The 54,524-nt window shown below is 69.8% G+C and carries 58 protein-coding genes and 3 tRNA genes (1 of these 61 running past the window's edge); 41 read left to right on the forward strand and 20 right to left on the reverse strand.

What is annotated here, in order from left to right:
- A partial coding sequence (locus tag VNJ48_RS04635; protein WP_325600189.1) for an ATP-binding cassette domain-containing protein occupies window positions 1–129 on the reverse strand: 129 nt, incomplete at its 3' end.
- Between the two features lie 132 nt (window positions 130–261).
- Window positions 262–1,572, reverse strand: a complete 1,311-nt coding sequence (locus VNJ48_RS04640; RefSeq protein ID WP_325599586.1) for a DUF4832 domain-containing protein — start codon at window positions 1,570–1,572, stop codon at window positions 262–264.
- A 169-nt stretch (window positions 1,573–1,741) separates the two neighbouring features.
- Here VNJ48_RS04640 and efeO point away from each other — a divergent pair, with 169 nt between their 5' ends.
- The 6 genes from efeO (at window position 1,742) to serA (ending at window position 8,778) form a co-directional block, all read left to right on the forward strand.
- Window positions 1,742–2,965: an iron uptake system protein EfeO gene (gene efeO, locus VNJ48_RS04645; protein ID WP_325599588.1), complete on the forward strand. Its 1,224-nt coding sequence runs from the start codon at window positions 1,742–1,744 to the stop codon at window positions 2,963–2,965.
- 3 nt (window positions 2,966–2,968) lie between these two features.
- Entirely contained in the window at window positions 2,969–4,192 is a 1,224-nt protein-coding gene (gene efeB, locus VNJ48_RS04650; RefSeq protein WP_325599590.1) for an iron uptake transporter deferrochelatase/peroxidase subunit, read from the forward strand.
- Window positions 4,193–4,210: 18 nt separating this feature from the next.
- Window positions 4,211–5,686: a purine-cytosine permease family protein gene (locus VNJ48_RS04655; protein WP_325599592.1), complete on the forward strand. Its 1,476-nt coding sequence runs from the start codon at window positions 4,211–4,213 to the stop codon at window positions 5,684–5,686.
- Between the two features lie 25 nt (window positions 5,687–5,711).
- Entirely contained in the window at window positions 5,712–6,365 is a 654-nt protein-coding gene (locus VNJ48_RS04660) for an SDR family oxidoreductase (RefSeq protein WP_325599594.1), read from the forward strand.
- A gap of 48 nt (window positions 6,366–6,413) precedes the next feature.
- Window positions 6,414–7,118, forward strand: a complete 705-nt coding sequence (locus tag VNJ48_RS04665) for a DsbA family oxidoreductase (RefSeq protein ID WP_325599596.1) — start codon at window positions 6,414–6,416, stop codon at window positions 7,116–7,118.
- Window positions 7,119–7,191: 73 nt separating this feature from the next.
- A complete protein-coding gene (gene serA / locus VNJ48_RS04670) occupies window positions 7,192–8,778 on the forward strand; it encodes a phosphoglycerate dehydrogenase (protein ID WP_325599598.1) in 1,587 nt (528 codons plus the stop codon).
- 27 nt (window positions 8,779–8,805) lie between these two features.
- Here serA and VNJ48_RS04675 read toward each other — a convergent pair whose 3' ends face one another.
- Window positions 8,806–10,260 carry a PLP-dependent aminotransferase family protein gene (locus VNJ48_RS04675; RefSeq protein WP_325599600.1) on the reverse strand — a complete coding sequence of 485 codons (1,455 nt, stop codon included), beginning with the start codon at window positions 10,258–10,260 and terminating at the stop codon, window positions 8,806–8,808.
- Between the two features lie 61 nt (window positions 10,261–10,321).
- On the opposite strand from VNJ48_RS04675, the gene VNJ48_RS04680 reads away from it, so the two are divergent.
- A complete protein-coding gene (locus tag VNJ48_RS04680; RefSeq protein WP_325599602.1) occupies window positions 10,322–11,023 on the forward strand; it encodes a hypothetical protein in 702 nt (233 codons plus the stop codon).
- Here the strand turns inward: VNJ48_RS04680 and VNJ48_RS04685 are convergent.
- Entirely contained in the window at window positions 10,977–11,543 is a 567-nt protein-coding gene (locus tag VNJ48_RS04685) for an O-methyltransferase (protein ID WP_325599604.1), read from the reverse strand. The genes VNJ48_RS04680 and VNJ48_RS04685 overlap by 47 nt on opposite strands.
- A gap of 401 nt (window positions 11,544–11,944) precedes the next feature.
- On the opposite strand from VNJ48_RS04685, the gene VNJ48_RS04690 reads away from it, so the two are divergent.
- The 5 genes from VNJ48_RS04690 to cimA all read left to right on the forward strand — a co-directional run bounded on the left by VNJ48_RS04690 (window position 11,945) and on the right by cimA (window position 17,743).
- Complete coding sequence (locus VNJ48_RS04690) at window positions 11,945–12,094, forward strand: hypothetical protein (protein WP_325599606.1); 150 nt, start codon at window positions 11,945–11,947, stop codon at window positions 12,092–12,094.
- A gap of 10 nt (window positions 12,095–12,104) precedes the next feature.
- Window positions 12,105–13,184, forward strand: coding sequence for a 3-isopropylmalate dehydrogenase (locus VNJ48_RS04695; RefSeq protein WP_325599608.1), 1,080 nt, complete (start codon window positions 12,105–12,107; stop codon window positions 13,182–13,184).
- A gap of 9 nt (window positions 13,185–13,193) precedes the next feature.
- Window positions 13,194–14,276 (forward strand): branched-chain amino acid aminotransferase, encoded by a 1,083-nt coding sequence (locus tag VNJ48_RS04700; protein ID WP_325599610.1) that lies wholly within the window; start codon window positions 13,194–13,196, stop codon window positions 14,274–14,276.
- Window positions 14,277–14,311: 35 nt separating this feature from the next.
- Entirely contained in the window at window positions 14,312–15,925 is a 1,614-nt protein-coding gene (locus VNJ48_RS04705; protein WP_325599612.1) for a serine/threonine-protein kinase, read from the forward strand.
- Between the two features lie 204 nt (window positions 15,926–16,129).
- Complete coding sequence (gene cimA, locus VNJ48_RS04710) at window positions 16,130–17,743, forward strand: citramalate synthase (protein ID WP_325599614.1); 1,614 nt, start codon at window positions 16,130–16,132, stop codon at window positions 17,741–17,743.
- Window positions 17,744–17,756: 13 nt separating this feature from the next.
- On the opposite strand, the gene VNJ48_RS04715 is transcribed toward cimA, so the two are convergent.
- Window positions 17,757–18,347, reverse strand: a complete 591-nt coding sequence (locus VNJ48_RS04715; protein WP_325599616.1) for a helix-turn-helix domain-containing protein — start codon at window positions 18,345–18,347, stop codon at window positions 17,757–17,759.
- Between the two features lie 70 nt (window positions 18,348–18,417).
- Here VNJ48_RS04715 and VNJ48_RS04720 point away from each other — a divergent pair, with 70 nt between their 5' ends.
- A complete protein-coding gene (locus VNJ48_RS04720) occupies window positions 18,418–18,975 on the forward strand; it encodes an NAD(P)H-dependent oxidoreductase (RefSeq protein ID WP_325599618.1) in 558 nt (185 codons plus the stop codon).
- Here VNJ48_RS04720 and bioD read toward each other — a convergent pair.
- The 4 genes from bioD to bioB are packed head-to-tail and all read right to left on the reverse strand — an operon-like array spanning window position 18,948 to window position 23,107.
- A complete protein-coding gene (gene bioD / locus VNJ48_RS04725; RefSeq protein ID WP_325599620.1) occupies window positions 18,948–19,631 on the reverse strand; it encodes a dethiobiotin synthase in 684 nt (227 codons plus the stop codon). The genes VNJ48_RS04720 and bioD overlap by 28 nt on opposite strands.
- Complete coding sequence (locus VNJ48_RS04730; protein ID WP_325599622.1) at window positions 19,628–20,758, reverse strand: 8-amino-7-oxononanoate synthase; 1,131 nt, start codon at window positions 20,756–20,758, stop codon at window positions 19,628–19,630. Before VNJ48_RS04730 ends, bioD begins: the two co-directional genes overlap by 4 nt.
- Window positions 20,758–22,029 carry an adenosylmethionine--8-amino-7-oxononanoate transaminase gene (locus VNJ48_RS04735; protein ID WP_325599624.1) on the reverse strand — a complete coding sequence of 424 codons (1,272 nt, stop codon included), beginning with the start codon at window positions 22,027–22,029 and terminating at the stop codon, window positions 20,758–20,760. Before VNJ48_RS04735 ends, VNJ48_RS04730 begins: the two co-directional genes overlap by 1 nt.
- Before the next feature lie 4 nt (window positions 22,030–22,033).
- The gene (bioB, locus tag VNJ48_RS04740; RefSeq protein ID WP_325599625.1) at window positions 22,034–23,107 is read right to left on the reverse strand and encodes a biotin synthase BioB; all 1,074 of its coding nucleotides are present in this window, start codon (window positions 23,105–23,107) and stop codon (window positions 22,034–22,036) included.
- A 100-nt stretch (window positions 23,108–23,207) separates the two neighbouring features.
- Here bioB and VNJ48_RS04745 point away from each other — a divergent pair, with 100 nt between their 5' ends.
- The gene (locus VNJ48_RS04745) at window positions 23,208–23,780 is read left to right on the forward strand and encodes a TetR/AcrR family transcriptional regulator C-terminal domain-containing protein (protein WP_325599627.1); all 573 of its coding nucleotides are present in this window, start codon (window positions 23,208–23,210) and stop codon (window positions 23,778–23,780) included.
- On the opposite strand, the gene VNJ48_RS04750 is transcribed toward VNJ48_RS04745, so the two are convergent.
- Window positions 23,764–24,384, reverse strand: coding sequence for a pentapeptide repeat-containing protein (locus VNJ48_RS04750; RefSeq protein WP_325599629.1), 621 nt, complete (start codon window positions 24,382–24,384; stop codon window positions 23,764–23,766). The two genes, VNJ48_RS04745 and VNJ48_RS04750, sit on opposite strands and share 17 nt — an antisense overlap.
- Window positions 24,385–24,436: 52 nt before the next feature.
- Between VNJ48_RS04750 and VNJ48_RS04755 the strand changes: the two genes are divergently transcribed.
- On the forward strand, window positions 24,437–25,078 hold the full coding sequence (locus VNJ48_RS04755) for a sulfotransferase family 2 domain-containing protein (protein WP_325599631.1): 642 nt from the start codon (window positions 24,437–24,439) through the stop codon (window positions 25,076–25,078).
- On the opposite strand, the gene VNJ48_RS04760 is transcribed toward VNJ48_RS04755, so the two are convergent.
- Window positions 25,066–25,926, reverse strand: a complete 861-nt coding sequence (locus VNJ48_RS04760) for a 3-methyladenine DNA glycosylase (protein ID WP_325599633.1) — start codon at window positions 25,924–25,926, stop codon at window positions 25,066–25,068. The genes VNJ48_RS04755 and VNJ48_RS04760 overlap by 13 nt on opposite strands.
- 26 nt (window positions 25,927–25,952) lie before the next feature.
- Between VNJ48_RS04760 and VNJ48_RS04765 the strand changes: the two genes are divergently transcribed.
- From VNJ48_RS04765 to VNJ48_RS04775, 3 genes are all read left to right on the forward strand, one after another.
- Complete coding sequence (locus tag VNJ48_RS04765; protein WP_325599634.1) at window positions 25,953–26,759, forward strand: nucleotidyltransferase domain-containing protein; 807 nt, start codon at window positions 25,953–25,955, stop codon at window positions 26,757–26,759.
- A gap of 58 nt (window positions 26,760–26,817) precedes the next feature.
- Entirely contained in the window at window positions 26,818–27,321 is a 504-nt protein-coding gene (locus VNJ48_RS04770) for a GNAT family N-acetyltransferase (RefSeq protein WP_325599636.1), read from the forward strand.
- Between the two features lie 463 nt (window positions 27,322–27,784).
- Window positions 27,785–28,813 (forward strand): HNH endonuclease, encoded by a 1,029-nt coding sequence (locus VNJ48_RS04775; protein ID WP_325599638.1) that lies wholly within the window; start codon window positions 27,785–27,787, stop codon window positions 28,811–28,813.
- Between the two features lie 30 nt (window positions 28,814–28,843).
- Here VNJ48_RS04775 and VNJ48_RS04780 read toward each other — a convergent pair.
- Window positions 28,844–28,919, reverse strand: a tRNA-Gly gene (locus VNJ48_RS04780).
- Window positions 28,920–29,067: 148 nt separating this feature from the next.
- On the opposite strand from VNJ48_RS04780, the gene VNJ48_RS04785 reads away from it, so the two are divergent.
- Entirely contained in the window at window positions 29,068–30,423 is a 1,356-nt protein-coding gene (locus tag VNJ48_RS04785) for a hypothetical protein (protein WP_325599640.1), read from the forward strand.
- 21 nt (window positions 30,424–30,444) lie between these two features.
- Here the strand turns inward: VNJ48_RS04785 and VNJ48_RS04790 are convergent, their stop codons facing one another.
- The gene (locus tag VNJ48_RS04790) at window positions 30,445–30,834 is read right to left on the reverse strand and encodes a hypothetical protein (RefSeq protein ID WP_325599641.1); all 390 of its coding nucleotides are present in this window, start codon (window positions 30,832–30,834) and stop codon (window positions 30,445–30,447) included.
- Between the two features lie 85 nt (window positions 30,835–30,919).
- Here VNJ48_RS04790 and VNJ48_RS04795 point away from each other — a divergent pair, with 85 nt between their 5' ends.
- From VNJ48_RS04795 to VNJ48_RS04825, 7 genes are all read left to right on the forward strand, one after another.
- Window positions 30,920–31,729 (forward strand): fumarylacetoacetate hydrolase family protein, encoded by an 810-nt coding sequence (locus VNJ48_RS04795; RefSeq protein ID WP_325599643.1) that lies wholly within the window; start codon window positions 30,920–30,922, stop codon window positions 31,727–31,729.
- Between the two features lie 35 nt (window positions 31,730–31,764).
- A complete protein-coding gene (gltX, locus tag VNJ48_RS04800) occupies window positions 31,765–33,192 on the forward strand; it encodes a glutamate--tRNA ligase (RefSeq protein ID WP_325600191.1) in 1,428 nt (475 codons plus the stop codon).
- Between the two features lie 5 nt (window positions 33,193–33,197).
- On the forward strand, window positions 33,198–34,139 hold the full coding sequence (locus tag VNJ48_RS04805; RefSeq protein ID WP_325599645.1) for a CPBP family intramembrane glutamic endopeptidase: 942 nt from the start codon (window positions 33,198–33,200) through the stop codon (window positions 34,137–34,139).
- A 52-nt stretch (window positions 34,140–34,191) separates the two neighbouring features.
- Window positions 34,192–34,263, forward strand: a tRNA-Gln gene (locus VNJ48_RS04810).
- Between the two features lie 78 nt (window positions 34,264–34,341).
- Window positions 34,342–34,414: transfer RNA gene (locus VNJ48_RS04815), tRNA-Glu, on the forward strand.
- Window positions 34,415–34,526: 112 nt separating this feature from the next.
- The gene (locus VNJ48_RS04820; protein ID WP_325599647.1) at window positions 34,527–36,014 is read left to right on the forward strand and encodes an AlkA N-terminal domain-containing protein; all 1,488 of its coding nucleotides are present in this window, start codon (window positions 34,527–34,529) and stop codon (window positions 36,012–36,014) included.
- Window position 36,015: 1 nt separating this feature from the next.
- Entirely contained in the window at window positions 36,016–36,498 is a 483-nt protein-coding gene (locus VNJ48_RS04825) for a methylated-DNA--[protein]-cysteine S-methyltransferase (protein ID WP_325599649.1), read from the forward strand.
- A gap of 9 nt (window positions 36,499–36,507) precedes the next feature.
- Here the strand turns inward: VNJ48_RS04825 and VNJ48_RS04830 are convergent, their stop codons facing one another.
- From VNJ48_RS04830 to VNJ48_RS04840, 3 genes are all read right to left on the reverse strand, one after another.
- Window positions 36,508–36,918 carry a hypothetical protein gene (locus tag VNJ48_RS04830; RefSeq protein WP_325599651.1) on the reverse strand — a complete coding sequence of 137 codons (411 nt, stop codon included), beginning with the start codon at window positions 36,916–36,918 and terminating at the stop codon, window positions 36,508–36,510.
- A gap of 68 nt (window positions 36,919–36,986) precedes the next feature.
- Window positions 36,987–37,181 carry a hypothetical protein gene (locus tag VNJ48_RS04835; RefSeq protein WP_325599652.1) on the reverse strand — a complete coding sequence of 65 codons (195 nt, stop codon included), beginning with the start codon at window positions 37,179–37,181 and terminating at the stop codon, window positions 36,987–36,989.
- Window positions 37,182–37,243: 62 nt separating this feature from the next.
- Entirely contained in the window at window positions 37,244–37,966 is a 723-nt protein-coding gene (locus tag VNJ48_RS04840) for an IclR family transcriptional regulator (protein ID WP_297738325.1), read from the reverse strand.
- Between the two features lie 115 nt (window positions 37,967–38,081).
- Between VNJ48_RS04840 and leuC the strand changes: the two genes are divergently transcribed.
- The 3 genes from leuC to VNJ48_RS04855 all read left to right on the forward strand — a co-directional run bounded on the left by leuC (window position 38,082) and on the right by VNJ48_RS04855 (window position 40,886).
- Window positions 38,082–39,494 (forward strand): 3-isopropylmalate dehydratase large subunit, encoded by a 1,413-nt coding sequence (gene leuC, locus VNJ48_RS04845; protein ID WP_325599656.1) that lies wholly within the window; start codon window positions 38,082–38,084, stop codon window positions 39,492–39,494.
- Window positions 39,495–39,497: 3 nt separating this feature from the next.
- A complete protein-coding gene (leuD, locus tag VNJ48_RS04850; RefSeq protein WP_325599658.1) occupies window positions 39,498–40,103 on the forward strand; it encodes a 3-isopropylmalate dehydratase small subunit in 606 nt (201 codons plus the stop codon).
- A 144-nt stretch (window positions 40,104–40,247) separates the two neighbouring features.
- The gene (locus tag VNJ48_RS04855; RefSeq protein WP_325599660.1) at window positions 40,248–40,886 is read left to right on the forward strand and encodes an HU family DNA-binding protein; all 639 of its coding nucleotides are present in this window, start codon (window positions 40,248–40,250) and stop codon (window positions 40,884–40,886) included.
- A 48-nt stretch (window positions 40,887–40,934) separates the two neighbouring features.
- Here VNJ48_RS04855 and cofC read toward each other — a convergent pair whose 3' ends face one another.
- Window positions 40,935–41,570, reverse strand: coding sequence for a 2-phospho-L-lactate guanylyltransferase (gene cofC / locus VNJ48_RS04860; protein WP_325599662.1), 636 nt, complete (start codon window positions 41,568–41,570; stop codon window positions 40,935–40,937).
- A gap of 61 nt (window positions 41,571–41,631) precedes the next feature.
- Here cofC and VNJ48_RS04865 point away from each other — a divergent pair, with 61 nt between their 5' ends.
- Window positions 41,632–42,390, forward strand: a complete 759-nt coding sequence (locus tag VNJ48_RS04865; protein ID WP_325599664.1) for a lysophospholipid acyltransferase family protein — start codon at window positions 41,632–41,634, stop codon at window positions 42,388–42,390.
- Window positions 42,387–43,388 (forward strand): NAD(P)H-dependent glycerol-3-phosphate dehydrogenase, encoded by a 1,002-nt coding sequence (locus VNJ48_RS04870; protein WP_325599666.1) that lies wholly within the window; start codon window positions 42,387–42,389, stop codon window positions 43,386–43,388. The genes VNJ48_RS04865 and VNJ48_RS04870 overlap by 4 nt, the downstream gene beginning before the upstream one ends.
- 122 nt (window positions 43,389–43,510) lie before the next feature.
- Here VNJ48_RS04870 and VNJ48_RS04875 read toward each other — a convergent pair whose 3' ends face one another.
- The gene (locus VNJ48_RS04875) at window positions 43,511–44,584 is read right to left on the reverse strand and encodes a trans-sulfuration enzyme family protein (protein WP_325599668.1); all 1,074 of its coding nucleotides are present in this window, start codon (window positions 44,582–44,584) and stop codon (window positions 43,511–43,513) included.
- Window positions 44,585–44,616: 32 nt separating this feature from the next.
- Here VNJ48_RS04875 and VNJ48_RS04880 point away from each other — a divergent pair, with 32 nt between their 5' ends.
- Window positions 44,617–45,732: a D-alanine--D-alanine ligase family protein gene (locus tag VNJ48_RS04880; protein WP_325599670.1), complete on the forward strand. Its 1,116-nt coding sequence runs from the start codon at window positions 44,617–44,619 to the stop codon at window positions 45,730–45,732.
- A gap of 94 nt (window positions 45,733–45,826) precedes the next feature.
- Here the strand turns inward: VNJ48_RS04880 and VNJ48_RS04885 are convergent, their stop codons facing one another.
- A complete protein-coding gene (locus VNJ48_RS04885) occupies window positions 45,827–46,273 on the reverse strand; it encodes a DUF3515 domain-containing protein (RefSeq protein ID WP_325599672.1) in 447 nt (148 codons plus the stop codon).
- A 20-nt stretch (window positions 46,274–46,293) separates the two neighbouring features.
- Window positions 46,294–46,530, reverse strand: a complete 237-nt coding sequence (locus VNJ48_RS04890; RefSeq protein WP_325599674.1) for an Lrp/AsnC ligand binding domain-containing protein — start codon at window positions 46,528–46,530, stop codon at window positions 46,294–46,296.
- A 135-nt stretch (window positions 46,531–46,665) separates the two neighbouring features.
- On the opposite strand from VNJ48_RS04890, the gene VNJ48_RS04895 reads away from it, so the two are divergent.
- From VNJ48_RS04895 to rnc, 9 genes are all read left to right on the forward strand, one after another.
- Window positions 46,666–47,616, forward strand: coding sequence for a thiamine-phosphate kinase (locus VNJ48_RS04895; RefSeq protein ID WP_325599676.1), 951 nt, complete (start codon window positions 46,666–46,668; stop codon window positions 47,614–47,616).
- A gap of 126 nt (window positions 47,617–47,742) precedes the next feature.
- Complete coding sequence (gene rpmB, locus VNJ48_RS04900; protein ID WP_325599678.1) at window positions 47,743–47,928, forward strand: 50S ribosomal protein L28; 186 nt, start codon at window positions 47,743–47,745, stop codon at window positions 47,926–47,928.
- 117 nt (window positions 47,929–48,045) lie between these two features.
- The gene (locus tag VNJ48_RS04905; protein WP_325599680.1) at window positions 48,046–49,701 is read left to right on the forward strand and encodes a DAK2 domain-containing protein; all 1,656 of its coding nucleotides are present in this window, start codon (window positions 48,046–48,048) and stop codon (window positions 49,699–49,701) included.
- Window positions 49,702–51,906, forward strand: a complete 2,205-nt coding sequence (locus VNJ48_RS04910) for an ATP-dependent DNA helicase RecG (protein ID WP_325599682.1) — start codon at window positions 49,702–49,704, stop codon at window positions 51,904–51,906.
- The gene (gene rsmD, locus VNJ48_RS04915; protein WP_325599684.1) at window positions 51,903–52,478 is read left to right on the forward strand and encodes a 16S rRNA (guanine(966)-N(2))-methyltransferase RsmD; all 576 of its coding nucleotides are present in this window, start codon (window positions 51,903–51,905) and stop codon (window positions 52,476–52,478) included. Before VNJ48_RS04910 ends, rsmD begins: the two co-directional genes overlap by 4 nt.
- A 4-nt stretch (window positions 52,479–52,482) precedes the next feature.
- On the forward strand, window positions 52,483–52,986 hold the full coding sequence (coaD, locus tag VNJ48_RS04920; protein WP_414689910.1) for a pantetheine-phosphate adenylyltransferase: 504 nt from the start codon (window positions 52,483–52,485) through the stop codon (window positions 52,984–52,986).
- Between the two features lie 113 nt (window positions 52,987–53,099).
- Window positions 53,100–53,678, forward strand: a complete 579-nt coding sequence (locus tag VNJ48_RS04925; protein WP_325599686.1) for a YceD family protein — start codon at window positions 53,100–53,102, stop codon at window positions 53,676–53,678.
- A gap of 46 nt (window positions 53,679–53,724) precedes the next feature.
- On the forward strand, window positions 53,725–53,910 hold the full coding sequence (gene rpmF / locus VNJ48_RS04930; protein ID WP_297736672.1) for a 50S ribosomal protein L32: 186 nt from the start codon (window positions 53,725–53,727) through the stop codon (window positions 53,908–53,910).
- Between the two features lie 19 nt (window positions 53,911–53,929).
- A protein-coding gene (gene rnc / locus VNJ48_RS04935) for a ribonuclease III (protein ID WP_325600195.1) crosses the window boundary here: on the forward strand, window positions 53,930–54,524 show its 5' portion. The gene runs 113 nt beyond the window's last position; 595 of the gene's 708 nt are visible here — the first part of the coding sequence; the start codon lies at window positions 53,930–53,932; its stop codon lies off the right edge, out of view.

Consider the following 54,524-nt stretch of genomic DNA (forward strand, 5'->3'; position numbering starts at 1 on the left):
GGTGGTGGATTTTCCGGCGCCGTTGGGGCCGAGGAAGCCGGTGACGCGACCGGGCTGGGCGGTGAAGGAGACGTTGTCGACGGCGGTGAAGCCGGCGTACCTCCGGGTCAGTGACTCAACAGTGATCATGGGGTCAACCCTGGCGATGCGCGACGATCAGCACATCAGGACAGGACCCCGGCCGTGCCCTCATCCGACCCCAGCCCAACCCTGAGCCCCACCGGCCGGACCCTGAGGGGTGGCATCGGTTCGAGAGCGCGCTCAGTCGACCGTGACCCTGCCCAAGACGTAGCCGTCACCCGTCCGCGACGCGAGCGCCAACGACATCGGCGCCAGGTAGCCGTCGGTCGAGGGCACGCTCAGGACCAGCGTGTAGCGCCCCGCCCTGAGCGCCGGGACGGTGACCCTCCCCGGGTGCGTGCGGGTGCCGGGCAGGACCCTGCGCAGGTCCACCGGCAACCGGGCATGGCCAGCGAGCGAGCCGTCTCGCCTGCGGAACTCGAGGCGCACCTGCCACGCGTCGTACGTCGGGGCAGAACCCAGGTTCTTCCAGACCGAGCGGACCTTGACGGTGCTCCGGGACTGCAGCGCGCGGGGCAGGGTGAGGCTGCGCAGCGCGTAGCGGTACCCGCTGTGCTTGACCGCGTCACGCCATCCCGCTGCCTCTCGGGGCGTCATGTCGGCGTATGCGACGTCGAGGTTGCCGCTGGAGATCTGCGACACGTGGAACTGCCGGACCTGCTGGGCGCCCAGGCTCGGGCTCGTCGTGCCGGTGCCGCACCACTCGCTGACGACCGGCGCCCGCTTCCACACCTGCTGGAGCAACGTGCTCGACGGGATCAGCGAGAACATGTCGCGCTCGCCGAGGCAGTCGGTGCGCAGACCGATGCGGTCGCTCAGGTCGAGTGCCGTATCCACGAACGTCGGGTCCATTGCATTCACCACGACGTGCTTCGTGCCGAACGCCTGCAGCACAGCAGCGATGACGCGACGGCTGCTGGCCCTGGTGATGGCGGCCCCGTCGCCGTTGGTGTGGCCCTCGCCCCAGCTGCCGTAGCCGCCGACGTCGACCCAACCCAGTCGGGGGTCGTCGCCGTAGCGGGCACCGAGGTCCGCCATCAGCTGTTCCCACCCGGCCAGGAACGCCTCGCTGTTCCAGTCCGGGATGTCGGTGCCGGGCTGAAGTGGGACGAACGGCGGAGTGACGGCCGGGAAGTCGTCGCGGTGGTGCATCCAGCAGCCGGGGCAGTACGCCATGACACGGAAGCCGAACCTGCCCCCACGCGCCTCGGCTGCGGCGAGGCCGGCATCGAACCAGGAGAAGTCGTAGGCGCCGTCGCTGGGCTGGATGCGACCCCAGTAGACCTGGTCGCGGTAGTAGACGTCAGGCGTGGCCCACCCGTCGGGGCCCTCGGCACCCAGCCAGGCGTAGAGACCTCGGAACGAGTTCGGGAGGTCGGGTGCCGACCACGGCAACGGCTTCGGTGTGAACGTCCTGTCGTCGCCGGCGGTTGCGGTCCCCGGAAGTGCCAGCACCGCGAGCAGCAGCGAGGCCAGGGTCAGGATGCGCATGCATGCACGCACGGGCGCGCGGGGGGCTGGTCGAGGCACGTGGGGACCTGTCACCGATTCGGCGTTGGGATTCCTGACGCTACGTCCGTCGCGGCCCTGAAGGAGGCAGTTCGCGAAAGTCAAGACCTAGTAGGTAAGGCTAACCTAACTCAATGCTAGGTTCGTCCACGTGCTCATCACCCATCGCCGTACGCCGCCCTCGCACCACCTCGCGCCCGCACCGCTCACCCGGACGATCCTGCTGCCCGTCGCGTTGACGACCGCCCTGCTGCTCTCCGGCTGCGCCCAGGACTCGGACCGTGATCCCACCTCGCACGACGCAGCCAGCCCGACCGCCATCGCGGTGGAGTCCTCTGAGGAGGCCTGCCGGCTGTCGGCGGCCGAGGCACGGGCCGGCACGCTCACGTTCAGCGTCGAGAACACCGGGGCCGACGTGACCGAGTTCTATCTCTTGGCCCCGGACGGCCTGCGCGTCGTCGGCGAGGTCGAGAACATCGGACCGGGCCTGACCCGGGACCTGACCGTGGTGGTCCCGGAGGGCGACTACGTCACGGCCTGCAAGCCCGGCATGGCCGGTGAAGGCATCCGCGCCGACTTCACCGCGACCAGGTCGAGCGAGGACGTCACGGTCACTGCCGGCGATGCCCGGCTGGTCGACCAGGCGCTGGTCAACTACGCGGCCTACGTCGAGGACCAGACCGATCAGCTCGTGGCCCGGACGAGGGAGTTCGTCGACCTCTACCGGTCCGGTGACGACGACGCGGCCCGCGCGCTCTACCCCGTGGCCCGCACGCACTGGGAGCGGATCGAGACCGTGGCCGAGTCGTTCGGCGACCTCGACCCGAAGATCGACGCCCGTGAGGCGGACCTCGCGCAGGGCGAGAAGTGGACTGGCTGGCACCTGATCGAGAAGGACCTCTGGCCCCAGCGCGCCGAGGACTACACCCCGCTCACTGCCCGCGAGCGCGGCACCTACGCCCGTGACCTCATGGCCAACACCGAGGAGCTCGCCACCCGCGTCCCCGGTCTCACCTACACCGTCGACCAGATCGCCAACGGCTCACGCGGCCTCCTCGACGAGGTCGCCACCGGCAAGGTCACCGGCGAGGAGGAGTACTGGTCGCGGACCGACCTCTACGACTTCCAGGCCAACGTCGACGGCGCACGCGTTGCGTTCGAGGGGGTGCAGCCGATCGTGGAGCAGCACGACCCGGAGCTCGCCGAGCAGATCGCGACCCGTTTCGAGGAGCTGCAGGTCCTGCTGGACGACACGCGTCAGGGTGACGGATTCGTGTCGTACGACGATTTGTCCGCAACCGAGGTCAAGCGCCTCTCCGACGCGGTCAACGCCTTGAGCGAGCCGCTCTCCAGGCTCGCGACGGCGGTGGTCTGAGGCGTGTCGGGACTCTCTCGTCGCGGCCTGCTCGGCAGCCTCGGTGCCGCGGGGGCAGGCGCGGCCGCCATCGGCTTCGGCACCGGGCGGGCGGTCCAGGACGGCGATCCCGCCTCCGCAGGACCGCCGCCGACCTTCGACCTGTACGGCGAACACCAGACCGGCATCGTCACGCCGGTGCAGGACCGGTTGCACCTGGCGAGCTTCGACGTCCTCACCGACGACCGAGAGGCCCTGGTCGGCCTGCTCCGGGCGTGGACTGCGGCGGCTGCGGAGATGATGGCCGGTCGACCTGCGGGGCCAGACACGTCGACGTACGACCGGCCACCCGACGACACGGGCGAGGCCGTCGGTCTGCCATCAAGCCGGCTCACCATCACGTTCGGCTTCGGTCGTTCGCTCTTCGACGACCGCTTCGGTCTTGCTGGCCGGCTCCCAGCAGGGCTCGTGGACCTGCCGCACTTCCCCGGCGACAACCTCGACCCGGCGCGCTCCGGCGGCGACCTCTGCGTGCAGGCGTGTGCCGACGACCCGCAGGTGGCAGTGCACGCCGTCCGCAATCTCGTCCGGATCGGCTTCGGCACGGTCGCCGTGCGGTGGTCGCAGCTCGGCTTCGGCAAGACCTCCAGCACGACGCGCGACGAGCAGACCCCCCGCAACCTGTTCGGCTTCAAGGACGGCACGATGAACCTCAAGGCTGACGAGCAGCCCGACCTCGACGAGCACGTGTGGGTCGACGACGGCTCGTGGCTGGCAGGCGGGTCCTACCTCGTCGCACGCCGCATCAACATGACCGTCGAGACCTGGGACCGGCAGACGCTCCAGGAGCAGGAGCACGTCATCGGTCGCACGAAGACCACCGGCGCTCCGCTGTCCGGTGGCAGGGAGCACGACGACCCGGACTTCGTGCTCGAGGGGAGTGACGGGCCGCTCGTCCATCCTGACTCGCACGTCGCGCTGGCCCATCCGAGCGCAAACGCCGGGGTGCGGTTGCTGCGGCGCGGCTACAACTTCGTCGACGGCTCCAACGCGCTCGGTCGCCTCGACGCCGGCCTGTTCTTCCTGGCCTACGTCACCGACCCTCGCAGTCACTACATCCCCATACAGACCTCGATCTCCGGCAACGACCTGATGCAGGAATACGTCCAGCACACCGGGTCCGCGCTCTTCGCGGTGCCCGGCGGCATCGCGCGTGGGGAGTATGTCGGTCAGCGGCTCTTCGCCTGAGCGGTGCATCATGGGTCCATGAGCAACGCAACGGCCCCGGGCTCCGGCCTGGACACGACCCGGCGACTCGGTGTCGAGCAGACCGGCATCGAGATCATCGACGAGCACGACCGGACGGCGCGCCCGCGCGACCTCTTCTGGCCGTGGTTCGCGGCCAACGTGAGCGTCTTCGGGCTCAGCTATGCCGCGTTCATCCTCTACTTCGGGATCTCCTTCTGGCAGGGCGTGCTCGTGACGGTGCTGGGCGTGGTGATCTCGTTCGCCCTGTGCGGCGTGGTTGCGATCGCCGGCAAGCGTGGCTCGGCACCGACGATGATCCTCAGTCGGGCCGCCTTCGGCGTACGCGGCCAGAGGGTGCCCGGCGTGATCTCCTGGCTGGTCTCGATCGGTTGGGAGACCTTCCTGGCCATCCTGGCCGTGCTGGCCACCGCGACGATCTTCACCAGGCTGGGATGGGGCGGTGGCACCGGCACCAAGGTCGTGGCCGCTGTCGTGGTGGCTGCGCTCATCGTCGCCGCCAGCGTCGCTGGCTACCACGTCATCATGAAGATGCAGTCCGTGCTGACCTGGGTCACCGGGATCGTCACCGTGCTCTACATGGCGCTCACCGTCGACGACATCAACTGGGCGGCCGTCCAGGACATCCCGGCCGGCTCCACGCAGGCCGTGATCGGCGCGTTCGTGATGGTGATGACCGGCTTCGGCATCGGCTGGATCAACATCGCGGCCGACTGGTCGCGCTACCAGAAGCGGACCGCGTCCGGCTCCTCGATCGTCGCCTGGAACACGTTCGGCGGGGCCGTGGCCCCCGTCATCCTGGTGGTCTTCGGCCTTGCGTTGGCCGGCTCGTCGCCCGAGCTGCTCGCCGGTGTCGAGCTCGACCCGATCGGCACGCTCGCCACGTTGTTGCCCACCTGGGCGCTCGTGCCGTTCCTGCTCGCGGCCATCCTGTCGCTCGTCAGCGGCGCCGTGCTCGGCATCTACTCCTCGGGACTGACGTTGCTCTCGCTCGGTGTGAAGCTGAAGCGCCCCCAGGCCGCGGGCGTCGACGGCGTGCTGCTGACTCTCGGCACGATCTACGTCGTGTTCTTCGCCGAGAGCTTCATCGCCCCGTTCCAGAGCTTCCTGATCACCTTGGGCGTCCCGCTGGCCGCGTGGGCCGGGATCGTGATCGCCGATCTGGTGCTGCGCAAGCGTGACTACGACGACGAGGCGCTCTTCGATGCGAATGGTCGGTACGGCGCCTTCGACTGGATCGCCCTGGGCACCTTCGTCGGCGCCTCGGCCGTCGGCTGGGGACTCGTCATCAACTTCTTTTCCGACGACGCGTCGTGGAACAACTGGCAGGGCTACCTCCTCGGGCCGCTCGGCCTCGGCGGCAAGGAGGGAGCGTGGGCGTTCGCCAACCTCGGCGTTCTCGCCGCGCTCGTGCTCGGGTTCGTCGTCACCGTGATCGCTCGCCGCTCCACGGTGGCTCGACAGGAAGTGGCCTGATCTTCGGCGTGGCAAGGTGGCGTGCATGAGCACCCTTGCCATCGTCGGAGGAAACGGCCAGATCGCCCGCCTGCTGCACCCCCTGCTGGTGGCGCGCGGACACACCCCGGTGGCGCTCGTGCGGTCGGAGTCCTACCGCAACCGGCTCGAGGCGACGGGGGCCGCCGTCCGGCTCCTCGACATCGAGCACAGCACGGCCGGCGACTTCGCGGGCGTCTTCGAGGACACAGACACGGTGATATTCCTGGCCGGCGGCGGCCCGGACGGTGACATCGAGCGCAAGCGCACCGTCGACCTGGAGGGCTCGCTGAAGTCGATCGAGGCGGCCCGTGAGACAGGCATCCGTCGCTTCGTCCAGGTCTCGGCCATCAACGTCGACGAGCCGGTCCCCGACTCCGCCAGCCCGGTCTGGCGGGCGTACGTCGAGGCGAAGCGCGACGCCGACGCGGCCCTGCGCGACAGTGGGCTCGACTGGACGATCATCCGACCCGGACTGCTGACCGACGACCCGGGCACCGGACTGGTGGAGCTGGGCCAGGACGTCTCCCGGGCCGAGGTGCCGCGGGCTGACGTTGCTGCTGTCATCGCAGAGGTCGTCGATTCGGGCGCCGGGATCGGGGCGCAGTGGGACCTCGTCTCCGGCGACACCTCCGTCGCCGACGCTGTCGCGGGCAGCTGAGCCCGGGGGAGCGGGAACAACCTCTCGGCGGTCGCCGTTGCGGCCTACATGCGCATCGACATCTGGTCCGACGTGGTCTGTCCCTGGTGCTACATCGGCAAGCGCCGCCTCGAGGCGGCGCTCGGCACCTTCGAGCACGCTGACGACGTCGAGGTCGTCTGGCACTCCTTCCAGCTCGACCCGGGAGCCCCGACCCAGCCAACCGAGTCCACCAGCGTGATGCTGGCGCGGAAGTACGGCCGGAGCGCGGAAGGCGCGAGGGAGATGCAGGACCAGGTGACTTCAGTGGCGGCTGACGACGGGTTGGCGTTCCGGCTCTCCGAGACCCTCCACGTCAACACCCTCGACGCCCACCGGTTGATCCACCTCGCGCTCCACCGGGGCGGTCGGGAGCTGCAGGGCGCGGTGAAGGAGGCGCTGCTGTCGGCATACTTCCTCGAAGCCCGCAACGTCGCCGACCACGACGTGCTCCGTGAGGTGGCGACCTCCGCCGGCCTCGACGGTGCCGAGGTCGACCGGGTGCTGGCGAGCGACGAGCACGCCGACGACGTGGTGGCCGACATCGAGCGGGCTCGTTCCCTCGGTGCCAACGGCGTGCCGTTCTTCGTGATCGACAACGCGTTCGGCGTCTCGGGTGCCCAGCCGGCCGACGTGTTCAGCCAAGTCCTGAAGCAGGCCTGGCAGCAGTCGCACCCGGCGCTGCAGCTGGTCGGCGACGGCGATGCCTGCGGACCGGACGGGTGCCCCGTCTGAGCCAGCACCTTGTACGCTGGGCCGAGCACAGCGTCGTGCAGACCTCGATCACCCGACATCGAAGGAACCCGCTGTGAGCAAGCCTGTCGTCCTCATCGCCGAAGAGCTGAGCCCCGCCACCGTCGAGGCCCTCGGCCCCGACTTCGAGATCCGCACCTGCGACGGTGCCGACCGTGCCGAGCTGCTGTCGGCCATCACCGACGTCGATGCCATCCTCGTGCGCTCGGCCACCAAGGTCGACGCCGAGGCACTCGCTGCCGCCAAGAGGCTCAAGGTCGTGGCCCGCGCGGGTGTCGGTCTCGACAACGTCGACGTCAAGGCAGCCACCCAGGCCGGGGTCATGGTCGTCAACGCCCCGACGTCCAACATCGTCTCCGCTGCCGAGCTGGCCGTCGCACTGATGCTCGCTGCCGCGCGACACGTCAGCCCCGCTCACGCCGCGCTCAAGGGCGGGGAGTGGAAGCGCTCGAAGTACACCGGCATCGAGCTCTACGAGAAGACCGTCGGCATCGTCGGTCTGGGCCGCATCGGCGTGCTCGTGGCGCAGCGGTTGAGCGCCTTCGGGATGAAGGTCATCGCCTACGACCCCTACGTGCAGGCCGGCCGCGCCGCCCAGATGGGCGTGCGCCTGGTCGACCTCGACACCTTGCTCGCCGAGGCCGACTTCATGAGCGTGCACCTGCCCAAGACCCCCGAGACCGTGGGGCTGATCGGCGCCGAGCAGCTCACCAAGGCCAAGAACTCCCTCGTGCTCGTCAACGCCGCCCGCGGCGGCATCGTCGACGAGGCAGCGCTCTACGACGCACTCAAGACCGGCCAGATCGCGGCCGCCGGGATCGACGTCTTCGCCAAGGAGCCGTGCACCGACAGCCCGCTCTTCGAGCTCGAGAACGTCGTCGCCACGCCGCACCTCGGGGCCTCCACCGACGAGGCCCAGGAGAAGGCCGGCATCGCAGTTGCGAAGTCGGTGCGCCTCGCACTCGACGGTGAGCTCGTCCCGGACGCGGTCAACGTCCAGGGCGGCGTCATCGCCGAGGACGTCCGTCCCGGCATCCCGCTCACCGAGAAGCTCGGTCGCGTCTTCACCGCCCTCGCCGGCGAGGTCGCCCAGCAGCTCGACGTCGAGGTCCGCGGTGAGATCACCGAGTTCGACGTCAAGGTGCTCGAGCTGGCGGCGCTCAAGGGCGTCTTCTCCGACGTCGTCGAGGACCAGGTCTCCTACGTCAACGCGCCTCTCCTCGCGGCCGAGCGCGGCACCGCGGTGCGCCTGGTGACCGACTCGGAGAGCCCCGACCACCGCAACCTGATCACCATCCGCGGCACCTTGGCGGACGGCTCGCAGGTCTCGGTCAGCGGCACGCTCGTGGGCATCGGCCAGAAGGAGCGGCTGGTCGAGGTCAACGGCTTCGAGATCGACATCGAGCCCACCGACCACCTGGCGTTCTTCACCTACGCGGACCGACCCGGCATGGTCGGCACCGTCGGAAACATCCTCGGCGACGCCGGCGTCAACATCGCCGGCATGCAGGTCTCGCGTCAGGACAAGGGCGGCGAGGCCCTCGTGGCGCTCTCGGTCGACTCCGCCATCCCGGGCGAGACGCTGGCCGAGATCGAGGCGGCCATCGACGCCGTCTCGGTGCGGGCCGCCGACCTCGTCTGAGGCCGGTGGGCGCTGGCCGGCGCTCGCTCAGGCAACGGTGAGGCGGTCGGGGAGCTCCCCGACCGCCGCACCCGACCTCGACGACTGGGCCGCCACCTGTGCCCACGCCTGGGCGAGTCGGCTGACAGCCTGCTCGAGCTCGTCGACCGGTCGTGTCCACGGCAGCCGGACGAACTGCTCGAGGCCGCCTTCGACGGCGAACACGCGTCCGGCCGCGACCACGACGCCGAGCCGCTGCGCCTCGACCACCAACGCGCTGGCGCGGGGGGCGGGGAGCTGGCACCACACCGCCAACCCACCCGTGGGCCGATGGAACGTCCAGTCGGGCAGCTGGGTGTCCAGGGCGTCGAGCAGCACGTCGCGCTGTCGACGCAGGCGCTCCCGGTTGGCTGCCCACACCGCGTGCCGGTCCTCGATCAGGTGCACCAGGGCGAGCTGCTCGAGCAGCGGCGCACCGAGGTCCAGGCTCATCCTCGCCTGGAGCAGCGCCGGCATCATCGGCTCCGGCACCCGGAGCCAGCCGAGGCGCAGTCCGCCCCAGAACTGCTTGCTGGCACTCCCGATGGTGATCGCGGCGGGGGAGTGGGCTGCGAACGGCGCCGGCATGTCCTGCCCGTCGAGGGCCAGGGCCGCGTGGGCCTCGTCCACCACCGGCGTCACCCGGGCGGCTCTCAGGGCGGCCGCGTATTCGGCGCGCTGCTCATCACCCATCACCAGCCCGGTGGGGTTCTGGAAGTCCGGGATCAGGTAGGCGAGCCGGGGCGCCGCCTGGCGCACGATGGCAGCCGTGGCGGCCAGGTCCCAGCCGTCGGGGTCCACCGGCGCCGGGACCAACCGGGCGCTGCGGTGCCCCAGGGCCTGGGTGGCGTTGGGATAGACCGGGTCCTCGACGACCACGCGGTCGCCCGGTGCGGTCAGGGCCTGGGCCAGCACGGCCGCACCCGCCAGGGCGCCGCTGGTCACCATGATCTGCTCAGGGGTCGTCGGGAGACCTCGTTCGGCATAGGTCTCGGCCAGGACCTCCCGCAGCCGGGTCAGCCCGGCGGGGTAGTAGCCATGACTGGAGAGGTACGGCGGCAGGTCGGCCAGGGCCGCGAGGTAGGCCGCCGACACGCCGGCGGGCGCGCTCGGCGCCGCGCAGTTGAGGTCGATGACGTCCGGGTCCTGCGACCACGGGGCGAAGATGCGATCCGTGACGGACTGTGCGCGCAGCGGCAGCCGGGTCACGGTGCCGGAGCCGCGGCGCGACTCGGCGTACTCCCCATCACGCAGCTCGGCGTAGGCGCGGGTGACCGTCGTGCGACTGACGCCGAGAGCGGCGGTGAGCTCGCGCTCGCTGGGCAGCCGGGTGGCCGCCGGGATCCGTCCCTCACCGATGAGCAGACGGAGGTGCTCGGCCAGGTCGATGTAGAGCGGGCGCTCGGCGCCACTCAGCGGGCCGACCAGGGTGGCCACTCGTTTGGCCGTGATGGTTCGCGTCATGCAGTCCACTCTTGCACGATTGGCTATCGAGCAGAAGGCCAATTGCTGTCAGACTTCTGACATGAGCTCAACCGCCCCCGCCCTCCCCTCCGCCCCCCGAGTCCTCGTCGACCTCGGCCCCGTTGCGCAGCTGCAGGCCGGCCAGCTGGGTCGCCGGATCCCCCAGCTGCTCATCGGTCTCGTTCTGTACGGCGCCTCGCTGGCCATGATGGTCCGCGGGACGCTCGGGCTGGCGCCGTGGGACGTCCTGCACTCCGGCTTCATCCGGCACGTGCCGATCACCCTGGGCCAGGCGGTGGTGCTGCTCAGCTTCGTGGTGCTCCTGCTCTGGATCCCGCTGCGCGAGAAGCCGGGCATCGGTACGATCGCCAACGCGATCATCGTGGGCCTGGCGGCGGATGCAGCCCTGGCCGTGCTGGCCGAGCCGGACGCACTGTGGATGCGGCTGGTCCTGCTCGTCGCCGGTGTGGTGCTCAACGCCCTGGCGACTGCGCTCTACATCGGGTCGCAGTTCGGTCGCGGGCCGCGCGACGGCCTGATGACAGGTCTGTCGCGCCGGACCGGCTTGTCCCTTCGCCTGGTGCGCACGGCTCTGGAGGTGTCGGTGGTCCTGATCGGACTGCTGCTCGGCGGCGTCCTCGGGCTGGGCACCGTCCTCTACGCCCTCGCGATCGGGCCGCTGGCGCAGCTGATGCTGCCGTGGTGCACGGTCGACGTCAGCGACGCGTCGCCACGACCGCTGACGCGTCGGGGGCGATCATGACCTCGACGGCCGTGAACCGCTCGTCGGTGAGCCACTCCTCGCGCAAGGTGTCCACGCGGCCGTAGGAGATCGGCGGCCACATCTCGCAGGGGGTGAAGTCGTCGAGCACCACGATCCCGCCTGGCTCCAGGAGGTCGACGACGGCGTCGACGCGGACCGACTCGGGGTCGCCGGAGTCGAGGAAGAGCAGTGAGTAGGGTCCGCGGTCGTGAAGGGTGGACCAGTCGGCCTCGAGCACCTCGACGCTCTCGTCGTCCTCGAAGATCTCGGCGGCTGCCGTCGCCAGCCGCGGGTTGAGCTCGGCCGTGACGATCTTGGCGCCGTTGCGGACACCGCTGCGCAGCCAGGCGGTGCCGACCCCGCAGCCGGTGCCGAACTCGGCGAGCGTGCCACTGCGGGTCGCGGCGAGCGCGGCGAGCAGTCGCCCGGTCTCGTTGCGACAGAAGGAGACGTACCCCGCCTTGCGGGAGACGTCGAAGGCGCGGTAGACGATGTCGGGGAGAACTGGCGGGGCACTCATGAGGGGGTGAGTCTTTCATGACAAGACGCGTGTCTCGCATCGTGAACACGAACGCCAATGCGACTGCGAGCGACCCGGGCCCGTCGTAGGCTGTCTCCACCATGCGCAGCGTCTACGTACTTATTGACCGCCGCGGCGAGGCCTAACAGACAAGGCCCACTCGTCGCGGTGTTCGGCGTGGACGTGGCCTTGTCAGCAGTGGTGGTTCACACCCTGCCGTGCCACCCCTGACGTGCCTCTGTTCGACCGGCCTCGTCAACGCCTCGCGGCGGATCTCGCTCCGACCCACCTCGCGCGATCCGCAGGCCATCGGCCCGACCTCGCTCGTGTGATCCATGAGCGGGGTCGAGCGACACCCGCCGCGCGGCGTACGGACATCTCATCACTCGACCCATCTCTCATTGGAGACTCCCGTGTACGACCTCTATCCCGACTGGGGACCCGCCAAGCACCGCCCCGACAACCCGCGCAGCAGCGATGCGACGATGACCGCGGTCCAGGAGTCGCTTGACCTGCGAGACAACGGCGGGCAGCGCCCCGACGACAACTAGGTTCGTCGCCATGACATCCGCACCAGACCTCGCCAGCAGCGCCGGCACCGTCCAGCTCGCCGTCATCCCGGGCGACGGCATCGGCCGGGAGGTCACCCCCGAGGCCCTCAAGGTGCTGGAGGCGGTCGACGCCCCGGTCAAGTTCGAGCAGACCCACTACGTGCTCGGCGCGGAGAACTACCTCGCGACCGGGGACGTCCTTCCCACCTCCGTGCTCGCCGAGATCCGGCAGCACGACGCGATCCTGCTCGGCGCGGTCGGCGGCAAGCCCAACGACCCCGACCTGCCCCCCGGCATCCTCGAGCGCGGACTGCTCCTGAAGCTCCGCTTCGAGCTCGACCACTACGTCAACCTGCGCCCGAGCCGGCTCTTCCCCGGAACGCCGTCCCCCCTGGCCGACCCTGGCGACGTCGACTTCGTGGTCGTACGCGAGGGCACCGAAGGCCCCTACACGGGCAACGGTGGATCGCTGCGCGTCGGCACACCGGCCGAGGTGGCGACCGAGGTGTCGGTCAACACCGCGTTCGGCGTGGAGCGCGTGATCCGCGACGCCTTCGCGCGTGCCGAGCGTCGCCCGCGCAAGCACCTGACCCTGGTCCACAAGACCAATGTCCTGGTGCACGCGGGCTCGGTGTGGTGGCGTCTGTTCGAGCAGGTCGCTGCGGAGCACCCCAGCGTGACGACCGACTACATGCACGTCGATGCGGCGATGATCCACCTGACGACCAACCCGTCGCGGTTCGACGTGATCGTCACCGACAACCTCTTCGGCGACATCATCACCGACCTTGCCGCCGCCATCACCGGCGGCATCGGGCTCGCAGCGAGCGGAAACATCAACCCCGATCGCACGGCGCCGTCGATGTTCGAGCCGGTGCACGGCTCGGCGCCCGACATCGCCGGGCAGCAGCTGGCCGACCCCACTGCGGCGATCCTGTCGGTCTCCCTGCTGCTCGACCATCTCGGTCACCGCGAGGCCTCGGCCGCCGTGGAGGCAGCCGTGCTGGCGGACCTGGCTGCTCGCGAGCCCGGCACGACGCGGCGGACCTCCGAGGTCGGCGACGCGATCGCTGCCCGCCTCAACCGTTAGCCTGACGCCATGGACATCAGCACCACCGCCAACCCGCACCCGGTCGACGACGCCCGGCTGGCCGAGATCCTGGCGAGCCCCGGATTCGGCATCCACTTCACCGATCACATGGTGACGATCGAGTGGACGCCGGACCGCGGGTGGCACGACGCCCGCGTGACGCCGTACGGCCCGTTGACCCTCGACCCCGCGACGGCCGTCCTGCACTACGCGCAGGAGACGTTCGAGGGGATGAAGGCCTACCGCCACCCCGACGGCTCCGTGCACCTGTTCCGGCCGGAGGAGAACGGCAGGCGGATGATCCGGTCCTCGCAGCGCCTCGCCCTTCCCGAGCTGCCGGTCGAGGACTTCGTCGCTGCCGTCGAGGCGCTCGTCAAGGTGGACGAGCGCTGGGTGGCGGACAACGCGGACGGTGGGGGAGAGAAGAGCCTCTACCTGCGACCCTTCATGTTCGCCAGTGAGACCTTCCTCGGGGTGCGCCCGGCCCAGCACGTCACGTTCATGGTGATCGCGTCCCCTGCAGGGGCCTACTTCAAGGGCGGGGTCAAGCCGGTCACCCTGTGGCTGACCGAGGACTACACCCGTGCCGGTCGCGGCGGCATGGGCGCGGCGAAGACCGGCGGCAACTACGCCAGCTCCCTCGTGGCCCAGCAGGAGGCCACCGCCCACGGGTGCGACCAGGTTGTCTTCCTCGACTCCCAGGAGGGGACCTACGTCGAGGAGCTCGGCGGCATGAACATGTATTACGTCTTCGACGACGCCCGCATCGTCACCCCGGCGACCGGGACGATCCTCGAAGGCATCACCCGCGCCTCGATCATGGAGCTTGCCGGGAAGCTCGGCCACCAGGTGGAAGAGCGGAAGTTCTCGATCGACGAGTGGCGCGACGGCGTGCGCAGCGGGGCGATCACCGAGATCTTCGCGTGCGGGACGGCCGCGGTCGTGACGCCCGTCGGCTCGTTGAAGTGGGCCGGCGGCGAGGTGCCGGCACCGGCCTCCACCGAGCTGACGATGAGGATCCGGCAGGCGCTCGTCGACGTCCAGTTCGGCCGGGCGGACGACACCTTCGGCTGGATGCACCCGGTCGGCTGACGAGTTCGGAGGGTCCGGACCGGTAATCTCGTTCCGTGACCACCTCCCGCCCCGAGCAGGCCCCTCCGGGTCTGCGTGTGGGCGACTACGAGCTCCTGACCCGTCTCGGCGAGGGTGGGATGGGCGTGGTCCACCTGGCCTGCAAGCCCGGCGGGCAGCGCGTCGCGCTCAAGGTGCTGCGCCCGCACATCGTCGGGGACGACGAGGCACGCCGGCGCCTGGCGCGTGAGGTGTCCTCCCTGACGCGGGTCAAGTCGCGTCGCGTCGCCGAGATCCTCGACGCCGACCCGTGGGGTGACATCCCCTATGTCGCGACCCGCTACGTCCCGGGCCTCTCGCTGCACGACCACATCCACGAAGAGGGCAGCATCAGCGGCCAGGACCTCATCTGGTTCGCGAGCTGCCTCGCCGAGGCGCTGGCGGCGGTGCACGAGGTGGGCGTCCTCCACCGCGACATCAAGCCCTCCAACATCCTGATGGAGGGTCGGACCCCGATCCTGATCGACTTCGGCCTCGCTCGGGTCGCCGACGACCCCAAGCTCACGCACACCGGCTGGCTCCTGGGCACCCCCGGCTACCTCGCGCCGGAGATCCTCTTCGGCAAGGACGCGACGGCTGCCTCCGACGTGCATTCGTGGGGGGGGGGCACCGTCGCCTTCGCCGGCACCGGCCGGGCGCCGTTCGGGCGCGGACCCTCGATGGCGATCATGGATCGTGTCCGTCGCGGCGAGCACGACCTGTCCGGGCTCGACCCGGTCCTGCGGCGCGTGGTCGAGGACACCCTCGAGCCCGAGCCGCGCAACCGGCCCTCGCTGGACGAGCTGCGCGACTGGTTCGCCACCCTCGGACCCGACCGTCCCAAGGCGCTGCCCGACGATCCGTTCACCATCCCGCTGGCCGTGGCAGCGATGGCCACGGCAACCGACCCGACCGAGGTCGCGCCGCGCATCCTTGGACCTGAGTCTTCTCGAGACTCAGGTCCAAGGGAGTCGTCATTCGACACCTCTCCGCAGCGCCAGGCGACCCGGGTGCTGCCCGACGGCACCACCCCGGTCACCGAGGTCGGAGCGTTCGAGAAGGTCCGACGCGGTGTGCTCGTGGCCACCGGACTCGGGGTTGTCGGCGGCGCCGTCGCCCTGGCGCCGTACCTCGCACTGCTGGTGCTCAGCCTGATGATCTGGATCCTGCGCAGCGGCTCGATGGCGGCGAGCTCGGCCGGGCTCCGGCGCCAGACGCGGGGCACGAAGTGGTACGACGGCGTGCAGGTGCTGTTCGCCGCGCCGTGGCATGCGGTGGCCTCGATCCCCGGTGCCCTGTTGCTGGTGACCTGGAGCACGGGCCTCGCCCTGGCCGCGGCATTGCTGTGCTTCGCGGCCGGCACGTCGATGCTCACGAGCCTCGGGATCGTCGGCGTGGTGCTCGGCGCCGCGATGTGGTGGGGGCCGGGCAGTCGTCGGGTTCGGTCCCCGGTGGAGCGGTTGTCGCACCCGATCAGCGCCCGCCCGTTGGTGTGGTTCTTCGCGGCGATCCTCACCTGTGCCGCGGCCACCGGGCTCGCCGCCGCCGCGACTGCGCAGGGACCCGACTGGACGCCGGCGAATGATCGCCCCTTCGCCGATTTCAGCCTGCCGGCCTACCTCCAACCCTGACGGGCCTTGGCCGGGGCTGACCGCGATCCGAGACCGGTCGGCGATGTGACACCAAGCGCCCTTGGTCGTGACACAGTGGAGTCATGCACAGCACCCGCACCATCATCATTGCCTAGCGCGACGGGTTCACCCCCTCGCGCCGACCTCCTGATCCCGGGAGGTTTTTTTGTGCCCCGATCCACCCGATGAGAGAGATCGCCTCCGATGTCGCAGCCGTTCGACTTGCAGGGCTCCTTCCACGTCTACGACACGACGCTGCGTGACGGTGCGCAGCAGGAGGGGCTCAACCTCTCCGTCGCCGACAAGCTGACGATCGCGCGCCAGCTCGACGGGCTCGGCGTGGGCTACATCGAGGGCGGCTGGCCGGGCGCGAACCCCAAGGACACCGAGTTCTTCCGCCGCGCCAGCCAGGAGCTCGACCTGCGACACGCCCGGCTGGCCGCGTTCGGGGCGACGCGCCGAGCCGGTGTGGCCGCCGCCGACGACCCCCAGGTCGCGGCCCTGCGCGAGAGCGGCGCGTCGGTGGTGACGCTGGTCGCGAAGTCGCACGACCGACACGTGGAGCTCGCGCTGCGCACCACGCTGGCGGAGAACCTCGCGATGGTTCGTGACACCGTCACCCACCTGCGCGAGCACGGCCAGACCGTCTTCCTCGACGCCGAGCACTTCTTCGACGGCTACCGCGCCAACCGTGACTACGCCCTGGAGGTGCTGCGGACCGCTGCGGAGGCAGGGGCCGAGGTCGTTGCGCTGTGTGACACCAACGGAGGCATGCTGCCGCTCTGGGTCTCTGATGTCGTGCGGGACGTCATCGACAGCACCCAGGCGCGGGTCGGCATCCACTGCCACAACGACACCGGGTGCGCCGTCGCGAACACCCTCGCCGCCGTCGACGCCGGGGCGACGCACGTGCAGGGGACGATCAACGGCTATGGCGAGCGCACCGGCAACGCCGACCTGGTCTCGGTGGTCGCGAACCTCGAGCTCAAGCTGGACAAGCAGGTGCTCCCCGCGGGGCTGCTGGGCGATGCCACCCGGATCGCCCACGCGGTCGCCGAGGTCACCAACTTCCCGCCGGCTTCCCGACAGCCGTACGTCGGTACGTCGGCCTTCGCCCACAAGGCCGGCCTCCACGCCTCGGCGATCAAGGTCGACCCGTTCCTCTACCAGCACATGGACCCGGTCGGCGTCGGCAACGACATGCGGCTCCTCGTCTCCGACATGGCCGGCCGCGCTTCCATCCAGCTCAAGGGCCGCGAGCTCGGCTTCGACCTCACCGACAGCGTGGAGGACCGCGAGCTCGTGGCTCGGGTGACCGAGCGGGTGAAGGCCATGGAACAGGGCGGCTACACCTTCGAGGCGGCAGACGCGTCCTTCGAGCTGCTCCTCGTCGAGGAGGTCGAGGGCGTCCGGCCGTCGTACTTCGACGTCGAGTCGTGGCGCGTCATCACCGAGACGCTGACCCATGCCCGCCCGGGGGAGGAGGCGGTGTCCGAGGCGACGGTCAAGCTGACGGCCGAGGGCGTCCGCTTCGTCGTCACCGCGGAGGGCAACGGCCCGGTCAACGCCCTGGACGCGGCCCTGCGCACGGCCATCAGCCAGGCGTTCCCGGAGGTCGCGAAGTTCGAGCTGATCGATTACAAGGTGCGGATCCTCGACCAGGGCCACGGCACGGACGCCATCACCCGGGTGCTCATCGAGACCTCCGACGGCGAGTCCTCCTGGGTGACGGTCGGCGTGGGCCACAACGTCATCGAGGCCTCCTGGGGTGCTCTCATCGACGGTCTGACCTTCGGCCTGCGCAAGCACCACCGCTGAGCCGTTCGCTCGATCAGTGGTCGATCACCCGGCCGACCAGGTCGTCCCACGCGGCCTCGATACGGTCGAGGGAGATGTGTTCCTGGTGCACCTGCTGCTCGAGGATCGGGACCTCCAACGGCGCGAGCAGTGACGTCGCGAGCAGGGCGATGTCGCCGCGCACGCCGAGCTCGCCGAGGAGGTAGCGCACGTGCATCGCGCTGAAGGAGGCGGCGGCATACGATCGCGAGCCCGCGCGGTCCGCAGCCCGGATGAGCGCGCCGTGGGTGAGGTTGAGACGGAGCCGCGTGTGCCCGAACTCGATCAGCCGGTCCCTGGCCGGCGCTCCCGGGCCCAGGGGAGCCGGGCCGGACAGGACGGCGGCCTGCCACTGCGTCTCGGACTGGTTGAGCACCGCTGCCATCAGTCCCTGCCGGCTCCCGAAGCGACGGAACAAGGTGCCCTTGCCCACGCCGGCCTCGGCCGCCACGGCGTCCATCGAGACCGCGTCCACGCCGCAGTGGTCCACGAGACGCAGCGCAGCTGCCAGGACCGCGTGCCGGTTGCGCGCCGCGTCCGCCCGCTCGGGCGGCGGGTCGTCGGCGAGGTGAAGGGAGAGGGGCACGGGGCCAGCCTAGAAGGAAGAAAGTTGCGGTCGCGGGAATAGAAGCGGACCGTAGTCCGGTTAACCTCGCATGACTACTTCGAACCAGACCTCAGTGGCCGTCCTCCTCGGCAGCTTCCGCGCCGACTCCCTCAACCGCCGGATCGCCGAGCTGCTCAAGGCGCAGGCTCCGGCAGGCGTGAGCGTGGAGATCGTCGAGGGCCTCGACCAGATCCCGTTCTACAACGAGGAGCTCGACGGCGACACGGCGCCCGAAGCTGCTGTCGCCCTGCGGGCCGCCGTGGCCAAGGCCGACCGCATCCTCGCCGTCACGCCCGAGTACAACGGCACCATGCCGGCAGTCCTCAACAACGCCATCGACTGGCTGTCGCGGCCCTACGGTCAGGGCGCCATCACCGGCAAGCCCTTCGCCGCGGTGGGCGCCACTCCGACGCCGTACGGCGGCAAGTGGGCCCACGAGCACGCGCGCCACTCGGCGAACATCGCCGGCGCGACGGTCGTGGACAGCATCGTGCTCGACCAGCCTGCCCTCGAAGGCGACCTGTTGACCGACGACGCCGCCGTGCAGCGCTTCCTCGGCGCGCTGAACGACCTGGTCTCCTACGAGGTGGACCCGGCTGCCGCCTGAGACGGGCCGGCCGGGCTGAACCAGCCGGGCACGGCCTCGGCGAAGGTGTCGGGGCCGTGCCCTGCGACGTCCTCGGGGATCGTCGCCAGCAGAGGCACCGCGGTCACCCGCGGCAGGTCGAGGAGGTTGCACTCCTCGGCCAGGCCGGGCGAGGAGGGCCAGGCGCCGATGACCAGGCCCGCCGGCTCGATGCCGCGGGCGCGCAGCGCCGCCACGGTGAGCTCGGTGTGGTTCAGGGTGCCGAGTCCGGCGTCCACGACGATCACCACGTCGGCTGCCAGCTCGGCCGCGAGGTCCAGCAGCGTGCCGCCCGACAGGTCGAGACGGACCAGCAGGCCGCCGGCGCCTTCGACGATCACGTGGTCGGAGTCCAGCGACCGGATGCGTGCTGCGTGCTCGGCCACCGTCGGCAGCGACACCCCGGCGCGTCGTGCTGCGGTCTCGGGGGCCAGGGGGTCAGCCAGCCGGACGAGCTCCAGGACCTCGCACCCCGCGAGTCGGCGTACCTCCTCCGCGTCCCCCGGCTCGTCGCCCAGCACGCCGGTCTGCACCGGCTTCACCACGACGACGCCGGGGCCGCTGCGCACCGCGAGCGCCGCGGTGGCGACGGTCTTGCCGACCCCCGTCCCGGTGCCGGTGACGACGGTGATCCTCATCGGTGCGCCTCGACTACCTTGGCCAGCACGTCGCCGGCGCGGTCCCACGCGTCGTCGGTGACCCCGGCGCTGGTCGTGACCCGGAGCCGGGAGATGCCGTCCGGCACCGACGGCGGCCGGAAACAGCCCACGCGCACACCGTGCTCGAGGCACTCGGCCTGCGCGGTCATGGCGACCTGAGGGGAATCCATCGGCACGGAGAGTACGGCGCCTGCCGGCCGCTCGACGTCGAGCAGGCGCGACAACCCGTCCACCCGGGCGGCGACGCGAGCGGGGAGCTCAGGTCGGGAGCGCAGCAGACGCAGCCCGGCGAGCGCCCCACCCGTCGCGGCCGGTGCGAGCCCGGTGTCGAAGATGAATGGTCGCGCCCGGTTGACGAGGTGGTGCACCAGACCGGGGGAGCCGAGGACCGCGCCGCCTTGGGCGCCGAGGGCCTTGGACAACGTCGCGGTCACCACCACGTGGGGGGCGGCGGCGAGGCCGACCGCGCGGACCAGTCCCTCGCCTGCGGGGCCGGCGACTCCGAGTCCATGGGCCTCGTCCACGATCAGCAGCGCGTCGTGGGTCTCGCACACGTCGGCCAGCCCGGTCAGCGGAGCCGCATCACCGAGCACCGAATAGATGGACTCCACCAGCACGAGTGCTCGGCGACCGCCGCGCATCGCCAGCGCGGCTGCCACGGCGTCCACGTCGTTGTGCGGGGTGACGACGATCTCCGCGCGAGACAGCCGGGCGGCGTCGATGAGCGAGGCGTGGACGTGGGCGTCGGAGACGATCAGGCTGTCGCGGTCCGCCAGGGCGGTGACGGCCGCGAGGTTGGCGTGGTAGCCCGTCGACATCACGAGCGCGGCGGGCTGACCGAGGAAGGCTGCCAGCTCCCGCTCCAGGGCCTCGTGCAGGGCCAGCGTGCCGGTGACCAGGCGCGAGGCACCGGCTCCGGCGCCCCAGGTCAGGGCAGCTTCCGCAGCAGCCCGGACGACCTCGGGGTGGCGGCTGAGGCCGAGGTAGTCGTTCCCGGCCAGGTCGATGACGTCGTCATCCGGTCCGCGTGGGCGTAGGCGGCGGGTCAGTCCGGCCGCGTCGCGGCGGGCAGCCTCGTCGGTGAACCACTTCTCCCAACCGCCCATCAGCCAGCCTCCACCGCTCGCAGCATGGCCGCACAGATCGTGTCGATCTCGGTGTCGGTGCAGATGTAGGGCGGCATCGTGTAGATCAGCTCCCGGAACGGACGCAGCCACACCCCCGCGCGCAGCGCCGCGTCCGTCGCGGCGACGACGTCGACGGGGTGGTCGAGCTGGATGATGCCGACAGCGCCCAGGACCCGGATGTCGGCGACACCGGGCAACCCCCGTGCGGGTTCGAGACCCAGCGTCAGCCGCCGCGAGATCCGGTCGACATTGCCCGCCCAGTCGGTGCTCGTGAGCAGGTCGAGGGAGGCGAGCGCGACCGAGCAGGCGAGCGGGTTGGCCATGTAGGTCGGGCCGTGCATCAGCACACCGGCCTCCGAACGCGACAGCCCGTGCGCGACCCCACTGGTGCACAGGACCGCGGCCAGCGTGAGGTAGCCGCCGGTCAGTGCCTTGCCGACGCACATGATGTCGGGGCGTACGCCCGCGGCATCGGCGGCGAACATCGTGCCCGTGCGCCCGAAGCCGGTGGCGATCTCGTCGAAGATCAGCAGGAGCTCGTGGCGATCGGCGACCGCGCGCATGACGCGCAGGCACTCGGCGGGGTAGGGCCACATGCCGCCGGCTCCCTGGAGGAGCGGCTCGACGATGATCGCGGCGAGCACGCCCGCGTGCTGATCCGCGAGCGCCTCGAAGGCGGCGGCCCACGCCGCGATGTCCTCGCCCAGGGCGGGGGGCCGCGGGGCGAAGACGTGTTCGGGGACGAATCCGCGGAACATCGAGTGCATGCCGCCCTCGGGGTCGCACACGCCCATGCAGCCGCAGGTGTCACCGTGATAGCCGCCCAGCACGGTGAGCATCCGTGTGCGGCCGGGACGGGCGGCACCCCGCTGGTGCTGCAGCGCCATCTTGAGCGCGACCTCGATACTGACCGAACCGCTGTCGGCGAAGAAGACGTGCTCGAGGCCCTCAGGGGCGAGCTCGACCAGACGCTGGCCGAGGCGGATCGCCGGTTCGTGCGTGAGCCCGCCGAACATCACGTGCGCCATGTCGTCGAGCTGATCCCGCGCGGCAGCGTTGAGGCGGGGATGGTTGTAGCCGTGGATCGCGGACCACCACGACGCCATCGCGTCGATCGGCGTGGAGCCGTCGGCCAGCTCGAGGCGTACGCCCGAGGCGCTCGTGACGAGCCGGACCGGGGTCGGGTCGCTCATCGAGGTGTAGGGGTGCCACAGGTGCTGTCGATCCCAGTCGAGCAGCTCGGAGGTCATCGGCTCAGGCGTTGGGCAGCACGGCGGTGCCGGCGCCACGGCGACGGATCGTCGGGTCGTGCGCCTCGGTGCGGAGCGGGGCCTGGACGGCGTGCTCCTCGCTGCCCAGCACCACGAACCCGTTGTCACGGATCAGCTCGAGGTCGGTCTCCGCCGCCTGGCCCTCGGAGGTGAGGTAGTCGCCGAGGAAGATCGAGTTGGCGACGTGCAGGGCCAGGCCCTGCAGGGACCGCAGGTGCATCTCGCGGCCGCCAGCGATGCGCACCTCCCGGTCGGGACACACGAAGCGCGCCATCGCCAGGATCTTCAGGCATCGGCTCGGGTCGAGCTCCCACGTGTTCTCGTAGGGCGTGCCGTCGAAGGGCATCAGGAAGTTGACCGGGATCGAGTCGGAGTCGAGGTCGCGCAGCGCGAAGAGTGCCTCGACGAGCTGCTCGTCGGTCTCGCCCAGTCCGGCGATCAGGCCGCTGCACGGCGAGAGCCCGGCGCCCTTCGCCTTCTCCACGGTGTCGATCCGGTCGGCGTACGTGTGCGTCTGCACGATCTTGTCGTGGTGGGACTCCGCGGTGTTGATGTTGTGGTTGTACGCGTCGACGCCAGCCTGCTTGAGCCGCTCTGCCTGTCCGTCCTTGAGCAGTCCCAGGCACGCGCACACCTCGACCTGGGGGTGCTCGGACTTGATCACCCCGACCATGTCCGCGACGCGTTCGACGTCCTTGTCGCTGGGGCCGCGACCCGACGACACCATGCAGACCCGGGTCGCGCCACCGCGGAGGCCGGCCTCGGCCTGCTGGAGGGCCTCGTCGTTCTTGAGCCAGGAGTACTTCAGGATCGGCGCCGTCGATCCGAGTGCCTGCGAGCAGTAGTTGCAGTTCTCGGGACACAGGCCGGACTTGAGGTTGACGAGGTAGTTGACCTTCACCGTGTTGCCGAAGTGAGCCCGGCGCAGCCGACCGGCAGCCGCCACGACGTCGAGGAGCTCCTCGTCGCCGGCCCGCAGCACGGCGAGGGCGTCGTCCTCGGTCGCCGGAGTGCCGGCCAGGATGCTCGTCGCCAGCTGGTCGAAGGTCGTCGTCATGGTTGCTCCCGGCACCGGTGGGACTGACCAACGGTGGTCAGGTGAACGGCGTTCAGGTTAGGTTGGTTGCCCCGGCCCGTCAAACAGATCGAGGAGACGCATGCGCCACCACCGCAGCGACGTCGTCGAACGAGCCCTCGCCGTCCTCGACGACTACGGTCTCGCCTCGCTGACCATGCGCCGGCTCGGCTCGGAGCTGGGGGTCCAGCCCAGCGCGCTCTACCACCACTTCCTCAACAAGCAGACCCTGCTGGCCGCGGTGGCCGACGAGATCCTGACGCGCGGCCGCCGCCCGCGCACGGCGTCGACCTGGGACTGTCAGGTGGCCGAGGTGTGCCGCGAGCTCCGCGACTCCATGCTGGCCTTCCGCGACGGCGCCGACGTCGTCGCCACCGTGTTCGCCTTCGGGCTGGGCGCGTCCGGTCCGGCCGAGGAGCTCGAGGAGCTGTTGGCGGGCGCGGGTCTCCCCGACGACCTGGTCGCCGTCGGATCCCGCACGTTGGTCCACTTCGTGTTCGGGCACACCTTCGAGGAGCAGACTGCGCTCCAGGCCAACAGCCTCGGAGCCATCGACCTGCCGGCGCGCGCCAGCCAGTTCGATCTCGGGCTCCACCTGGTCCTCGACGGCCTGCGCTCGCGCGTGGGGCAGCAGGCCCTCAGTCCGACACACTGACGTCTGCACCGTGCAGCTCCGCGAGCAGCACGGCGCCGGCGAGGTCGAGCTTCGTCGCCCGTAGCTGGGCCGACGCCAGGTCGACCCCCTCCAGGGTGGCCCCGCGCAGGTCGGCGCCGTGGAGCTTGGTCTCCCGCACGGTCGCCCGGTCCAGGCGAGCACCCCGCAGCACCGTGGCCGAGAGGTCGCTCATCGACAGGTCTGCCTCGCGGAGATCGATGCCGCTGAGGTCCAGCTTGCTGAGGTTGGTCGACCGAATCGTGACCGACTGCCACTGCCCGGCCCGCACGGTGATGGGCCGCAGGGTGCAGTCCGCGAAGACCGTGCCGACGAGCTTGCAGCCGTCGAAGACGGCACTGAAGAAGTTGGACCGGCGCACGTCACAGGCCACGAACGCCGTCGAGGTGTGGACGCTGGCGTTGAACGAGCAGTTGTGGAAGACGCACCTCTCGAAGACCGCTCCTTCGGTGGTGCACTCGCTGAAGTCCACCCCGGTGAAGGTGCACTCGATGAAGCGCGCAGCGCCCAGCCGGTCGGCGTACCAGTCATCGTCGCGGAAGTGACGGCCGTGGGCCTCCATGGGCGCTGACGTCGCACTAGTCACGCACGCCACGCTAACCCCGTCGTGCGGGTCGGGCGCAGGTAGGGTCGGGCGCGTGATCGCGTCGCATGCCCATCGCTTCATCTTCCTGAAGACTCGCAAGACGGCCGGCACCAGCGTCGAGATCGCGTTGTCCAAGGTCTGCGGTCCCGACGACATCATCACCCGGATCAGTCCCGAGGACGAAGAGCTCCGTGAGAGCGCCGGAGGGCTGTCTCCGCAGAACTTCGAGTCACCGCCCCTGCCGCGCCAGGCCTTCAACCACATGAGTGCACGGCTGGCGCGCGACGTGGTGGGCATCCCGGCCTGGCGCAGCTACTACAGGTTCGCGATCGAGCGGAACCCGTGGGACGCCGTCGTGTCCCTCTACTACTGGAAGTACAAGGACCTGCCCGAGCTGCCGGACTTCGACCAGTACGTCAGCGAGGAGTGGATCGAGCAGCTGGCGAACAACCGCCGCATGTACCGCATCCGCGGCAGGTTGGCCGTCGACCGGGTGCTTCGATACGAGCGGCTGGCCGATGAGCTCGACGAGGTCTGGGAGCACCTCGAGCTCCCCGGCTCGCCCGACCTGCCACGGGCCAAGGCCAACGCCCGCCCCGCCGGCCACTACCGCGAGCTCTACACCGATGCTTCCCGCAAGCGGGTCGCCGACGTCTTCGCCGAAGCCATCGAGGCGTTCGACTACACCTTCTGAGCGGCCAGCAGCCGCTCGCACTCCTCGATCAGCCGCCGGCGCAGCGGCGCGCCTCGATCCGCGAAGCGCCGCTGCTCGCGGGCGTAGGTCGCCTTCCCGTCCGGCGTCTCGACCCGGATCGGCTCGAAGCCGAGACCGGCGAGGTCGTACGGCGCAGCGCGCATGTCGAGCTCGCGGATGTCGCGGGCGAGCTCAAAGCAGTCGGCGACCAGGTCGCTGCTGATCATCGGCGTGAGCCGGAACGCGTGCTTGTAGAGATCCATCCCCGCGTGCAGGCAACCTGGTTGCTCGTACGCCGCCCGGTCGTCGCTGGCCGGTTGCAGGGTGTTGCGCGGACGGGCCGGCTCGGTGAAGAACCGGAACGCGTCGAAGTGGGAGCACGTGACCTGGTGCGTCTCGACGACCTCGTCGGTGCCGGCCGACCCCAGCCGCAGCGGCCAGTCGTTGTGCCGCAGCTCGTCGGGTGACTGCTGGTAGACCATCGCCCACTCGTGCAGCCCGAAGCAGCCGGTGTGCGCGGGCCGGGACTCGGTGGCCCGCAGCAGGTTCAGCAGCCCTCGCAGGATCGGCGCCTGCTTCGCGACGTGGTCGTCGGTGACGGCTCCGTGTGAGTAGCCCTTGAGCCCGTCGTACTCCGGCGCGTCGGCCAGGCGTGCGCCGTACCCCGGATGCCAGCGACGCAGCTGGGCCGGGCGCTGCGCGTAGTAGGTGAAGAGGAAGTCGTGGACGGGGTGCTTGACCGCGGAGCCGCGGCGCGACAGGTGTGGCTCGATGAACGCGTCGACCCGAGCGGCGTGGGCGGCCGCGCGAGCCTGCCACGTCGCCCGGTCGAGCACGGCCGTATTCACGTTGACAGCGTAGACAGACTGCGGGGATGCCGACTGTGGACCTGTCCTTCCCCTCGCACCTCTCTCCCGATCGCCGTGCCCTGCTGACCTCGGTGGCGGAACGAGTCGACCGCGAGCACGGCGACAACTTTCTCGGTCTCGTGCTCAGCGGGTCCGCGGGCCGCGGGATAGCGACCGAGCGGTCCGACGTCGACGTCTACGTGGTCCTCGACACAGTCCCGGACGGCTATGTGAAGTCGAAGTCGCCGACGATCGACGAGATCCCGACCCCGCTCGCCGATCTCACCTACATGGACCCCTTCGGCACCGGGGGCTGGTGGTACCGCTGGTCGTGTGCCTGGGCTCCTGTCCTGCTCGACCGCACAGGCGGCGAGCTGGCTGATGCCGTACGCCGCTCGGCACTCGTCTCCGACGAGGAGGCCGACGCGATCCTGATCGAGCACGACCGACTCGAAGGGTGGATCAACTACGCCTTCCGTGCGCTGAAGTCGGACCAGGACGGGCGCGAGCTCGAGAGGCGGCTGGACGCCGTCGAGTCGGTGCCATGGCTGCTCGACACGATCTTCACCTTCGCCGGCAGGGTTCGTCCCTACCACAAGTACCTGCCGTGGGAGCTCCGTGAGCACCCCGTCGACGGGTGGCCGGCCGAGCTGCTGCTGCCCCTGCTGACCCGCACCGTCGACGGTGAACCAGCCGCGCTCCGGGAGACCTTCGCCCTCGTCGTCGCGGACTGTGTGCGTCATGATCTCCGGCGCGGGAACCGCCGGATGATGGACATCGTGGATGGCTGGGGCGACGAGCTCGCCTACTTCGAGTCGCCCACGGCCAGCTGACCTCCTGGGTCGCCCCCTGGGTGGCCCGCGGCGTGCGGGACTGGCGGCGTGGCGGACGATGGCGGGTGTGACTGAAGAGCCGGATCGCTCTGGAGCGTCATCGCCCGGTGCCACAAGCGTTCGTCGCGCCCTCCCGGAGGATGCCGCCTCCCTCGCCAAGATTGCGCGACATGCCTACGAGCCATACGTGCATCGCATAGGACGGGAGCCGGCACCGATGAGCGACGACTACGCCTCGTTGGTGCGACAGGGAGACGTCTGGGTCGCAGAGAATGGCAGCGGTCTCGTGGGCCTGCTGGTACTCGAGCCCGCAAACGATCACCTCCTGGTGCAGAACGTGGCGGTCGCTCCTGAGGCACAGGGCCTCGGCTTAGGCGGACTGTTGTTGGAGGTGGCGGAGGACCAGGCTCGCCTCCTGGGCCTGCCCGAGCTGCGGCTCTACACGAACATGGCCATGGAGGAGAACCTTGCCTACTACCCGCGCCGGGGATATCAGGAGATCGAGCGGATCACCCAGGACGGCTACCACCGAGTCGTCTTCCGCAAGCTGCTCGACGGTTGAGCGCGCCGTCGCCGGGTGTGTGACGACGAGTCGAGCTTGGCCACATCGGTGTGCGATGCCAAAATCGTCTCAACAGGAGACTCTCGGCTCTTGTGTGACCGAAACGCTGGAGTAGAATCGAACACATGTTCGACGGAGCGCTCGCTGTCTCCGCAGGGTCCGCCCCAGGCGGCCCAGCGGAGCCGATGGGCGCGTCGAACATCAGTGACTGGACCCACACATTGTCAGCAGCCACCGACGCGCCCAGCGGGCTGTCGGATCCTCAACGCGTCGACGCGATCCGCGAGCTCGAACGGCTGGTGTGCGTGGTCACGGCTGCACAGGCGCGACTCTCCCGAGAGCTCGACGCGTCGCAGCGGGCTACGCAGGCGGCGGCCGGAATGGCTGCGGCACACAGAGGCCGAGGGGTGGCCGAACAGGTCGCCCTGGCGCGCCGGGAGTCCCCGACCGTGGGCGACAGCACTTGGGCCTGGCCAAGGTGGTGGCCGCGGAGCTCCCGCACACCTGGACCGCCTGGCGGACGGGTCGGATCACCGAGTGGAAGGCCACGATCGTCGCGCGCGAGACAGCGTGCCTATCGGTGGAGCACCGACTGGCGGTCGACGAGTGGGTCGCCTCAGACCCGACCGCGCTCGAGGCGATGGGCGACCGAGAGTTCGCCAAGGCCTGCCTGACCGAGGCGGCGCGGCTCGACGCAGCAGCGTTGGTCGCTCGGCGCCGCAAGGCCGAGAGCGAGCGCAGGGTCACGCTCCGGCCTGCTCCGGACACGATGACCTACCTGACAGCGCTCCTGCCCGTGAAGGACGGAGTGGCGGTCCTGGCGCAGCTGACGAAGAACGCCAGCAGTGCTCGGGCCACGGGAGACGAGCGGAGCAACGGCCAGATCATGGCGGACTCGCTCGTCTCCGCCGTGCTCGCGGCCGGCGGCACGACTGCTGCCGGGACGGCGGGATCCCGGGTCACCCTCGGTGTGGTCATGAGCGACGGCGCCCTGTTCGGCGGTGCGGACGACGTTGCGCGACTCGACGGGTTGGGGCCGATCCCCGCCGAGCTCGCACGCGAGATCGTCGCCGATGCCTGCACCCGCGACGAGGAGGTCTGGCTCCGCCGCCTCTACGCGCGACCGGACACCGGTGAGCTGGTGTCGATGGACTCCCGTGGGCGCTTGTTCCGAGGGAACCTGGCCAGGTTCATCAAGCTCCGCGACGACACGTGCCGCACGCCGTGGTGCGACGCCCCCATCCGCCACGTCGACCATCCTCAGCCACATGCCTCGGGAGGTCGGACCAGCGGTCACAACAGCCAGGGACTCTGCGAGGCCTGCAACCAGGCCAAGGAAGCGCCCGGCTGGCGAGCGAGACCCGGACCGGATCGCTCGATCCGGACCACGACCCCGACGGGCCATGCCTACCTCACCCGCCCGCCGCCGATCGCGACCGTTCGCCGAGCCACGGTGCCTGCCCTGCGCGTCGACTACGTGCTCTCGGCCTAGCTGGGCGTACGACGCGAACGGGGGACTGCGTGGAGCGGACGGCGAGGGTCGAACTCACAACCTTCAGGTTGGAAACCTGATGCTCTGCCAGTTGAGCTACGTCCGCGTGACGCCTTGGGGGCGCCGGTCGTGCGTGTTGATCCGAGACTATCCCGGGCTGCGTGTGGCTTGGAAAAGGGGCGTGCCTCCAGGCCCTCAGCACCCGTCCTCACTGCTACGGTCCGAGTCCAAGTTGTCCGAGGTCGGGGGGCCCCATGACGATGCGCGCCGTACCTGCTCTTCTCGCTCTGACCGTTGCTGCGGGGATGCTCGCCACGAGCGCCGTCCCCAGTGCCGCGGCGGTGGCCAGGTGCCAGGGCAGGGTGCCGACCATCGTGGGCTCCGGTGCACACCTGACCGGCACACCGGGCGATGACGTGATCGTCGTGGTCGCCGGCGGGACCGGCGTCAAGGCTGGTGCCGGCGACGACCGGATCTGCGTGCGGGCTCGCAAGGGCAACGGGCTCACGTTCATCACCGGCGGATCGGGCGACGACGCCGTGCTCGTCGAGGTCCGCGCCTTGGTCTACGCCGACCTGAGCGTCGGCAACGACAGCTACCGGGGTGGCCCAGGCGCCGACCTGGTGCTGTCTGGCCGGCGGGGAGCCGCCAACCGAGACCGGATCCGTCTCGGAGGCGGCCGGGACGAGCTCATCCTGGGAGAGGGGACCCACCACCGCCAGGCTGTCATGCAAGGTGGTGCGGGCGACGACCTGCTCAGGGTCGTACGGCGATCAGGAGCCCTCGAGATCGACGCCGCGTCGAGCACAGCACGCGTCGACGGCGTCAGCCACGCGGGTTGGAGCTCGTTCGAGGACTACAAGATCTCGTCCGGTGGCAGGCAGTCCTTCGTCGGCACCCCCGGGGACGACACGGTGTCGTTCGACGGCCGAGGCCCGGTGGAGGTCCTCGTCGGCGATGGGAACGATGTCGTGGAGCTCGGCGACCCGTTCCCCGCAGGCATGACGGTCCCCGTTGCGTCCGATGGGTCCGCCGGGACGGACTCCGACGTGTTGGTCGACCTGGGGCCTGGCATCGACGCGCTCAAGGTCCGCACGTCCGCGTCCAGCGTGGTCGGCGACCAGAGGCTGGGCCGGATGAGCTTCTCCGACGGGACCGGTCCCCTGGGGTCCCTCGGCTTTGCCGGCGTTGAGGATCTCGCGGTCAGTGCGCCGGTCGACGCCTTTGGTGAGACCCCCTCCCGCGTCGAGCTCATCGGGACCGAGGGCGACAATGAGCTGAGTGCGAGCGCCTGCCACGTCGTCCTGCGCGGCGCCGGCGGCGACGACCACCTCGAGGTGGGGCTCAAGCCGGACTCCGCAGCGTTCGCCGGAACCATCGACCGCGGGTGCCGACGCTCATCCGAGGTGTACGGCGAAGCCGGCGACGACACCATGCGGAGCCACGTCATGGTCGTGGATCTCCGTGGTGTTCGCAACGGTGAGCGCATCAAGCTCCTGGAGCTCAAGGCGCGCGACCTCCTCGACGGCGGCGAGGGCGTCGACTCCGCGGACGCCGGCGCGGGGCAGGACACCTGCATCGCCGAGACCCGGGTCGCCTGCGAGGGCTGACCGGCCCAGGGATCAAGCTGGCTACTCGTCGACAGGTCGCCCGACAGGCATGGAGTGGTCGTCCAGGGAACGGGTTGCGAACAGCCACCACCCGTCCTCGTCGGCCGTCGCGGGGTAGGTCTCGCCGCAGTAGTCGACCAGGATGCGTGCCCGCGAGGCAGTTCGTCCGTAGGTCGCCACCATGTGCGGCGACCAGGATGCGCCCGAGTCACCTGCGCCGCCTCCGCTGGAGACCTCGACCCAGGTGTCTTCAGGTCCTCGGCGGTACTGGTCCACGTCGATCGATCCGCCGTCGCCGTTCGGATCGACGAGCACGGCCGCCACGTCCCCGTGGGTCACGACCGCTCGCACGACCGCGTAGCGCGGGTCCCAGCCGCCGGCCTTGATCGCGTAGTCCTTCGTCATCTCCACCCTGCGATGGTGGCACGGTGGAGCCATGTCCTCGACCCTCCGCCCGCGCACCCGACCCCCGCGCTCGCCGGATAGGGTCGAGGTCGTGCGTATCGCGAGATTCACCGCTGGGGAAGAGCCGATGTACGGCGTGGTCACGGGCGAGGTCGACGAGTTCGGCCAGCCGTCGGAGGACACGGTCATCGTGGCGATCGCGGGTGACCCCCTCTACCTCGGCGTCAAGCTGCTGGACCAGGAGTTCAAGCTCGAGGACGTACGCCTGCTGGCACCCGTCCTGCCGCGGAGCAAGGTCGTCGGGATCGGCCGCAACTACGCCGCCCACGCCGCCGAGATGGGCAGCGACGTCCCGGCGGAACCGTTGATCTTCATCAAGCCCAACACCAGCGTGATCGGCCCCGGGGACCCCATCTTCTACCCCTCGCAGTCGAGCAACGTGCACTTCGAGGGTGAGCTCGCCGTCGTGATCGGCCGGATCTGTCGTGACGTGCCCGTCGAGCAGGCCACCGACGTCATCTACGGCTACACGATCGGCAACGACGTGACGGCGCGTGACCTGCAGAAGACCGACGTCCAGTTCACCCGCGCCAAGGGCTTCGACTCGTTCTGTCCGCTCGGGCCCTGGATCGAGACCGACCTCGATCCGCAGACGTTCGCCGACGGCGTCCAGATCCAGACGCACCTCAACGGCGACCTCAAGCAGGACGGGTCCACCAGCGACCTGATCTTCGACATCCCGACCCTCATCGCCCACGTCTCGAGCGTCATGACGCTCCTGCCCGGCGACGTCATCCTCACCGGCACCCCCGCAGGCGTCGGGCCCATGGAGATCGGCGACGAGGTCGAGGTCTCCATCGCCGGCCTCGGCACCCTCACGAACAAGGTGGCACAGCGTTGAACACTTCTCAGGTGGCCCGTCCCGTCCGGGTCCGCATGGCTCCCTCCCCGACGGGCAGCCCCCACGTCGGGCTGGCTCGCACCGCCCTCTACAACTGGGCCTTCGCGCGCCACCACGGTGGCACCTTCGTCTTCCGCATCGAGGACACCGACAAGGAGCGCAACAGCGTCGAGTCCTACGACTCGCTGATCGACCTCATGCAGTGGCTGGGACTGGACTGGGACGAAGGGCCGCTCAAGGGCGGAGACTTCGGTCCCTACCGCCAGTCCGAGCGCTCGGAGATCTACACCGACGTCCTGGCGCGGTTGCGCGAGAGCAGCCACACCTACGACTGCTACTGCACCAACGACGAGGTCACCGCGCGCCGCAAGGCGAGCGGCTCGAAGGTGATGGGCTACGACGGGTCCTGTCGTGAGCTCAGCGAGGAGCAGCGCAGTGCCTTCGAGGGCGAAGGTCGCGCGCCAGTCGTCCGCTTCCGGATGCCCGACGGTTCGATCACCTGGACCGACCTGGTCCGCGGCGACATCACGTTCGAGACCGAGTTCGTGCCCGACTACGCGCTGGCCCGCGCCAACGGCGACCCGCTCTACACGCTGACCGCGCCGGTGGACGACGCCACCATGCACATCACCCACGTGCTGCGTGGGGAGGACCTGCTCTCCAGTACCCCCCGCCAGATTGCCCTCTTCGACGCGTTCAAGGCCATCGGTCTGGCCGAGGTGACCCCGGAGTACGGCCACCTGCCGTACGTGATGGGGGAGGGCAACAAGAAGCTCTCCAAGCGCGACCCCCAGGCGCACATGGCGCTCTACCGCGAGCAGGGCTTCCTCCCCGAGGGCCTGCTGAACTACCTGGCCCTGCTCGGGTGGGCCATCTCGGGAGACCGCGACGTCTTCACGCTCGAGGAGATGGTCGAGGCGTTCGAGATCGGCGACGTCAACCCCAACCCGGCACGCTTCGACGTCAAGAAGGCTGACGCGATCAACTCCTCGCAGATGCGCCTGCTGTCGGTCGAGGAGATGACCGAACGCGTGCTGCCGTTCCTCGAGGAGGCGGGCGTCATGGACCCCGCGGACCCCGCCGACCGCCAGCTGCTCGACCAGGCCATGCCACTGGTGGGGGAGCGGATCAACAAGCTCACCGAGGCCGTCGACATGCTCGGCTTCTTCTTCGTCGCCGAGGCTGACTTCACGCGTGTCGACGACCTGGACGATCCAGGCCGCGAGGTTGTGAAGGCGGCGTACGACGCCGTCGACGCTCTCGACACCTGGAGCACCGCAGCCATCGAGGAGGCGCTCCGCGCCAAGCTGATCGACGAGCTGGGCCTCAAGCCCCGGCACGCCTTCGGCCCCGTCAGGATCGCCATCTCAGGTCGCAAGATCAGTCCGCCGTTGTTCGAGTCGATGGAGCTGTTGGGTCGGGACCGGTCGATCGCGCGCTTGACCGACGCGATGTCCGGCTGACGCCGATGGTCGAACCCCTCGAGTACCACCGGCTGCAACGTCTGGGTCGGCCCGGTCCCTGGCGGCCCCTTGTCGGCATCGTGCTGATGGTGCTCGCCGTTGCCGTCCTTGCCCCCCTCGGTGCCCTTGTGCCGTTGATCGCGTGGCTGCTCGCGACAGGACAGCCGGTGGGTGCCGGCGTCGAGTCCGTGCTGGACATCGAGGACGTCACCCCGATGGGACTTGCCTACATCAACCTGGTGCTTGCCACTGCGATCCCGGCGACGATCCTGGTCAACGTCGCCCTGCACGGGCTCGCCCAGGGGTGGCTGATGTCGGTGGCGCGTCGCGTGCGCTGGCGGTTCTTCCTGGCCTGCTTCGGACTCTCGGTGCTGGCCCTGATCGCCACTGTCGTGGTGTCGAGCCTCGTGCCGCAGAGCGGCGCGGGAGCCGAGCTCAGCGGCGAGGTCAACGCCTTCACATCCACGACACGAGACTTCCTGCTCGTCGTCCTCATCCTGACCCCGTTGCAGGCAGCCGGGGAGGAGTACGCCTTTCGTGGCTATCTGATGCAGGCGTTCGGCGGCCTCTTCCCCAGTCGTGTCCTGGCCGTGCTGCTCTCGGCCCTGCTGTTCGCGCTCGCCCACGGGCTCGCCCAGGACCTGCCCATCTTCGTCGACAGGTTCGCGTTCGGCCTCGTCGCAGGAGCTCTGGTGATCCTCACCGGCGGGCTCGAGGCCGCCATCGCCATGCATGTCCTCAACAACTTCCTGGCGTTCGGGCTCGCGCTCGCTTTCACCGACATGAGCAGCGCCCTCAACCCCACCGGCGGGTCGTGGTGGAGCCTGCCCGGGACGCTCACCCAGTCGCTCGTCTACCTCGCCCTGGCGACGTGGTTGGCCCGTCGAATGGGCCTCGCGACGACTGTGGCACCAGCCGTTTTGGAAGCGCCGCGCGGTGCCATGTAAGGTTTCTTCTTGGTCCGGACGAGGCATCTGACGGGCCGAGAGTGCACGCCATTGGGATATGGTGTAATTGGCAACACGACTGGTTCTGGTCCAGTTATTCTAGGTTCGAGTCCTAGTATCCCAGCGAAATTCCCCGCATCTGTGGGGATTTTGATCGGTTCTGATCCCGTGGATATAGTTCTGATCGCATCAAGCAGTGCTTGCCCCCGTTGTGTAGCGGCCTAGCACGCCGCCCTCTCACGGCGGTAGCGCCGGTTCGAATCCGGTCGGGGGTACGACACGGAGAAGGCCAGTCCCCAGGGACTGGCCTTCTTGCTATTTCGCCCTCGTCCGTGCCGTGTCCGAATTCCGCTAGAACCGGCTGCTCGGGTGCGACAGACTCAGCGCATGCGACGCACCGATCTGGACGACGAGTCCTGCTACCGGGCGGTCAAGAGCAAGGACCGCCGCTTCGACGGCGTCTTCTACACCTGCGTCGCCACGACCGGCATCTACTGCCGTCCCAGTTGCCCGGCCCGAACGCCCGGCTTCGCCAACGTGACGTTCCGGCCGACAGCGGCGGCCTGCCAAGCGGCCGGGTTCCGAGCCTGCAAGCGCTGCCTGCCGGATGCCACGCCGGGAAGTCCCGACTGGGACGTCGCCGCGGACGTCGGTGGTCGGACGATGCGGCTCATCAGTGACGGGCTGGTCGACCGCGAAGGTGTCGAAGGCCTGGCCCGCAAGGTCGGCTACACCCCTCGTCACCTCAGTCGGTTGGTCGCTCGTGAGCTCGGCGCGCCCCCGCTGGCCCTGGCGCGCGCCCGGCGCGCGCAGACTGCTCGTGTGCTGATCGAGACGACCGACATGTCGCTGTCGGACGTGGCCTTCGCGGCGGGGTTCTCCAGCATCCGCCAGTTCAACGACACGGTGCGCGAGGTCTATGCCGTCAACCCGACCGAGCTCCGCGGACGGCGAGGCGGTCGTCGCGTCCCGCGAGGCACCGTGACCATGCGGCTGGCCGTGCGCACCCCCTTCGCTGGTGGGCGGCTGCTCGACTTCCTCGCCTACCACCTGGTCCCGGGCGTGGAGGTGGCAGGTGAGGGGTGGTACGCCCGAACCCTGGACCTGCCGCACGGTCCCGGGACGGTCCGGCTCCGTCTTCGGGACGAGTCGACCGTCGGCGAGACGGCCTTCGTCGTGGCGGAGTTCGCCCTCGACGACTTGCGGGACACCTCTGCCGCTGTGGAGCGGGTCCGACGTCTGCTCGACGCGGACTGCGACCCCGTGGCGGTCGACGAGCACCTCGGATCGGACCCGGTCATCGGTCCACTTGTGCGGGGGACTCCCGGGCTCAGGGTGCCGGGGCAGGTCGACGGCAACGAGACGGCCGTGCGTACCGTTGTCGGCCAGCAGGTCAGCGTGACCGGTGCGCGTACGGTCACGGGTCGCATCGTCGATGCGCACGGGCGTCGTGTCGACTCCGACATCGCTGGCCTGACCCACCTGTTCCCCGATGCGGCCACCCTCGCCGAGGTCGATCCCGAGGCAATGCCGATGCCGCGCGCACGCGGCCGGGCACTGGTCGGTCTCGCGGCAGCCCTCGCCCGAGGGCACGTCGCCCTCGACCGTGGTCCTGACCGCGACGACGTACGCCGAAGCCTGCTGTTGTTGCCAGGGATCGGACCCTGGACGGCCGACTACATCGCCATGCGCGCTCTCGGACACCCGGACGTCTTCCTGCCCACCGACCTCGCTGTCCGCAACGTGCTGAGCACGCTGGGCACCAGACCGCTGGGACCGAGCGACGTCGAGCGATGGCGGCCGTGGCGCTCCTACGCCCTGATGCACCTGTGGAACACCCTGATGCCCGAGACCCCCGCTCCGAAGGACGAATGACATGTGGACCGTGCTGCCCTCACCGATCGGTGACCTAAGGGTCATCGAGCGCGACAACAAGATCAGTGCCATCGAGTTCTCGCCCTTCAAGCAACCCGCGGACGGTCGCCCGCTCGGTGCCGAGAGCCCGGACCACCCGGTCCTCGCCGAGGCGGTGCGCCAGCTCCGCTCCTACTTCGACGGGGAGCTGACCGAGTTCGACCTGCCTCTCGCTCCCCGCGGCACCGACTTCCAGCAACGCGTGTGGGTGCAGTTGGCGACCATCGGATACGGCCACACCGCGTCGTACGGCGAGATCGCCGGTCGCCTCGGGATGACGAACGCGGCCAGCCGGGCCGTCGGACTGGCCAACGGCCGCAACCCGATCCCGATCGTGATCCCGTGCCACCGGGTCATCGGAGCAAACGGCACGTTGACCGGCTATGCCGGCGGGATCGAGAGGAAGCAGATGCTGCTCGAGCTCGAGCAGGACGCGCTCTTCTAGGTGGCGCGATCACCGTGATGACGACGGCCGAAGCGCGCTGCCGACGCCGACACCTGCGGCGGCGGGGCCGAAGACCAGACCCACGGTGAAGAACATGATGAAGGCATAGGTCTCGATCCGATCGGCGACAGACATGCTGGCGTCGGCTTCGGCGACGGCCAGGGCGACGAACCAGCCGATGCCCATCACCACCGCGACGATCGACCAGACGGTGACGGTCGAGGAGTTGCCCCTTGCCCGCCCGTCCTGGAGCGCCCAGCCGAAGCTCATGAGGGCGAGTCCGGCGAAGGCGATCAGCCCGGCTCCGATGTTGGCACCGCCGCCATCGTCGGGGAACAAGAACGGCAGGGCTGCGTAGTAGCCGGCGAGGGCGGCGCCCAACACGGCGATGCGGACCATGGCGGCGTTGACGGTGTGCATGGCCCCAGTCCAACCCGCGCTCACGCCCGGTACCAGTGTGGGGATACTCAGGCTGCGGAGCGCGTGCGTCAGACCTTGTTGGCCCTGACGTTGTCATCCGGCTTGGCGTTCGGACCGGCCTCGCCCTCGTCCGGGTGACCGGATTCGCCCTCAGGAGCACCGGCCGTTGCGTCGGACGGGGAGATCGCGTCGGGCGTGCCACTCATGCCGGACACCTCCGAGACCTGTCCCTCGACGGCTGCGTCGTCCTTGTCACTGCTCATGATCACTCCTCGGGTGGGCGGTTCCTCGAACGTACCCATCTGACGGTCGGTTGATGCAGAGGTCAGTCGGCGGCCGCGCGCCGCAGTGACTCCGAGAGCCGTTCGGCGGCCGCCAGGACGGCAGGGGCGTGCATCCGGCCGGGCTGGCGCGACAGGCGCTCGAGCGGACCCGAGACGGAGACCGCGGCGATGATCTTGCCGCCGGGGGAGCGGACCGGAGCCGAGACCGAGGCGACGCCCTGCTCGCGCTCGCCGATGGACTGCGCCCAGCCGCGTCGCCGGATCCCGGACAACGCGGTCGCGGAGTAGGCAGCGTTCTGGAGTCCTCGGTGCATCCGCTCAGGGTCCTCCCACGCGAGCAGGACCTGCGCCGCCGATCCGGCTCGCATGGTGAGCTGTGATCCCACCGGGATGGTGTCGCGCAGCCCGGAGGGACGCTCCGCGGCAGCCACGCAGACGCGGTGCTCGCCTTGGCGACGCCACAGCTGAGCGGACTCCCCGGTGATGTCGCGCAGGCGCGCCAGGACGGGGCCCGCCGCCGCGAGCAGGCGGTCCTCACCCGCAGCAGCGGACAGCTCAGCCAGCCGGGGTCCGAGGATGAAGCGACCCTGCATGTCGCGGGCCACGAGGCGATGGTGCTCGAGGGCGACGGCGAGGCGGTGCGCGGTCGGTCGGGCGAGGCCGGTGCCGGCGACCAGCCCGGCGAGAGTGGCCGGTCCGGCCTCGAGTGCCGAGAGCACGAGAGCCGCTTTGTCGAGCACGCCGACGCCGCTAGAGTTGTCCATATGGCAATACTGCCGTCTCAGATCATGGGATGCAAGCAGTAGTGTCGGAGACCACGGAGCAGCGCCGACCGCGACGTCGCGGCGTACGGCTCAACCTCGCACAAAGGAGCACGAAATGGGCAAGACCCTGGCCGAGAAGGTGTGGGACGAACACGTCGTCCGTAGTGCCCCCGGGGAGCCCGACCTTCTCTACATCGATCTCCACCTCATCCACGAGGTGACCTCGCCCCAGGCCTTCGACGGACTCCGTCTCGCGGGCCGTCAGGTTCGTCGCCCGGACCTGACCCTGGCCACCGAGGACCACAACGTCCCCACGCTCGACTGGGACAAGCCCATCGCCGACCCGGTCTCGAAGACCCAGGTCGACACCCTGCGCCGCAACGCCGCCGAGTTCGGCGTACGCCTCCACCCGCTCGGCGACATCGAGCAGGGCATCGTGCACGTGGTCGGACCTCAGCTCGGGCTGACCCAACCGGGGATGACGATCGTCTGCGGTGACAGCCACACCTCGACCCACGGCGCCTTCGGCGCGATCGCCTTCGGCATCGGCACCTCGGAGGTCGAGCACGTGCTCGCCACCCAGACGCTGACCCAGGCCAAGCCGAAGACGATGGCCGTCACGATCAACGGGTCGTTGCCCGAAGGCGTCACCGCCAAGGACATGGTCCTCACGCTGATCACCCACACCGGCACCGGCGGCGGCCAGGGCTACATCGTGGAGTATCGGGGCCAGGCCATCGAGGAGCTCTCGATGGAGGGTCGGATGACCGTCTGCAACATGTCGATCGAGTGGGGTGCGAAGGCCGGCCTGATCGCGCCCGACCAGACCACCTTCGACTACATCGAGGGCAAGCCGGAGGCGCCAAGCGGGGAAGACTGGGACGCTGCCGTCGCGCACTGGCAGACCCTCGTCACCGACGACGACGCCGAGTTCGACGCCGAGATCGTGCTGGACGCCTCCACGATGACGCCCTTTGTCACCTGGGGCACCAACCCCGGCCAAGGCGTGCCGCTGGGAGGAGTCGTGCCGACACCGGCTGACTTCGAGGAGGAAGCCGACCGCGTCGCCGCCGAGAACGCCCTGACCTACATGGGCCTCGAGGCCGGCACCCCCATGCGCGATGTCCATGTCGACACCGTCTTTGTCGGGTCGTGCACCAACGGGCGCATCGAGGACCTGCGACTGGCCGCGAAGATCATCGAGGGCCACCAGGTCGCCGAGGGCACTCGCCTGCTCGTCGTGCCAGGGTCGGTGCGGGTGCGCCTCCAGGCGATGGAGGAGGGGCTGGACAAGGTCTTCATCGAAGCCGGGGCCGAGTGGCGTGGCGCCGGTTGCTCGATGTGCCTGGGCATGAACCCCGACCAGCTGGCCGTGGGTGAGCGCAGCGCCTCGACGTCCAACCGCAACTTCGAAGGACGTCAGGGCAAGGGTGGTCGTACCCACCTGGTCTCGATCCCCGTAGCGGCCGCCACTGCTGTGCGCGGCACGCTCTCGTCACCTGCTGACCTCGTCAGCGTGGAGGTCTGAGTCATGGAGAAGTTCACCGCACACACAGGTGTCGCGATGCCGCTCAAGCGCAGCAACGTCGACACCGACCAGATCATCCCCGCGGTCTACCTCAAGCGCGTCACCCGTAGCGGCTTCGAGGACGGTCTGTTCGCCGCCTGGCGTAGCGACCCGGACTTCGTGCTCAACAAGCCGGAGTACGCCGGGGCCTCGGTCCTGGTGGCCGGGCCCGACTTCGGGACCGGCTCGTCGCGCGAGCACGCCGTGTGGGCGTTGCAGAACTACGGCTTCAAGGCCGTCATCTCCTCGCGCTTCGCCGACATCTTCAGAGGCAACTCCGGCAAGGCCGGGCTGGTCGCTGCGCAGGTCGACGAGAAGGTCGTCCAGCGCCTCTGGGACCACCTCGACGAGTTCCCCGGCGCCACGGTCACCGTCGACCTGGAAAGTCGCACTGTCAGGGCTGGCGAGGGCCCCGACGCCATCGAGGACTCCTTCGACATCGACGACTACACGCGCTACCGGTTGCTCGAGGGCCTCGACGACATCGGCATCACGATGGGTCACGGCGACGACATCGCGGCCTACGAGAGCACCCGCCCGAGCTGGAAGCCGGTCACCCAGCGGCTGTGAGCGCGTCCCCGCGTGGACGACCCTTCTGAGGAAAAACCGGGCGAAACGCGCCGCGGTGATTGTGACCCATGCCACAAGTGCCTAGCGTGCCGAGCAGATGCCGGGCACCAGCACGGCGACATTGGTTCATTGGAAGGGAAGCTAGTGAACAAGACACAGCTCATCGACGCGCTCGCCGCGCGTTACGAGGGGAACCGCAAGCAGGCCGCGCACGCGTTGGAATCAGTGCTCGACACCATCACGCGGGAGGTGGCTCGAGGCGAGAAGGTCGCCATCACTGGGTTCGGTTCCTTCGAGAAGACCGTCCGCAACGCTCGGATGGTGCGCAACCCGCAGACCGGGCAGCAGATGAAGTCCAAGAAGAAGGCGGTGCCCAAGTTCACGGCCGGGCAGGAGCTCAAGAACGTCATCTCCGGAGCCAAGAAGCTGCCGAAGCTGACGGCGGCCAACATGCCGAAGCCCCCGACGGCACGATCCGTGGCCTCTGCAGTCACGGCTCCGGCCCGTGCAGCCGGGGCAGCGGCCAAGAAGGTCACCTCCAAGGCGCCAGCCAAGAAGACCAGCACGGCTGCGAAGAAGTCGCCGGCGAAGAAGGCGAGCGCAGCAAGCGCGACCACCGCGAAGAAGGCAACCACCACCAAGAAGGCCAGTCCGGCCAAGAAGGCCAGCACGGCTGCGAAGAAGACGCCGGCCAAGAAGACGAGCACGGCCAGCGCCGCGAAGAAGTCCAGCACCGCCAAGAAGAGCAGCCCCGCGAAGAAGGCGACGGCCAAGAAGTCCTGATCGCCCAGCGCTGATGGCGGGTCACCGTGGGGTGACCCGCCATCGACGTCAACTGCCGGTCCTGGCCCACACCTGAGCCGTGTGCGGTCCGACCCCGAGCCGCAGGGCCTCCGCGAGGTCGGCCGGGTCGTCGACGTCGAGGCGCAGCGTCGGGGCCGGCACCGCGATCTCGTCGGCGCCGCGCAGGAGGTGCAGATCGGCGGAGTTGCCACCGAAGGACGGGTCGAACTCGCCGTGCGGAGCGGCATACATCGTCGTTCCGGAGCCGTCGGCATCACGGACGAAGGACGGTCCCTGTGCGTGGGCCAGCGCCGCCGCGAGGTCATCGCTCACCAAGCAGGGCAGGTCGGCGCACAGCGCGACAGGAATGGCGCTCGGCCATCGGCGTACGCACTCGGCAGCAGCCTGGCGCAGGGTCGCGTTGAGGTCGTTGCTCACGCCGTCGGGGATCACCTCGCAGCCGTCGTTGCTGAGGACGGCGGCGAAGCGATGGTCGTCGGTGACGACCAGCACCGCCTCGACGCATGGCGTGCGGTGGGCTGCGGCCACCGTGTCGCGGGCGAATGCGGCGGCGAGGTCGCGCCGGTCGGTGGGGATGAACGTGTCGAGGCGCGACTTGCCCCGGGCAGGCGGTTTGACCGGGACGATCACGACGAAGGAAACGTCGGCGGGCTTCAGTGGCATTGGGCCGATCCTCGCATCGTTACGAGTAGCCTGCTCACCGACGATCAGGAGGGTCCCCGGCGTGTCGGTCCGAAAAGTGCAGAGCGAGCGTGGCTGGGCGGTGAACTTCGTCGTCGCGACGGTGAAGCCGACAGCGTCTCTGATCACGAAGCGCACCTGGATCGACGGGGAGAAGATCCCGGCAAGCGGCGGCTGCATCCTGGTCGTCAACCACATCTCGCACGTCGACCCGCTGTTGACCGCGCTGTTCGTCTGGGACCACGGGCGGATCCCGCGCTACCTGGCCAAGTCCTCGCTGTTCCGCGCCCCGATCGTGGGCAAGGTGCTCAGCTCGGCCCAGCAGATCCCGGTCGAGCGACTGTCCAAGAACGCGATCGGCGCCTACGACGCTGCGGTCAGGGCGGTCAACGAGGGCGAGTGCGTCGTGGTCTATCCCGAGGGGACGCTGACGCGCGATCCAGCGCTCTGGCCGATGACGGGCAAGTCGGGCGCCGCACGCATCGCCCTGGGGACGGGAGTGCCCGTCATTCCGGTCGCGCACTGGGGTGCCCAGGACATGCTCTACCCCTACGCCTCCAAGCCCGACCTGTTCCCGCGCAAGCGCATCACGATGAAGGCCGGCGACCCGGTGCCGCTCGATGACCTCCGCGCGCTTCCGCAGACCCCCCAGCTCGTCCGCGACACCACCGAGCGGCTGATGAGCTCCCTCACCGACCTCGTCGCCGAGCTGCGTGGAGAGACACCCCCCGCCACCCGGTTCGACCCTCGCACAGCGGGCGTGAAGCAGGCCGGGAACCCGAAGAGGAAAGAGCGCCGATGACGAAGATCGCCGTGTTCAGCGCCGGCTCGTGGGGGACGGCGTTCTCCGTCGTCCTGGGTGATGCAGGCAATGACGTCACCCTGTGGGCCCGACGCGAGGAGGTCGTGGACGCGATCAACGGGGACCGGGAGAACACCGAGTACCTCCCCGGTGTCGAGCTGCCGCCGAGCGTCAGCGCAACGACCGACGCCGAGCAGGCAGCGGCCGACGCCGACGTCGTGGTCCTGACGGTGCCCTCGCAGAGCCTGCGCGAGAACCTCACCACATGGGCCCCGATGATCCCGGAGAAGGCCGTGCTGGTGTCCCTCATGAAGGGCGTCGAGCTCGGGTCGCTCAAGCGGATGAGCGAGGTGATCGCCGAGGTCACCGGCGCAGGAGCGGAGCGCATCGCGGTCGTGAGCGGTCCCAACCTGGCCAAGGAGATCGCCCGCCGCGAGCCCGCCGCTTCAGTGGTCGCCTGCCCGGACGAGGACGTCGCCAAGCGTCTCCAAGCCATGTTCCACACGGCCGCCTTCCGGCCCTACACCTCCACCGACGTGCTCGGTTGCGAGATCGGCGGGGCCTACAAGAACGTCGTCGGTCTTGCGGTCGGGATGGCCGTCGGCCTGGGCTTCGGCGACAACACGACAGCGTCCCTGATCACCCGCGGACTGGCCGAGACCGCTCGGCTCGCGATGGCCCAGGGCGCCAACCCGTTGACGCTCATGGGGCTCGCCGGTCTCGGTGACCTGGTGGCCACCTGCTCCTCGCCGCTCTCGCGCAACCGGACATTCGGGGAGAACCTCGGCAAGGGGATGACCACCGCCGAGATCTACGCCTCGACGTCGCAGGTCGCCGAGGGTGCCAAGTCCTGCAAGTCGCTGATGGCGCTGGCGGCGCAGACCGGGGTGGACGCCCCGATCGCCGAGCACGTCGACGCCGTCGTTGACGGTCGCATGACGGCCCTGGAGATGATGAACAGCTTCATCGCCCGCGACACCAAGGCTGAGACCGACTAGTTCCGACGGAGGAACGACGTCAGAGCTACTGAGGTCGAACAGTCGAGCAAGAGACGCGGCCGAGGAACGAGGGCGAGCGAGCGCGTCGAGACCACTGAGACCGACTAGCCCCCTCGAGAGCGTCAGCCCACGCAGCCGTCGAGGGCCGAGCTCAGGTCTCGCCAGAGGTCGTCCACGTCCTCGATGCCGACACTGAGGCGCACCAGCCCCTCGGGGATCGTCGGCGCCTCACCCTTCCAGCGCCGGCGGCGCTCGAGGGTCGACTCCACGCCTCCGAGTGAGGTGGTGTGCACCCAGAGCTTCGTCTTGTGCGTCAGCAGGTCTGCTGCCAAGGCGCCCTGGGCGAGCACGATCGAGATGATCGCGCCGAACCCGGGATAGCGGACCTCTGCCAGTGCGGGGTGGTCGGCAAGGCGACCGACGAGCTCCTGGGCGTTGGCCTGGGCGCGTTCCACGCGCACGTGCAGGGTGCGCATGCCCCGCAGCACCAGCCATGCCTCGAAGGACCCGGGGATGGCGCCCTGCAGGTCGCGGCGGTTCTTGAGCACCCCGAAGAGCTCGTCGTCACGTGTGCAGACCGCGCCGAGCACCACGTCGCTGTGCCCGGCGAGGTACTTCGTCGCGGAGTGCACCACGAGGTCGACGCCGTCGGCGAGCGGGGTCTGGAGCAGGGGAGTGGCGAACGTGTTGTCGACGACGACGTAGGCGCCGGCAACGTGTGCAGCAGCGGTGATCGTCGCGATGTCGGCGATCTCGAGCGCGGGGTTGGTCGGCGACTCCAGCCACACCAGTGCGGCGTCCTCGCACGCCCTCACCACCGCGTCGGTGTCGGTGATGTCGACGAGGTCGGCCCTGACCCGGCCGCGGGCCTCGAGGTCGGCCAGCTGCATGATCGTGCCGCTGTAGGAGTGCCGGGGAGCGACCACCTTGGCGCCGTGGGCCACGAGATCGAGCACGGTCGTGACGGCCGCCATACCGGACGCGAAGCTCAGGCACCGCCCTCCCTCGAGCGCGCCGAGCGTCTCCTCGAGGGCCGTCCACGTCGGGTTCGCGTAGCGGCCGTACTCCAGGTCGCCGCCTGCGACGTACGTCGAGGCCATCGTGATCGGCACGTTGAGGGGCGAGTCCGGATCGTGTGCCGGCCGCCCCGCGGTGACTGCGATCGTCGAGCGGGAAAGGGGAGTGTCACCAGACATGCCAGCCAGCCTAGGCGGATAGGGTCGGGGCAATGAACGAGCCCCGGAAGCCTCGCGTCGCTGTCGTCTTCGGTGGTCGGTCCAGCGAGCACGGCATCTCGTGCGTCACGGCTGGAAGCGTGCTGGCCGCGATCGATCGCGATAAGTACGACGTGGTCCCCGTCGGGATCGCCACCGACGGCCGCTGGGTGCTCGAGGCCGACGACGCCTCCCGGCTCGCCATCTCCGGCTCCACCCTGCCCGAGGTCGACGCGTCGAATGCAATGGTGGCCCTGCTCGGCGCTGCCGGCTCGGCGGACCTCGTCGTCACCGAGGCTGCCGAGGTGCCCCGGACGCTGGGCACGGTCGACGTGGTGTTCCCGCTGCTGCACGGGCCGTGGGGCGAGGACGGCACGTTGCAGGGGATGCTCGAGATGGCCGGCGTCCGCTACGTCGGCTCAGGAGTCCTGGCCTCCGCCGTGGGCATGGACAAGGCCTACATGAAGATCGTGCTCGAAGCCGCCGGGCTCCCGGTGACCCGCGGCATCACGGTGACCCGACGGGAGTGGGACACCGACCGCGTGTCCACCCTGACCCGCATCGAGGAGCTCGACCACCCGTCCTTCGCCAAGCCGGCGCGGGGTGGGTCCAGCATCGGCATCAGCAAGATCCATCACCAGGGTGAGATCGCCGAGGCGATCGAGCTGGCGCTGGAGTACGACTCCAAGGTGCTCGTCGAGGTGGCCGCGGTCGGCGCACGCGAGGTCGAGTGCGGGGTGCTCGCCACTGTCGACGGCGACCCGGAGACCTCACGCCCCGCGGAGGTGCGCATCGGGGGCGGCCACGAGTTCTACGACTTCGAGGCGAAGTATCTCGCCGACCAGGACACCGAGGTCGACCTGCCGGCCGATCTGCCCCCGGAGGTCGAGCAGGAGCTGCGGCGGCTGGCCGTGCGTGCGTTCGAGGCGCTGTCGTGCGAGGGCCTGGCGCGGGTGGACTTCTTCGTGCTGCCCGACCACACGGTGGTGATCAACGAGCTCAACACGATGCCCGGCTTCACCCCGACCTCGATGTTCCCGCAGATGTGGGCCGAGTCGGGCGTGAGCTATCCCGAGCTCGTCGACCGGTTGATCACCCTCGCCCTCGAACGTGACACCGGGCTGCGCTGAAGGCCCGCCGACATTCCCAGGACAGCGGTAGTTCACTGCCACCTGGTGACAGTGAACTACCGCCATCATCGGCGGGCAGCCTGAGCCTGCTGAACTAGAGGCAGGGCTCGCCAGCGGTCAGGGTCTTCGTGATCACCGGCGAGATCTCGGACAGGGCGACGTCGTTGCCCCGCAGGGCAGCCGGGATGAGCACGCTCACGCGGGGACTGTGCGTCAGGGCGGTGACGAGGATGTCGGAGTTCGGGTCGTTGAGCTCGGTGGGCGGCAGGAACCAGCCGACGCCGTCGATCTCGGTGCAGGAGGCGAACTCGTCGTACGCCGCAGGCATCTCGGCACCGCAGGTGAGCTCGATGCCGCCCCACGCGGCGGTGCGGTCGGTGTCGTCGCTGAGGTCTTCACCGTCGACGCGGTCAGGCAGTGCGGCTGTCAGCTCGGCGCACGCCTCCGCGTCGGCCCGCGACATCGACGGCAGCTCGGGAGACGAGCAACCGGCAGCGCCCAGCAGGAGAAGGACAACGACGCCCCGTGTCCACAGGGACACGGGGCGTCGGTGGGTCCGGCTCAGATGTGGACGACGGGGCACGTCAGCGTGCGCGTGATGCCGTCGAGGTTCTGCACCTTCGAGACGACCAGCTTGCCGAGCTCGTCGACGTTGCGCGCCTCGGCGCGGACGATCACGTCGTAGGGACCGGTGACGTCCTCAGCGAGGGTGACGCCCTTGACCTTGGCAATGGCAATGGCAACCTCAGCGGCCTTGCCGACGTCGGTCTGGATCAGGATGTAGGCCTGGACGACCATCTGTGACTCCTCGGTTGCGGGAAGATCGTGGAAAACGCTGTGCGGTCGTCAACCTACCGCGAGAGCCGCCACTTCTCGATAGGCGCCTGTCCCCGGCCTCTGTCCTCGGTGCGCCGATCTGGTCTGATGGGCCGCATGGCATTCCCGAAGGACGCGACCTTGGCCGATGCCGGCGAGTTCGGCCTGATCGAGGCCTTCATCTCGCTGTTCGACCAGGGCGAGCACGTCCTGATCGGGCCGGGCGACGACGCAGCCGTGCTGCGGATCCGCAACGGTCACGTCGTGGTCTCCACCGATCTCATGGTCGAGGGCAGGCACTTCCGGCGCGACTGGTCCAGCGCCGAGGATGTCGGCCACCGTGCCGCGGCGCAGAACCTCTCCGACATCAATGCCATGGGTGGCACGGCCCACTCGCTGACCATCGGCCTGGCAGCGCCAGCCGACCTGCCGGCGCAATGGGCGCTCGACTTCGCGCGTGGGTTCGCCGCGGAGTGCACGGGAGTGGGCGCCAGTGTGGTCGGGGGCGACCTGACCCGCGCCGACGAGGTCGTGATCGCGGTGACCGTGATCGGCGCCTGCACCGAGTCGCCGGTCGTGCGCTCGGGTGCCGCCGCCGGCGAGGTGCTGGCCCTGGCCGGTCGGCAGGGCTGGGCGGGCGGCGGGCTGGCCGTCCTGGCTCGTGGTTTCCGGTCCCCACGCGTGCTGGTGGAGGCCTACCGCCGACCGGAGCCGCCGTACGCGCAGGGCCGGCTCGCCGCGGAGGCGGGCGTCACGGCCATGATCGACATCTCTGACGGGCTGCTCGCCGAAGCCCGGCACCTGGCCGAGGCGAGTGGGGTCGCGATCGACGTACGCACCAGTGCCTTCGAGCTCGCCGAGCCGCTCGTCGCGGTCGGCGCTGCACTCGGCGTGGACCCGCTCGAGTTCGTGTTGGGCGGCGGCGACGACCACGGGCTGCTCGCGACATTCCCCAGCGCGGCCCAGGTGCCCCCCGGCTGGCGCGTCATCGGCTCGGTGACTGCAGGTTCGGGGGTCACCGTGAACGGGGCGGAGTACGAAGGCCCGACCGGGTGGACGCACTTCTGAGCCGGGACCGGCTCGATTTCACCCATCCCTGCGGGTCGGATACTCTTGTGCGGTTGCTCGCTGGCCGGATCCGGTCCTGGCGAGCCGATACGTTCTCGAATCACCCACGATCTTCAGGAGTACACGGTGGCTGCCGTCTGTGACATCTGCGCCAAGAGGCCCGGCTTCGGCAACAACCGACCCTGGTCGCGCAAGATTACGAAGCGTCGCTTCAACCCGAACATCCAGCGCGTGCGGGCCACGATCAACGGCACCCCCAAGCGCGTCAACATCTGCACCGGTTGCCTCAAGGCCGGCAAGGTCAGTCGCTGACCTGACGTCTTCCCGACAGACCCCGAGAGCACTGCTCTCGGGGTCTGTTGCGTCTGTCGCCCCACCCCCGCACGGCGCTAACCTGTGCCTTCGACAACTGACCGGGGGAGGGCTGCGATGGAGCGGGTGACGAGCGGCCTGTCCACGGCGTCGCTGGCCCGGTTCGTGGAGATCGCCACCGACGCGCTCTCCGGCGCCCGCGAGGAGATCGACGCGCTCAACGTCTATCCGGTCCCCGACGGCGACACCGGGACCAACATGTTCCTGACCGTCTCCGCCGCTCGCGATGCCATCACCGAGGCCCTGGCGGGCGACCCGGACCTCCCACTGCCCGACGCCATGCGCATCCTGTCCCGCGGGGCGCTCCTCGGCGCCCGGGGCAACTCCGGGGTCATCCTCAGCCAGATGCTCGGTGCGTACGTCGCCCGACTGGCCGAGGCCACGCCCGACGACCGCAACGCCGTCGTGGCAGCCGAGGCCATGCAGCGCGCCACCGACGCGTCCTACGCTGCCGTGGGCGTGCCCGTCGAGGGCACCATCCTCACCGTCGCCCGGGCCGCTGCCGAGGCGGCCACGGCAAGCGCAGCCGCCACCGGGTCCAGGGCCCGGGATGTCTTCACGGCGGCGGCCGCGGCTGCACGGGAGGCACTGGCGCTGACCCCGACGCTGCTCAAGGCGCTGGCCGACGCAGGGGTGGTCGACGCGGGCGGCAGGGGTCTGTGTGTCGTCCTGGATGCTGCCGAGACCGTCTCGACCGGACGCCGACCACCACCTGCTCCGGTCGGGGTCCCCCGGATCCCGGTGCCGCTCGCCTTGCACAACGACCTGCAGGGCGACCTCAGTCCCGGAGGTCCGGCCTACGAGGTGATGTATCTGCTCGAGGCCGAGGAGAGCGCCATCGCGGTGCTGAAGAAGGCGCTGGCCGGGCTGGGGGACAGCTTGGTCGTCGTGGGATCGGACCAGTTGTGGAACGTCCACGTGCACGTCGACGACGTCGGCGCCGCGATCGAGGCCGGGATCGAGGCCGGCCGCCCCTATCGCGTGCGGGTGACCCACTTCGCCGACCAGGTCGCGCAGCAGTCCGCACAGGGGCGCCAGCCCACCACCAGGTCCGGTCGCAAGGTGGTTGCCGTCGCCGCGGGGCCGGGTCTGGCGGCCCTCTTCGAGGAGGCCGGCGCCGTGGTCGTCCACGGTGGCCCCGGTCGGCGTCCCTCGACGGGCCAGATCCTCGAGGCCATCACCGGCTGCGGTGCAGCCGAGGTCGTCGTGCTCCCCAACGACGCCGACTCGATCCGCGTCGCGGAGATCGCGGCTCGCACCGCCGAGGAGAGCGGCGACGTCCGGGTCGAGGTCGTCGCCTCCAAGGCGCAGGTCCAAGGTCTCGCCGCCATCGCCGTCCACGAGCCGGGCCGCACCTTCGACCAGGACGTCCGGGAGATGACGGCCACCGCTCGGCACGCCCGCCACGGCGCTGTCACGGTCGCCGCGAGGCAGGCGATGACGATGGCCGGCCCCTGTGAGCCGGGAGACGTGCTCGGTGTGATCGCGGGCGACTTCGCGATCGTGGGTCAGGACGCGCACACGGTCGCAGTGGAGGTCCTGGAGAGACTGATGGGCGGCGGCGGCGAGCTGGTCACGATCGTCTCCGGCGCGGGGGGCGAGGAGATGGCGGCCGACGCTGCGGCATACGTGGAGAGGACTCATCCCGCCGTCGACGTGGTGGTCTACGACGGCGGCCAGGATCGCTATCCGCTGCTGGTGAGCGTGGAGTGAATGGTCTCGATCACGCCTGAGTCGCCCGTGGCCAGCGTCTTCGGACGTTCACCCAAGCGCAAGCTCGTCGAGGAGGGCCTCGGCATCCACACCGTCGGCGAGCTACTGCGTCACTTCCCGCGCCGCTACGTCCAGACCAAGGAGCTCTCCGAGGTCGGCACCCCGGAGGTCGGCCAGCTCCTGTCGGTCGTCGGTGAGGTGACGTCGAGCGCCGTGAAGACCTTCCAGCGCGGACGCAAGCTGCAGTTCCGTACCGAGGTCCGGATCCGCACCAACGGACTTTCCTTCTCGCTCTCGTTCTTCAGCCCCTATGCCGGACAGGCCCATTCGTACGCCGAACAGATGCCACCCGGCAGCCGGGGGCTCTTCACCGGCAAGGCCAAGATCTTCAACGGCAGCTGGCAGCTCGAGCAGCCCCACCAGCTGATGTTCGGTGAGGACGGCGAGACCGAGACCCTCAGCAAGCTGTTGCCGGTCTATCCGCTCACGAACAGGCTCTACGTCTGGGACCTGATCAAGGTCATCCGGGTCGCGCTCGACCTCGTCACGGACGTGCCCGACGTGCTGACGCCCGCACTGCGGGAGCGCTACGACGTGCTCGACGTCATGACGGCGCTGCGGCTCGTGCACGGGCCCGACGACTACGCGCAGGCAGGCGCAGGCCAGCGGCGCTTCCGCTTCGAGGAGGCGCTGGTCCTGCAGCTCGTGCTTGCTCGACGACGAGCGGCGCAGCGCGCCCTGGGGGCCCAGGCGCGGACCGGTGGAGGAGGACTCCTCTCCGCCTTCGACGAACGGCTGCCCTTCGACCTCACCGCCGGGCAGCGCGAGATCGGCGAGGTGCTCCGAGCCGAGCTCGCCCAGCCGCACCCGATGAACCGCCTGCTCCAGGGCGAGGTCGGCTCCGGCAAGACCGTGGTCGCGCTCCGGGCAATGCTCCGGGTGGTGGACTCCGGAGGCCAGGCCGCCCTGCTCGCGCCGACCGAGGTGCTCGCCCAGCAGCACCACCGGTCGATCTCCGCGATGCTCGGCGACCTCGCCCAGGGCGGGATGCTCGGTGGGGCCGCCGAGGGGACCACGGTCGCGCTGCTCACCGGGTCGATGTCCAAGGCCGCCAAGGACGAGGCGCTGGCCCTGCTGTCCAGCGGGGAGGCCGGGATCGTCATCGGCACCCACGCCCTGCTCGAGGAGTCGGTCGCGTTCGCCGACCTCGGACTCGTCGTGGTCGACGAGCAGCACCGCTTCGGGGTGAAGCAGCGAGCGGCCCTGACCGGCAAGGCCGGCTCGCCCCCGCACGTGCTGGTGATGACCGCGACCCCGATCCCGCGCACGGTCGCCATGACCATCTTCGGCGACCTCGAGACCTCGGTGCTCACCGAGCTCCCGGCGGGCCGTGCCCCGATCCAGACCAACGTGGTGCCCCTCGTGGACCAGCCGCAGTGGATCAGCCGGGTCTGGGAGCGCGTGCGCGAAGAGGTGGCCAAGGGGCACCAGGTCTATGTCGTGTGCCCGCGCATCAGCGGCGACACCCTGGAAGAGGGGGAGAGCGACCAGCTCGACGTCGACGACGACGGAGAGGTGATCACCAAGAAGGTCCCGCTGGCCGCCGTCGAGGACCTCCACGAGGAGCTCGCCGGAGGCACGCTCCAGGGACTGCGCACCGCCATGCTCCACGGCAGGCTCCCGGCGGAGGCGAAGGACCGCACGATGCGCGCCTTCGCCGCGGGTGAGATCGACGTCCTGATCTCCACCACCGTGATCGAGGTCGGTGTCGACGTCCACAACGCCACCACCATGGTCCTGCTCGACGCCGACAGATTCGGTGTCAGCCAGCTCCACCAGCTCCGTGGACGCGTCGGGCGAGGCGGGTTGCCCGGGCTCTGCCTGCTGGTGTCGCGGGCCGAGGCCGGCACGCCGGCGCGCGAGCGTCTCGACGCCGTGGCCTCGACCACGGACGGCTTCGAGCTCAGCAGGGTCGACCTCGAGCAGCGGCGCGAGGGTGACGTCCTCGGGGCCAACCAGTCGGGCTTCCGGTCCAGCCTCGTCACGCTGCGGGTGCTGCGTGACGAGAAGACGATCCTGCGCGCCCGGGAGGCCGCCGACGAGCTGCTGCACGACGACGCCGACCTGTCGACGTACCCCGGGCTGGCGGCCGCCGTCGCCGACATCGAGGCGTCGCAGCACTCCGAGTTCGTGGACAAGTCATGACCCGGATCATCGGTGGGGCGGCGGGTGGGCGGCGGCTGGTCACACCCCGTGGGTCCGCGACGCGGCCGACCAGTGACCGGGTGCGCGAGGCGTTGTTCTCCGCCGTCGAGGCGTGGAGCGGGTCGCTCAGCGGCCTGCGCTTCCTCGACCTCTATGCCGGGTCCGGGGCCGTGGGCCTCGAGGCGTGGTCGCGCGGCGCGGGCGTCGTCTCGTTCGTGGAGCAGGACCGCCGGACCGCGGCGCTCATCGCCCGCAACGCCGAGACCCTGGGGGCGACCCGCGCCCACGTGGCGGCGTCGTCGGTGGCTGTCGCACTGCGCAAGTCTCCCTCTGCGCCGTACGACATCGTCTTCGCCGACCCGCCCTACCCGCTGTCGGACGAGGAGGTGACCGCGGCGCTGGCGGCCCTCGTCGAGGGCGAGTGGCTCGTGCCGGGCGCCCTGGTCGTGGTCGAACGCTCAGCGCGCGGCGCCGAGCTCACCTGGCCCGATGGTCTCGTCGGCGACCGGGCGAAGAAGTACGGCGAGACGATGCTTTGGTACGGTCACGCAGCCCCGAGCACCAGGAGTTGAGCTCATGACCGGTCGACTGCACAGGGCGGTCTGCCCCGGGTCCTTCGACCCGGTGACGAACGGCCACCTCGACATCATCGGGCGGGCGGCCAAGCTCTTCGACGAGGTCGTCGTCGCGGTCGGGGTCAACAAGTCCAAGAGCCGCCTCTTCAGCCCCGAGGAGCGGCTCCAGATGCTCACGCGCGCCTGCTCGCCGTGGGACAACGTCCGCATCGACGGCTTCACCGGTCTCCTGACCGACTTCTGCCTCGAGCACGACATCGACGCGATCGTGAAGGGCCTGCGCGCGGTCAGCGACTTCGACTACGAGCTGCAGATGGCGCAGATGAACTCGAGCCTGGCGCCGGTGGAGACGATCTTCGTCCCGACCAGCCCCGAGTGGTCCTTCCTGGCGAGCAGCCTGGTCAAGGAGGTCGCCACCTTCGGCGGCGACGTGACCGGCTTGGTCCCCGAGTTCGTGCGTGAACAGCTCGTCGCCCGGCTGGCCGAGCGCGACGGAGCCCAGTGAGGGCACAGTGAGGGCCCAGTGAGGCTGTGGCCTGCCCCCTCCGTTTTGCCCGTTCACCCGCCTGACGGCTACGCTTTCGTGGTTCTGTTCAGTGTTCGGACCGGAGTGACATCGTGACCAGCCTGGACCCGAGGGCGCCGCTCGTGCTCGACACACGCGAGCTCGGCCGCCGCCCGGGGTCCCAGCGGGACGTGGTGCGCACCGTGCCGGCGCCGACAGAGCTCGGCATCGAAGTCTTGCGTGTCCCCGAAGGATCGCCGGTCGAACTCGACCTGCGGCTGGAAGCGGTCATGGAGGGCGTGCTGGTCTCCGGCTCCGCCTCGGCAGAGCTGGTCGGCGAATGCGCACGGTGCCTGGAACCGATCGAGGAGATGACCGAGGTCCGGTTCCAGGAGCTGTTCGTGTACGACGACGTCCGGCACGACCCGCAAGATGCAGAACTCGATGACGAAGTCAGCCGACTCGAGGACGACATGCTCGACCTCGAGCCGCTGCTGCGGGACGCGGTGGTGCTTGCACTACCGTTCCGGCCGCTGTGCGAGGAGGACTGTCCAGGACTGTGCATCGAGTGTGGTGCACGACTGGCCGATGATCCCGAGCACGCGCACGAGGAGCCGATCGACCCGCGGTGGGCCGGGCTCACCGCGCTGAAGGATGTAGTTCCGCAGGACCCCAGCACCACCCAGGAATGACACGTACGGTCGAGGAGACTCGCCCGGCAACACCAAGGAGAAGACCATGGCTGTCCCGAAGCGGAAGATGTCGCGCAGCAACACGCGCCACCGCCGGTCGCAGTGGAAGGCCGTTGCGCCGACCCTCGTGAACTGCGTCAACCCCGCTTGCGAGGCCAAGCACCTCCCGCACCGCGCGTGCGGATCGTGCGGCCAGTACGGCGCCCGCGCCGCACTCCGCCAGGTCCTCTGAGCGAGCACAAGCAAGTCCGCTGAGCACGCAGGCACTGCGCGAGGCGCTCGGGAATCCCACGCTGGAACCCGAGCTCCTCGAACGCGCCCTGACCCACCGTTCGTATGCCTACGAGAACGGTGGCCTCCCCACCAACGAGCGCCTCGAGTTCCTCGGCGACTCGGTGCTGGGGGTCGTGGTGACCGAGACGCTCTACACCACGCACCCGGATCTGTCCGAGGGCCGGCTGGCCAAGTTGCGCGCGGCCGTCGTCAACGCCCGCGCCCTGGCCGACGTCGCACGCGGGATCGATCTCGGCCAGCACATCAAGCTCGGCCGCGGTGAGGAGACCACCGGCGGTCGCGAGAAGGCATCGATCCTCTCCGACACCGTCGAGGCCCTGATCGGGGCGATCCACATGAGCGGGGGCATCGAGGCGTCGTCGCGGGTCGTGCACCGGCTCTTCGACGACATGATGGTCACGGCTGCCTCCATGGGCGCCGGACTGGACTGGAAGACCTCCCTGCAGGAGCTCTCCGCGACCCTCGGTCTCGGCGTGCCCGAATACGTGATCGAGGACGACGGCCCTGATCACATGAAGTCCTTCGTCGCCCGCGTCCGCGTCGGCGACACGC

The sequence above is a fragment of the Nocardioides sp. genome, assembly GCF_035576065.1.
Taxonomy (GTDB): domain Bacteria; phylum Actinomycetota; class Actinomycetes; order Propionibacteriales; family Nocardioidaceae; genus Nocardioides.

What these genes read in the sequence shown, in the direction of transcription:
- VNJ48_RS04640 (WP_325599586.1), bottom strand. Translation starts at nt 1,572, where the DNA reads ATGCGCATCCTGACCCTGGCCTCGCTGCTGCTCGCGGTGCTGGCACTT.
- VNJ48_RS04655 (WP_325599592.1), top strand. Translation starts at nt 4,211, where the DNA reads ATGAGCAACGCAACGGCCCCGGGCTCCGGCCTGGACACGACCCGGCGA.
- VNJ48_RS04660 (WP_325599594.1), top strand. Translation starts at nt 5,712, where the DNA reads ATGAGCACCCTTGCCATCGTCGGAGGAAACGGCCAGATCGCCCGCCTG.
- VNJ48_RS04665 (WP_325599596.1), top strand. Translation starts at nt 6,414, where the DNA reads ATGCGCATCGACATCTGGTCCGACGTGGTCTGTCCCTGGTGCTACATC.
- VNJ48_RS04675 (WP_325599600.1), bottom strand. Translation starts at nt 10,260, where the DNA reads ATGACGCGAACCATCACGGCCAAACGAGTGGCCACCCTGGTCGGCCCG.
- VNJ48_RS04680 (WP_325599602.1), top strand. Translation starts at nt 10,322, where the DNA reads ATGAGCTCAACCGCCCCCGCCCTCCCCTCCGCCCCCCGAGTCCTCGTC.
- VNJ48_RS04685 (WP_325599604.1), bottom strand. Translation starts at nt 11,543, where the DNA reads ATGAGTGCCCCGCCAGTTCTCCCCGACATCGTCTACCGCGCCTTCGAC.
- VNJ48_RS04695 (WP_325599608.1), top strand. Translation starts at nt 12,105, where the DNA reads ATGACATCCGCACCAGACCTCGCCAGCAGCGCCGGCACCGTCCAGCTC.
- VNJ48_RS04700 (WP_325599610.1), top strand. Translation starts at nt 13,194, where the DNA reads ATGGACATCAGCACCACCGCCAACCCGCACCCGGTCGACGACGCCCGG.
- cimA (WP_325599614.1), top strand. Translation starts at nt 16,130, where the DNA reads ATGTCGCAGCCGTTCGACTTGCAGGGCTCCTTCCACGTCTACGACACG.
- VNJ48_RS04720 (WP_325599618.1), top strand. Translation starts at nt 18,418, where the DNA reads ATGACTACTTCGAACCAGACCTCAGTGGCCGTCCTCCTCGGCAGCTTC.
- bioD (WP_325599620.1), bottom strand. Translation starts at nt 19,631, where the DNA reads ATGAGGATCACCGTCGTCACCGGCACCGGGACGGGGGTCGGCAAGACC.
- VNJ48_RS04730 (WP_325599622.1), bottom strand. Translation starts at nt 20,758, where the DNA reads ATGGGCGGTTGGGAGAAGTGGTTCACCGACGAGGCTGCCCGCCGCGAC.
- VNJ48_RS04735 (WP_325599624.1), bottom strand. Translation starts at nt 22,029, where the DNA reads ATGACCTCCGAGCTGCTCGACTGGGATCGACAGCACCTGTGGCACCCC.
- bioB (WP_325599625.1), bottom strand. Translation starts at nt 23,107, where the DNA reads ATGACGACGACCTTCGACCAGCTGGCGACGAGCATCCTGGCCGGCACT.
- VNJ48_RS04745 (WP_325599627.1), top strand. Translation starts at nt 23,208, where the DNA reads ATGCGCCACCACCGCAGCGACGTCGTCGAACGAGCCCTCGCCGTCCTC.
- VNJ48_RS04765 (WP_325599634.1), top strand. Translation starts at nt 25,953, where the DNA reads ATGCCGACTGTGGACCTGTCCTTCCCCTCGCACCTCTCTCCCGATCGC.
- VNJ48_RS04770 (WP_325599636.1), top strand. Translation starts at nt 26,818, where the DNA reads ATGGCGGGTGTGACTGAAGAGCCGGATCGCTCTGGAGCGTCATCGCCC.
- VNJ48_RS04785 (WP_325599640.1), top strand. Translation starts at nt 29,068, where the DNA reads ATGACGATGCGCGCCGTACCTGCTCTTCTCGCTCTGACCGTTGCTGCG.
- gltX (WP_325600191.1), top strand. Translation starts at nt 31,765, where the DNA reads ATGGCTCCCTCCCCGACGGGCAGCCCCCACGTCGGGCTGGCTCGCACC.
- VNJ48_RS04805 (WP_325599645.1), top strand. Translation starts at nt 33,198, where the DNA reads ATGGTCGAACCCCTCGAGTACCACCGGCTGCAACGTCTGGGTCGGCCC.
- VNJ48_RS04820 (WP_325599647.1), top strand. Translation starts at nt 34,527, where the DNA reads ATGCGACGCACCGATCTGGACGACGAGTCCTGCTACCGGGCGGTCAAG.
- VNJ48_RS04825 (WP_325599649.1), top strand. Translation starts at nt 36,016, where the DNA reads ATGTGGACCGTGCTGCCCTCACCGATCGGTGACCTAAGGGTCATCGAG.
- VNJ48_RS04830 (WP_325599651.1), bottom strand. Translation starts at nt 36,918, where the DNA reads ATGCACACCGTCAACGCCGCCATGGTCCGCATCGCCGTGTTGGGCGCC.
- VNJ48_RS04835 (WP_325599652.1), bottom strand. Translation starts at nt 37,181, where the DNA reads ATGAGCAGTGACAAGGACGACGCAGCCGTCGAGGGACAGGTCTCGGAG.
- VNJ48_RS04840 (WP_297738325.1), bottom strand. Translation starts at nt 37,966, where the DNA reads ATGGACAACTCTAGCGGCGTCGGCGTGCTCGACAAAGCGGCTCTCGTG.
- leuC (WP_325599656.1), top strand. Translation starts at nt 38,082, where the DNA reads ATGGGCAAGACCCTGGCCGAGAAGGTGTGGGACGAACACGTCGTCCGT.
- leuD (WP_325599658.1), top strand. Translation starts at nt 39,498, where the DNA reads ATGGAGAAGTTCACCGCACACACAGGTGTCGCGATGCCGCTCAAGCGC.
- cofC (WP_325599662.1), bottom strand. Translation starts at nt 41,570, where the DNA reads ATGCCACTGAAGCCCGCCGACGTTTCCTTCGTCGTGATCGTCCCGGTC.
- VNJ48_RS04870 (WP_325599666.1), top strand. Translation starts at nt 42,387, where the DNA reads ATGACGAAGATCGCCGTGTTCAGCGCCGGCTCGTGGGGGACGGCGTTC.
- VNJ48_RS04875 (WP_325599668.1), bottom strand. Translation starts at nt 44,584, where the DNA reads ATGTCTGGTGACACTCCCCTTTCCCGCTCGACGATCGCAGTCACCGCG.
- VNJ48_RS04880 (WP_325599670.1), top strand. Translation starts at nt 44,617, where the DNA reads ATGAACGAGCCCCGGAAGCCTCGCGTCGCTGTCGTCTTCGGTGGTCGG.
- VNJ48_RS04890 (WP_325599674.1), bottom strand. Translation starts at nt 46,530, where the DNA reads ATGGTCGTCCAGGCCTACATCCTGATCCAGACCGACGTCGGCAAGGCC.
- VNJ48_RS04895 (WP_325599676.1), top strand. Translation starts at nt 46,666, where the DNA reads ATGGCATTCCCGAAGGACGCGACCTTGGCCGATGCCGGCGAGTTCGGC.
- VNJ48_RS04905 (WP_325599680.1), top strand. Translation starts at nt 48,046, where the DNA reads ATGGAGCGGGTGACGAGCGGCCTGTCCACGGCGTCGCTGGCCCGGTTC.
- VNJ48_RS04910 (WP_325599682.1), top strand. Translation starts at nt 49,702, where the DNA reads ATGGTCTCGATCACGCCTGAGTCGCCCGTGGCCAGCGTCTTCGGACGT.
- rsmD (WP_325599684.1), top strand. Translation starts at nt 51,903, where the DNA reads ATGACCCGGATCATCGGTGGGGCGGCGGGTGGGCGGCGGCTGGTCACA.
- coaD (WP_414689910.1), top strand. Translation starts at nt 52,483, where the DNA reads ATGACCGGTCGACTGCACAGGGCGGTCTGCCCCGGGTCCTTCGACCCG.
- rpmF (WP_297736672.1), top strand. Translation starts at nt 53,725, where the DNA reads ATGGCTGTCCCGAAGCGGAAGATGTCGCGCAGCAACACGCGCCACCGC.